Origin of the sequence: Pseudochelatococcus sp., from assembly GCF_050946405.1 — a bacterium.
In the GTDB taxonomy this organism is placed as follows: Bacteria; Pseudomonadota; Alphaproteobacteria; order Rhizobiales; family Beijerinckiaceae; genus Pseudochelatococcus.
The window spans coordinates 56,153-113,823 of the sequence record NZ_JBMNUS010000003.1 but is presented as its reverse complement, the minus strand read 5'-3'; the positions used below and the strand labels follow the sequence as shown (position 1 = coordinate 113,823).

Annotated in this window: 47 protein-coding genes and 1 pseudogene (2 of these 48 running past the window's edge); 21 read left to right on the top strand and 27 right to left on the bottom strand. The window is 68.3% G+C overall.

All coding sequences use genetic code 11. From position 1 onward, the window contains the following. The 3 genes in view from ACOYJQ_RS06920 to ACOYJQ_RS06910 are tightly spaced (at most 4 nt apart) and all read left to right on the top strand, a layout consistent with a single transcriptional unit that may run on beyond the window. On the top strand, nt 1-905 hold the 3' portion of the coding sequence (locus ACOYJQ_RS06920; RefSeq protein WP_433457308.1) for a YgfZ/GcvT domain-containing protein. It extends 16 nt beyond the left edge of the window; only the last 905 of its 921 coding nucleotides appear in the window; the start codon falls outside the window, past its left edge; the stop codon is at nt 903-905. Then, entirely contained in the window at nt 898-1,509 is a 612-nt protein-coding gene (locus ACOYJQ_RS06915) for a DNA-3-methyladenine glycosylase I (protein ID WP_433457307.1), read from the top strand. The genes ACOYJQ_RS06920 and ACOYJQ_RS06915 overlap by 8 nt, the downstream gene beginning before the upstream one ends. A gap of 4 nt (nt 1,510-1,513) precedes the next feature. Further along, nucleotides 1,514-2,122 (top strand): hydrolase, encoded by a 609-nt coding sequence (locus ACOYJQ_RS06910; RefSeq protein WP_433457306.1) that lies wholly within the window; start codon nt 1,514-1,516, stop codon nt 2,120-2,122. On the opposite strand, the gene ACOYJQ_RS06905 is transcribed toward ACOYJQ_RS06910, so the two are convergent. From ACOYJQ_RS06905 to ACOYJQ_RS06885, 5 genes are all read right to left on the bottom strand, one after another. Then, on the bottom strand, nt 2,097-2,954 hold the full coding sequence (locus ACOYJQ_RS06905) for a TrmH family RNA methyltransferase (protein WP_433457305.1): 858 nt from the start codon (nt 2,952-2,954) through the stop codon (nt 2,097-2,099). The two genes, ACOYJQ_RS06910 and ACOYJQ_RS06905, sit on opposite strands and share 26 nt — an antisense overlap. Continuing rightward, entirely contained in the window at nt 2,954-4,768 is a 1,815-nt protein-coding gene (locus tag ACOYJQ_RS06900; protein ID WP_433457304.1) for an ABC-F family ATP-binding cassette domain-containing protein, read from the bottom strand. Before ACOYJQ_RS06900 ends, ACOYJQ_RS06905 begins: the two co-directional genes overlap by 1 nt. A gap of 76 nt (nt 4,769-4,844) precedes the next feature. Further along, nucleotides 4,845-5,504, bottom strand: a complete 660-nt coding sequence (locus ACOYJQ_RS06895; RefSeq protein WP_433457303.1) for a DUF1254 domain-containing protein — start codon at nt 5,502-5,504, stop codon at nt 4,845-4,847. 20 nt (nt 5,505-5,524) lie between these two features. Then, entirely contained in the window at nt 5,525-6,103 is a 579-nt protein-coding gene (locus tag ACOYJQ_RS06890; protein ID WP_433457302.1) for a DUF1214 domain-containing protein, read from the bottom strand. 58 nt (nt 6,104-6,161) lie between these two features. Beyond that, nucleotides 6,162-8,399 carry a transglycosylase domain-containing protein gene (locus ACOYJQ_RS06885; protein WP_433457301.1) on the bottom strand — a complete coding sequence of 746 codons (2,238 nt, stop codon included), beginning with the start codon at nt 8,397-8,399 and terminating at the stop codon, nt 6,162-6,164. A 215-nt stretch (nt 8,400-8,614) separates the two neighbouring features. Here ACOYJQ_RS06885 and ACOYJQ_RS06880 point away from each other — a divergent pair, with 215 nt between their 5' ends. Next, nucleotides 8,615-9,058: a YcgN family cysteine cluster protein gene (locus ACOYJQ_RS06880; protein WP_433457495.1), complete on the top strand. Its 444-nt coding sequence runs from the start codon at nt 8,615-8,617 to the stop codon at nt 9,056-9,058. Nucleotides 9,059-9,068: 10 nt separating this feature from the next. On the opposite strand, the gene ACOYJQ_RS06875 is transcribed toward ACOYJQ_RS06880, so the two are convergent. Beyond that, on the bottom strand, nt 9,069-9,587 hold the full coding sequence (locus tag ACOYJQ_RS06875; RefSeq protein WP_433457300.1) for a VOC family protein: 519 nt from the start codon (nt 9,585-9,587) through the stop codon (nt 9,069-9,071). Between the two features lie 198 nt (nt 9,588-9,785). Continuing rightward, on the bottom strand, nt 9,786-10,181 hold the full coding sequence (locus ACOYJQ_RS06870) for a DoxX family protein (RefSeq protein WP_433457299.1): 396 nt from the start codon (nt 10,179-10,181) through the stop codon (nt 9,786-9,788). Between the two features lie 164 nt (nt 10,182-10,345). Here ACOYJQ_RS06870 and ACOYJQ_RS06865 point away from each other — a divergent pair, with 164 nt between their 5' ends. Then, nucleotides 10,346-11,266 carry a LysR substrate-binding domain-containing protein gene (locus ACOYJQ_RS06865; RefSeq protein ID WP_433457298.1) on the top strand — a complete coding sequence of 307 codons (921 nt, stop codon included), beginning with the start codon at nt 10,346-10,348 and terminating at the stop codon, nt 11,264-11,266. 80 nt (nt 11,267-11,346) lie between these two features. Here ACOYJQ_RS06865 and ACOYJQ_RS06860 read toward each other — a convergent pair whose 3' ends face one another. From ACOYJQ_RS06860 to ACOYJQ_RS06850, 3 genes are all read right to left on the bottom strand, one after another. Beyond that, nucleotides 11,347-11,691: a DUF1491 family protein gene (locus ACOYJQ_RS06860; protein WP_433457297.1), complete on the bottom strand. Its 345-nt coding sequence runs from the start codon at nt 11,689-11,691 to the stop codon at nt 11,347-11,349. 46 nt (nt 11,692-11,737) lie between these two features. Next, nucleotides 11,738-11,995 (bottom strand): hypothetical protein, encoded by a 258-nt coding sequence (locus ACOYJQ_RS06855; protein ID WP_433457296.1) that lies wholly within the window; start codon nt 11,993-11,995, stop codon nt 11,738-11,740. Nucleotides 11,996-12,172: 177 nt separating this feature from the next. Continuing rightward, entirely contained in the window at nt 12,173-13,711 is a 1,539-nt protein-coding gene (locus ACOYJQ_RS06850; RefSeq protein ID WP_433457295.1) for a YifB family Mg chelatase-like AAA ATPase, read from the bottom strand. Nucleotides 13,712-14,051: 340 nt separating this feature from the next. Here ACOYJQ_RS06850 and ACOYJQ_RS06845 point away from each other — a divergent pair, with 340 nt between their 5' ends. Then, complete coding sequence (locus tag ACOYJQ_RS06845; RefSeq protein WP_433457294.1) at nt 14,052-14,588, top strand: Spy/CpxP family protein refolding chaperone; 537 nt, start codon at nt 14,052-14,054, stop codon at nt 14,586-14,588. Nucleotides 14,589-14,666: 78 nt separating this feature from the next. On the opposite strand, the gene ACOYJQ_RS06840 is transcribed toward ACOYJQ_RS06845, so the two are convergent. Together ACOYJQ_RS06840 and ACOYJQ_RS06835 are read right to left on the bottom strand one after the other, a co-directional pair. Continuing rightward, the gene (locus ACOYJQ_RS06840) at nt 14,667-15,092 is read right to left on the bottom strand and encodes a universal stress protein (protein WP_433457494.1); all 426 of its coding nucleotides are present in this window, start codon (nt 15,090-15,092) and stop codon (nt 14,667-14,669) included. Between the two features lie 371 nt (nt 15,093-15,463). After that, on the bottom strand, nt 15,464-15,784 hold the full coding sequence (locus ACOYJQ_RS06835; RefSeq protein ID WP_433457293.1) for a 2Fe-2S iron-sulfur cluster-binding protein: 321 nt from the start codon (nt 15,782-15,784) through the stop codon (nt 15,464-15,466). Nucleotides 15,785-16,268: 484 nt separating this feature from the next. On the opposite strand from ACOYJQ_RS06835, the gene ACOYJQ_RS06830 reads away from it, so the two are divergent. The 3 genes from ACOYJQ_RS06830 (at nt 16,269) to ACOYJQ_RS06820 (ending at nt 25,356) form a co-directional block, all read left to right on the top strand. Further along, on the top strand, nt 16,269-24,179 hold the full coding sequence (locus ACOYJQ_RS06830) for a hypothetical protein (protein ID WP_433457292.1): 7,911 nt from the start codon (nt 16,269-16,271) through the stop codon (nt 24,177-24,179). Nucleotides 24,180-24,295: 116 nt separating this feature from the next. Further along, nucleotides 24,296-24,706, top strand: coding sequence for an NADH:ubiquinone oxidoreductase subunit NDUFA12 (locus tag ACOYJQ_RS06825; protein WP_433457291.1), 411 nt, complete (start codon nt 24,296-24,298; stop codon nt 24,704-24,706). An 89-nt stretch (nt 24,707-24,795) separates the two neighbouring features. After that, complete coding sequence (locus ACOYJQ_RS06820) at nt 24,796-25,356, top strand: DUF2155 domain-containing protein (protein WP_433457290.1); 561 nt, start codon at nt 24,796-24,798, stop codon at nt 25,354-25,356. Between the two features lie 27 nt (nt 25,357-25,383). On the opposite strand, the gene aat is transcribed toward ACOYJQ_RS06820, so the two are convergent. Then, nucleotides 25,384-26,058, bottom strand: a complete 675-nt coding sequence (gene aat / locus ACOYJQ_RS06815) for a leucyl/phenylalanyl-tRNA--protein transferase (protein WP_433457289.1) — start codon at nt 26,056-26,058, stop codon at nt 25,384-25,386. 168 nt (nt 26,059-26,226) lie between these two features. Then, a complete protein-coding gene (locus tag ACOYJQ_RS06810) occupies nt 26,227-27,240 on the bottom strand; it encodes a DMT family transporter (protein WP_433457288.1) in 1,014 nt (337 codons plus the stop codon). 476 nt (nt 27,241-27,716) lie between these two features. Here ACOYJQ_RS06810 and ACOYJQ_RS06805 point away from each other — a divergent pair. The 7 genes and pseudogenes from ACOYJQ_RS06805 to msrB form a co-directional block, all read left to right on the top strand. Further along, nucleotides 27,717-28,496 (top strand): annotated as a pseudogene (locus ACOYJQ_RS06805) (UDP-2,3-diacylglucosamine diphosphatase); the annotation flags it as partial. A gap of 206 nt (nt 28,497-28,702) precedes the next feature. After that, a complete protein-coding gene (locus ACOYJQ_RS06800; protein ID WP_433457287.1) occupies nt 28,703-29,728 on the top strand; it encodes a glycosyltransferase family 4 protein in 1,026 nt (341 codons plus the stop codon). A 311-nt stretch (nt 29,729-30,039) separates the two neighbouring features. Then, on the top strand, nt 30,040-31,185 hold the full coding sequence (locus ACOYJQ_RS06795) for an MlaE family ABC transporter permease (protein WP_433457286.1): 1,146 nt from the start codon (nt 30,040-30,042) through the stop codon (nt 31,183-31,185). Between the two features lie 127 nt (nt 31,186-31,312). Next, the gene (locus tag ACOYJQ_RS06790; RefSeq protein WP_433457493.1) at nt 31,313-32,038 is read left to right on the top strand and encodes an ABC transporter ATP-binding protein; all 726 of its coding nucleotides are present in this window, start codon (nt 31,313-31,315) and stop codon (nt 32,036-32,038) included. Nucleotides 32,039-32,086: 48 nt separating this feature from the next. Then, complete coding sequence (locus ACOYJQ_RS06785) at nt 32,087-33,202, top strand: MlaD family protein (RefSeq protein WP_433457285.1); 1,116 nt, start codon at nt 32,087-32,089, stop codon at nt 33,200-33,202. A gap of 39 nt (nt 33,203-33,241) precedes the next feature. Continuing rightward, nucleotides 33,242-33,811, top strand: coding sequence for an ABC-type transport auxiliary lipoprotein family protein (locus ACOYJQ_RS06780; protein ID WP_433457284.1), 570 nt, complete (start codon nt 33,242-33,244; stop codon nt 33,809-33,811). 74 nt (nt 33,812-33,885) lie between these two features. After that, nucleotides 33,886-34,272: a peptide-methionine (R)-S-oxide reductase MsrB gene (gene msrB, locus ACOYJQ_RS06775; RefSeq protein WP_433457283.1), complete on the top strand. Its 387-nt coding sequence runs from the start codon at nt 33,886-33,888 to the stop codon at nt 34,270-34,272. Nucleotides 34,273-34,311: 39 nt separating this feature from the next. Here msrB and ACOYJQ_RS06770 read toward each other — a convergent pair whose 3' ends face one another. After that, the gene (locus tag ACOYJQ_RS06770) at nt 34,312-34,773 is read right to left on the bottom strand and encodes a DUF1284 domain-containing protein (RefSeq protein WP_433457282.1); all 462 of its coding nucleotides are present in this window, start codon (nt 34,771-34,773) and stop codon (nt 34,312-34,314) included. After that, nucleotides 34,770-35,366, bottom strand: a complete 597-nt coding sequence (locus tag ACOYJQ_RS06765) for a biotin transporter BioY (RefSeq protein WP_433457281.1) — start codon at nt 35,364-35,366, stop codon at nt 34,770-34,772. The genes ACOYJQ_RS06770 and ACOYJQ_RS06765 overlap by 4 nt, the downstream gene beginning before the upstream one ends. A gap of 179 nt (nt 35,367-35,545) precedes the next feature. On the opposite strand from ACOYJQ_RS06765, the gene ACOYJQ_RS06760 reads away from it, so the two are divergent. Further along, nucleotides 35,546-35,869 (top strand): YnfA family protein, encoded by a 324-nt coding sequence (locus tag ACOYJQ_RS06760; protein WP_433457280.1) that lies wholly within the window; start codon nt 35,546-35,548, stop codon nt 35,867-35,869. A 33-nt stretch (nt 35,870-35,902) separates the two neighbouring features. Here ACOYJQ_RS06760 and argE read toward each other — a convergent pair whose 3' ends face one another. After that, entirely contained in the window at nt 35,903-37,063 is a 1,161-nt protein-coding gene (gene argE, locus ACOYJQ_RS06755) for an acetylornithine deacetylase (protein ID WP_433457279.1), read from the bottom strand. 166 nt (nt 37,064-37,229) lie between these two features. On the opposite strand from argE, the gene ACOYJQ_RS06750 reads away from it, so the two are divergent. Beyond that, nucleotides 37,230-38,348 carry a 2'-deoxycytidine 5'-triphosphate deaminase gene (locus tag ACOYJQ_RS06750; protein WP_433457278.1) on the top strand — a complete coding sequence of 373 codons (1,119 nt, stop codon included), beginning with the start codon at nt 37,230-37,232 and terminating at the stop codon, nt 38,346-38,348. A gap of 147 nt (nt 38,349-38,495) precedes the next feature. Further along, nucleotides 38,496-39,500 (top strand): thiosulfate ABC transporter substrate-binding protein CysP, encoded by a 1,005-nt coding sequence (gene cysP, locus ACOYJQ_RS06745; RefSeq protein ID WP_433457492.1) that lies wholly within the window; start codon nt 38,496-38,498, stop codon nt 39,498-39,500. Between the two features lie 24 nt (nt 39,501-39,524). Here the strand turns inward: cysP and ACOYJQ_RS06740 are convergent, their stop codons facing one another. Both ACOYJQ_RS06740 and ACOYJQ_RS06735 read right to left on the bottom strand, forming a co-directional pair. Then, entirely contained in the window at nt 39,525-40,988 is a 1,464-nt protein-coding gene (locus ACOYJQ_RS06740) for a hypothetical protein (RefSeq protein ID WP_433457276.1), read from the bottom strand. Nucleotides 40,989-41,246: 258 nt separating this feature from the next. Continuing rightward, nucleotides 41,247-42,641 carry a DEAD/DEAH box helicase gene (locus ACOYJQ_RS06735; RefSeq protein WP_433457275.1) on the bottom strand — a complete coding sequence of 465 codons (1,395 nt, stop codon included), beginning with the start codon at nt 42,639-42,641 and terminating at the stop codon, nt 41,247-41,249. Nucleotides 42,642-43,021: 380 nt separating this feature from the next. Here ACOYJQ_RS06735 and ACOYJQ_RS06730 point away from each other — a divergent pair, with 380 nt between their 5' ends. Beyond that, a complete protein-coding gene (locus ACOYJQ_RS06730) occupies nt 43,022-43,597 on the top strand; it encodes an HdeD family acid-resistance protein (protein WP_433457274.1) in 576 nt (191 codons plus the stop codon). 144 nt (nt 43,598-43,741) lie between these two features. Here ACOYJQ_RS06730 and ACOYJQ_RS06725 read toward each other — a convergent pair whose 3' ends face one another. The 8 genes from ACOYJQ_RS06725 to ACOYJQ_RS06690 form a co-directional block, all read right to left on the bottom strand. Continuing rightward, complete coding sequence (locus tag ACOYJQ_RS06725; protein ID WP_433457272.1) at nt 43,742-44,905, bottom strand: ABC transporter permease; 1,164 nt, start codon at nt 44,903-44,905, stop codon at nt 43,742-43,744. Between the two features lie 4 nt (nt 44,906-44,909). Beyond that, nucleotides 44,910-45,929: an ABC transporter permease gene (locus ACOYJQ_RS06720; RefSeq protein WP_433457271.1), complete on the bottom strand. Its 1,020-nt coding sequence runs from the start codon at nt 45,927-45,929 to the stop codon at nt 44,910-44,912. Continuing rightward, a complete protein-coding gene (locus ACOYJQ_RS06715) occupies nt 45,926-47,830 on the bottom strand; it encodes an ABC transporter substrate-binding protein (RefSeq protein ID WP_433457270.1) in 1,905 nt (634 codons plus the stop codon). Before ACOYJQ_RS06715 ends, ACOYJQ_RS06720 begins: the two co-directional genes overlap by 4 nt. Nucleotides 47,831-47,907: 77 nt before the next feature. Further along, complete coding sequence (locus ACOYJQ_RS06710) at nt 47,908-49,719, bottom strand: ABC transporter ATP-binding protein (RefSeq protein WP_433457491.1); 1,812 nt, start codon at nt 49,717-49,719, stop codon at nt 47,908-47,910. 193 nt (nt 49,720-49,912) lie between these two features. Next, a complete protein-coding gene (locus ACOYJQ_RS06705) occupies nt 49,913-51,871 on the bottom strand; it encodes a glycosyltransferase (RefSeq protein WP_433457269.1) in 1,959 nt (652 codons plus the stop codon). Then, nucleotides 51,868-53,058 carry a glycosyltransferase gene (locus ACOYJQ_RS06700; RefSeq protein WP_433457268.1) on the bottom strand — a complete coding sequence of 397 codons (1,191 nt, stop codon included), beginning with the start codon at nt 53,056-53,058 and terminating at the stop codon, nt 51,868-51,870. The genes ACOYJQ_RS06705 and ACOYJQ_RS06700 overlap by 4 nt, the downstream gene beginning before the upstream one ends. Next, on the bottom strand, nt 53,055-54,368 hold the full coding sequence (locus ACOYJQ_RS06695) for a glycosyltransferase family 4 protein (RefSeq protein WP_433457267.1): 1,314 nt from the start codon (nt 54,366-54,368) through the stop codon (nt 53,055-53,057). Before ACOYJQ_RS06695 ends, ACOYJQ_RS06700 begins: the two co-directional genes overlap by 4 nt. After that, the gene (locus tag ACOYJQ_RS06690) at nt 54,365-55,645 is read right to left on the bottom strand and encodes a glycosyltransferase family protein (protein WP_433457266.1); all 1,281 of its coding nucleotides are present in this window, start codon (nt 55,643-55,645) and stop codon (nt 54,365-54,367) included. Before ACOYJQ_RS06690 ends, ACOYJQ_RS06695 begins: the two co-directional genes overlap by 4 nt. Before the next feature lie 237 nt (nt 55,646-55,882). Here ACOYJQ_RS06690 and ACOYJQ_RS06685 point away from each other — a divergent pair, with 237 nt between their 5' ends. Beyond that, on the top strand, nt 55,883-57,671 hold the 5' portion of the coding sequence (locus ACOYJQ_RS06685) for an ABC transporter transmembrane domain-containing protein (protein WP_433457265.1). Its footprint extends 914 nt past the window's final position; the window shows 1,789 of its 2,703 coding nt (coding positions 1-1,789); it begins with the start codon at nt 55,883-55,885; its stop codon lies off the right edge, out of view.

Here is a 57,671-nt window from a genome sequence, read left to right as displayed (position 1 = left end):
TTGCAGACAGGGGCGTCGTGAAGGTTGTGGGCGAGGATGCCCGCCCCTTCCTGCAAAACCTCGTCACCAGCCATGTCGAGAACCTGAGCGCCGGCGAGGCGCGCTGGTTCGGGCTGCTGACGCCGCAGGGAAAGATCCTGTTCGACGGGCTCGCCGTCGCCGTTCCGCAGGAGCGCGGCGGCGGCTTTCTGCTGGACGTCGCCCGCGATCAGGCCGGGGCGCTGGCAAAGCGGCTGAATTTTTACAAGCTGCGCGCCAGGGTCATTGTCGAGGACCTGTCGGAAACGCTGGGCATCGGCGTGGCGTGGGGCGGGGATGCGCCGCCGCAAGGGCTCGGCCTCGCCTTCGCCGATCCGCGCCTCGCGACATTGGGCACGCGCATCGTCGCGGAGCGCGAGCGCGTCGCCGCGCTGGGCGAAGATGCACTGGGTGAGGATGCGCTGGGCAAAGATGCGCTGGGCAAAGATGCGCTGGCCTGGCATGCGCACCGCATCGGGCTGGGCGTGCCGGAGGGCGGCCGCGATTTTCCGTGGAACGACGCCTTTCCGCATGAGGTGCTGATGGACCAGCTCGACGGCGTGGCCTTCGACAAGGGCTGCTACGTGGGGCAGGAGGTCGTCTCGCGCATGCACCACCGCAAGACGGCGCGCACGCGCATCGTGCCGGTCGTCTTCGCGGGCGCGGCCCCGCCGGAGGGCGCCGAGGTACTGGCGGGCGGCAAGGTTTCGGGCCGCATCGGCTCCGTCGCGGCGGGCCGGGCGCTGGCCAGCCTGCGCCTTGACCGCGCGGCGGAGGCTCTTGCCGCGGGCGAGCCGATCACGGCGGATGGCGTCGCGCTCACGCTCGACAAGCCGGCCTTCATCCGCTTCCCCTTCCCCGGCGAGGAAGAGACGCCGCATGAGTGACAGCGATTTCGTCAAACTGCATCCGGACGGCAAGCATCGCTGCCTGTGGCCGGGCGACGACCCGTTCTATGTCGCCTATCACGACGACGAATGGGGCGTGCCGGAATATGACGACCGGGCGCTCTACGAAAAGCTCATTCTGGACGGCTTTCAGGCCGGCCTGTCATGGATCACCATCCTGCGCAAGCGCGAGAACTTCCGCGCCGCCTTCGCGGGATTCGATCCCGAGCAGATCGCGCGCTTCGACGCCTTGAAGGTCGAGGCGCTGATGCTGGACGCCGGCATCGTGCGCAACCGCGCCAAGATCGAGGGCACGGTGGCGAGCGCCCGCGTCTGGCTCGCCATTCAGGAACGCGGCTCGTTCAGCGATTTCCTGTGGGATTTCGTCGACGGGCGGCCGGTCGTCAACCGCTTCAGCACCCGCAAGGAGGTGCCGGCGGAGACCGAAGTATCGAAGAAGATGTCGAAGGCGCTGAAGGCGGCCGGCTTCAAGTTCTGCGGCCCGACCATCACCTATGCCTTCATGCAGGCGGTCGGCATGGTCAACGACCACATGGTCGATTGCTACCGCCACGCCGAATGCGCCGCGCATACCCGTTCCTGACGAGATGACGCCGCGACCCGCAAAGGCGCCGCGCGTGTGGCAGCGCATGCTGTCCGGCCGGCGGCTCGACCTGATCGACCCTTCCCCGCTCGATGTCGAGATCGAGGACATCGCCCACGGCCTCGCCCGCGTGGCGCGCTGGAACGGGCAGACGCTCGGCGCGCACATCTTCTCCGTCGCCCAGCACACGCTGCTGGTGGAGTTGTTCGCCGAGATCGCCGATCCGGCGCTGTCGCGCGAGGCGCGGCTTGCGGTGCTGCTGCACGACGGGGCGGAGTATGTCGTCGGCGACATCATCTCGCCCTTCAAGGCCGTGCTCGGCGACACTTACAAGGACATCGAAAAGCGCCTGCTCGCGGCGATCCATATCCGCTTCGGCCTGCCCGCGCGGCCGGCGCCGGCGTTGGAAAGGGCCATCAAGAAGGCCGACCGCGCCGCCGCCTTCTACGAGGCCACGCGGCTGGCCGGCTTCGGGCTGGACGAAGCGCGCGGCTTCTTCGGCAAGGTGGTGCCGCTGCCGGCCGGCGGCGAGGCGTTCTTGCACCCCTGGGATGCGGAAACCGCCAAGGCGCGTTATCTCGCGCGCTTCAGCGCCGCCCTTCATGCTGCGTGAGGTGATGCAGCGCGATGCCGCTGGTCGTCGCGACATTGAGCGAATCGAACGCGCCGTGCATCGGGATGGAGACGGTGCGGCAGCGCGCCAGCACGTCGTCCGGCAGGCCGGGGCCTTCGGTGCCCAGCAGCAGCGCGGCGCGCGCGGGCGGGGCGAGCGCCGAGAGGGTTTCGGCCCCGCGCGGGCTGAGCGCCAGCACGGTGAAGCCCGCGCCTGCCAGCAGATCGATCAGCGCATGCACGGGGCCGGTGCGGAAGAACGGTACGGCGAGGCAACCGCCGACCGAAACGCGGATCGCCTTGCGGTAGAGCGGATCGCAACTCGCGTCGTCCAGCAGCACGGCCGAAGCGCCGAACGCCGCCGCGTTGCGAAAAATGCCGCCCACGTTGTCATGGTTCGCGAGCCCGGCGAGGGCGACGACGACGGCCTGTCGCGGCAGCGCGTTCAGAAAGCCCGAAACCTCGCCATGCTCACGCCGCAGCCCCACGGCGAGCACGCCGCGATGAATGGGAAAACCGGCGATCGCATCCATCACCGCGCGGCTTGCCGTGTAAAGCGGCACGTCACCGGGAAGAAGCGCGAGCAGATCGGCGAGGAACGGCAATCGCTTGTCGAGGATGAAGAGCGATTCGACGGTATGCAGCTTCTGCCGCAGCAACACCGCCAGCACCGTCTCACCCTCCGCGATGAAGCGCCCGCCCCGGCCGACGAGATCGCGCTCGCGGATACTCGCATAGGCTTCGATGCGCGGATCGTCCGGCCGGTCAATGCAAATCGGCTGGCAAATCGGCTGGCAAATCGGCTGGCAAATCGGCTGGCAAATCGGCGGCATCAGCCTTCCAGCTCTTCCCGGAGCATTTCGAGCCGCAACCATTCCTCCTCGTTGGCGGCGCGCTCTTCCTCGGCGCGCGCCAGCAGCGTGTTGGCCTTCTCGAACTTGGCCGGCTCGCGCGTGTAGAGTTCGGGATCGGCCAGCAGCGCCTGCAACTTGGCGATGTCGCGCTCAAGGGCGGCGATGCGATCGGGCAGCGTCTCCAGCGCGTGCTTTTCCTTGAAGCTGAGCTTTTTCCGCGCCTTGTCGTCGGATACGGCGGGCGGCGGGGCCTTCGCCTTTTCGGGCGCGGCCTTCCCGCCTTCCACTTTCCGCGCCGTCACGCCCTCGCCGCGCTGCGCCAGCATGTCGGTGTAGCCGCCGGCATAGACCTGCCAGCGCCCGTTGCCCTCCGCGATCACGACGGCGTTGACGGTGCGGTCGAGAAAATCGCGGTCATGGCTCACCAGCACCACCGTGCCGGGATAGTCGGCGATCATCTCTTCGAGCAGGTCGAGGGTTTCGAGGTCGAGGTCGTTGGTGGGCTCGTCCAGCACCAGGAAGTTGGAGGGCAGCGCCAGCGCCCGCGCCAGCGTCAGCCGCCCGCGCTCACCGCCGGAGAGCACGGAAACCGGCGTGTTCAACTGGTCGGGGGAAAACAGAAAATCCTTCATGTAGCTGGCGACATGCTTGACCGCGCCGCCCACCGTCACCGTATCGGTGCCGCCGCCCGTGAGCGCGTCCTTCAGCGTGGTCTCGGGCGCGAGCGAGGCGCGGCGCTGGTCGAGGAAGGCCATTTGCAGGTTCGCGCCGAGTTTCACGCTGCCGCTGTCGGGCACGAGATCGCCGGTGAGCATGTTGAGCAGCGTCGTCTTGCCCGCGCCGTTCGGCCCCACGATGCCGATGCGGTCGTGGCGCAGGATGCGGATGGAGAAATCCTCCACGATCGCGCGCTCGCCGAAACGCTTGCCGATGTTCTTCGCCTCCGCGACGAGCTTGCCGGAGGTCTCGCCCTCCGTCACCGTCATGGCGACGGAACCGGTGGCGCGCCTGCGTTCGCGGAATTGCTTGCGCATGTCGGCGAGTTCGCGCACGCGGCGCATGTTGCGCTTGCGTCGCGCCGTGACGCCGTAGCGCATCCAGTCGTCTTCCGCCGCGATCTTGCGGGCGAGCTTGTGGTGCTCGATCTCTTCCTGCTCCAGCACCGCGTCGCGCCATTCCTCGAAGGCGGCGAAACCCTTGTCGAGACGGCGGGCAGTTCCCCTGTCCAGCCAGACGGTGGCGCGCGACAGGTTTTCGAGAAAGCGCCGGTCGTGGCTGATCAGCACCAGCGCCGAGCGGAGGGAGCGGATTTCGCTCTCCAACCACTCGATAGCTGGCAAATCCAGATGGTTCGTCGGCTCATCGAGCAACAGGATGTCGGGTTCGGGTGCGAGCACCCGCGCCAGCGCGGCGCGGCGTGCCTCGCCGCCGGAGAGATTCGACGGATCTTCGCGGCCCGTCAGGCCGAGCTGTTCCAGCAGCCAGGCGGCGCGGTAGGCATCGTCGCCATCCGCGAGCCCCGCCTCGACATAGGCCAACGTGGTGTCGAAGCCGGCGAGGTCGGGCTCCTGCGGCAGATAGCGCACCGTCGCGCCCGGCTGGACGAAGCGCGTGCCGGAATCGGCCTGCACCAGACCGGCGGCGATCTTGAGCAGCGTGGACTTGCCGGAGCCGTTGCGCCCGACAAGGCAAAGGCGCTCGCCCTCGGACACGGACATTTCCGCGCCTTCGAGCAACGGGGTGCCGCCGAAAGTGAGGCGGATATCCTGGAGAAAAAGCAGAGGTGGAGCCATGACGCCTGCATAGAGCAATTTCCGACCGGATGGAATCATCTGATCGATCAAAATGTATTCCAAAGAGCGGATCGCGTCAGTCGGCCGGAGGGGCATCGTCGCAACGCAGCGACAGCGCCGCCTCGCGCGCCTTCGCCCTCAGGCTCGGCAGCGGCGCCAGCGCCCGGTAGACGGCGACGCCGCCCGTCGTCGCGACGCCCCGGCGGTCGGGCATGACGAAGCGCACTTCCCTGCCGCCGTCCTCGCGCCCGGCGCGCGCCTCGCGCTCGTCCATCGCCTGATCGGACGTCAGCACCGTGAGCGCCAGTTCCCCGTCATTGGCGATCTCGTCCGTCACCGCATAAAGAACGCTTCCGCCCGGCCCGTAGAGCGAAAGGCCGGCGAAACCGCCGCCGGCGTGCGCGGTGATCCGCAGCGGACCGTTCGTCAGATCGAACCGGCAGAAGGCGGTGACGAACGCCGGATCGGGCCAGGGCGGCGAGAAGCCGCTGTCCGCGATTTCCCGCGTCTGCCCCGATGCCGCCGCCCGCGAGAGCCGCGTCACCGCATCGCCCGATCCCGCGAACGGAATCGCGAACACCGTGACGATATGGACGAGACCGCCGAGCACGAGGCCGAATACGAGCGCATGGAGCATCGCACCCGTCGCCCATGCCAACGCCCGCCGCAGGCGCGCGCCGCGGCGGCTTCGCCGGCGTGAGGCGGCGGCGGGTTTGAGGGCTCTCGTCTCTTTCATGCGCGGGCTCCGTCCGGCTTTCAGGGGCAGGCGAGCCGGTCGATCGCCGGCAGGGCCGCCGCCTCGACGACGCCGGAAACCGCGGCGAGCGGGGCGCCATAAAGCCGCAACACGAGATGCACGCCTTCGGTCGGCGGCAGCATCAGCCAGTTGCCCGGCCGCACCCCGCGAGACAGAACGATTTCCGCCATCCCGTCCGCATCACGCAGCAGCTCGAAGGAGGTGAACCCGTTGCGGCCGGTCTCGTTGGGCGGCAGCCCGCCGGCGGCGTCATAGACCGTCAGCGTCCACGCCCGCGCGGAGGGCACGGCGCCGCGCACGGCATAGACGCAGGCACCATCGAGCGGCCGCCCCTCGCTGTCGTGCACCGCGTGCAGCTCCAGCCCCTCGCCGGCGCCGAGCGGCAGCGCCCCGGTGCGCGCGACGATCGCCCGCGCGTAAGGATCGATGACGGGCGAACCGATGTCGGGCCATGCGGCCCAGGGGCCAGCCCGCACGGCCCCGAACGGCGGCTCGCCGCGCGTCATGTACCAGGCCGAGCCCAGACCGGCGAAAGCGGCGATGGCGAGGGTTGCGAGGGCGACGAGAATGGTGCGCACGGAAGCTGACGTCAGGCAGGCGGGAACGATGGCGCGGCGGCGGCGTTGGCGAAACGGGTCACGGCGCCGCCTTTCCCGCCGGCGTCCCGAGGCCGCGCGCGGCGACGTGAACCGCATCGCGCTCGCCTGCCACTGATGCCTGCTCGCGCGCGGGAGCCGTCTGCGCCGTGCCGCCGGGCATCGCCGCCGAAGCCTCGCGGAAAAGCGCCGTCATGCCCTGCAACAGTTCATAGGACTGGCGGGAGAGATTGGCCGGCACGCCGGCATCGTCGTCGCCCGCCTCCGCGGCGCTCACGGCGACGGCGGGCGCCGGCGTCGGCACGCCCGGCAGCGGCCGGATCGTGAGCCGGCGGTGGGCGCGCGCCATCATCGTCTGCCAGATCTGCGCGGGCAGCGTGCCGCCGGTCATGCGGTTGGCGGGCTTGTAATCGTCGTTGCCGAGCCACACGCTCGCCACGAGATTGCCCGTGTAGCCCACGAACCAGCCGTCCCTGTAGGCGTTCGTCGTGCCGGTCTTGCCGGCGACGGGCACGCCCTCGATGCGCGCGCGCCGGCCGGTGCCCGCCTCCACCACCTTGTGCATCATGAAGTTCATGCCGGCGGCCACCTCGGGCGTCAGCACGCGCGCGGGCGCGCCGGCATCCCGGTCGTGACGCCAGATCACATCGTCATGGCCGTTGCGGATCTCGACCGCCGCATAGGGCTTCGCGCGCAGGCCGCCGTTGGCGAAAACGGCGAACCCCGCCGCCATGTCGAGCACGCGCACGCCTTCCGCCCCGATGGGCAGGGGCGCGGTGTTGCGCAGCTCGGTCGTGATGCCCATGGCATGGCTCATCTCGATGACGCGCGCGAGGCCGTTGCGGGCGTTGCCCTTGCCCATCATCAGGGTGAGGCGCACCGGCGTCGTGTTGATGGAGCGTTGCAGCGCGACCGTCAGCGTCATGCGGCCGGCATAGCCGCGGTTATAGTTGTTGGGGCACCAGTTGCCGATACAGGTCGGGCCGTCGACGATCGGGCTGTCGGGCGTCACGAGGCCGTCCATCATCGCCCCCGCGTAGACGAAGGGCTTGAAGGAGGAACCCGGCTGGCGCAGCGCGTTCGTGGCGCGGTTGAACTGGCTTTCGCCGTAGTCGCGCCCGCCGACCATGGCGCGCGCCGCCCCGTCCGGGTCCAGCACGGCGATCGCGCCCTGCTTCACGCCCCAGCGCTTGCCGTCCTGGCGCAAGCCTTCCTCCAGCGCGTCCTCGGCCAGATGCTGGATGGAGAGGTCGAGCGGCGTCTTGACGACGAGCACCCGCTCGCCGCGCAGCGCGCCTTCCTGAGACATCGCGCGGATTTCCTCGAAAGCCCAGTCGAGATAGTAATCGGGGCTCGATTCGCGATGCCGGTCCACCGGCGTCGCCGGGTTGCGGCGGGCGATTTCGGCCTGCCCTTCCGTGATCAAGCCGGCGTTGACCATCGCGCCGAGCACGTCGGAGGCGCGGGCGCGGGCCGTGGGCAGGTTGACGTGCGGCGCGTATTTGGACGGCGCCTTGAACAGGCCGGCGAGCATCGCGGCCTCGGGCAAGGTGACGTCGCGCGCCGACTTGCCGAAGTAAAACGCCGCCGCCGCCGCCGCGCCGAACGTGCCGCCGCCCATGTAGGCGCGGTCGAGGTAAAGCTTGAGGATCTCGTTCTTGGACAGGCGCGCCTCCAGCCACAGCGACAGGAACGCCTCGTTGATCTTGCGCTCGATGGAGCGCTCGTTGGTCAGGAACAGGTTCTTGGCGAGTTGCTGGGTGATGGAGGAGCCGCCCTGCACCACGCCGTCCGCCTGCGCGTTGGCGGACAGCGCGCGCGCCGTCCCGATGATGTCGATGCCGAAATGCTGGTAGAAGCGCCGGTCCTCCGTCGCCAGCACGGCCTTGATCAGCACGTCCGGGAATTCGTCGAGCGCCAGCGAATCGTCGTGCAGGATGCCGCGCCGGCCGACCTCGTTGCCGTAGCGGTCCAGAAAGGTCACGGCGAACTCCGGCTTCTTCAGCCAGTCGTCGCTCGTTTCCCGGAAGGCGGGCTGCGCGAAGGCCAGCAGCAGCATGCCGCCGGCGATGGACAGCGTCGCCGCCTCGCTGGCGCATTCCACCAGGACGCGCCGCACGCCGGTGACGGCCAGCCGATCCATGCGCGCGGAAATGCGCCGCCATATTTCGCCGAGCCCCGAACCTGCGCTATAGAGGGAGGCGTCGAGCCATGAGTCGACGGCAAGCGCCGCGCGCTTCACACGTCTGGAGAGGGATGGCCTGACAAACCTGAACACCGCGATCGCTCCCCTGAGCGAAGCTGACGACTTTTCCTTTGGTAGTCCACCTTGCGCGCTATCGCAATCGTGCGGCCGTCGCCAAAGACAGACATCCTTAATCCGCGCGCCGTTTGCCGCGCGATGTTGTATCGAACTCACACGCGCCCTGTTTGCGGAGAATGACCTTGAACGCTTCGGCATCGCCCTTCTGGAAGACAAAGACGCTCGGGGAGATGTCGCAGCAGGAGTGGGAGGCGCTGTGCGACGGGTGCGGGCGCTGCTGTCTCGTGAAGCTCGAGGACGAGGATACCGGGCAGATCTACGCGACAGACGTTTCCTGCCGCCTGCTCGACGCCGGCACCTGCCGGTGCAAGGACTACGCGAACCGGCAGGAAAAAGTGCCGGACTGCATCCGCCTCACGCCGGCGGAAGTGGCGCGCATCGGGTGGCTGCCGCCGACATGCGCCTATCGCCTCATCCGGGAGGGCTCGGACCTGCACTGGTGGCACCCGCTGGTCTCGGGCGACCCGCGCACGGTGCACGAGGCGGGCGTTTCGGTGCGCGGGCGCGTCGTGGCGAGCGAGGACGAGATCGCGCTGGAGGAACTGCCGGAGCGCATCGTGGACTGGCCGATGCAAACACCCAAGCCCCGGCGGCGGGCGGGCGGCGCCCGCTGAGAAACCTGCCTTACGCAGCCGCGGCCAGCAGCGCCCGCAGATCGAGCGGCTCCGTCACCATCGCCAGTTCGCCCCTGGCGCCGCGCGGCCATTCTTCCTGCGGGCGATCCCGATAAAGCTCCACGCCGTTCTGATCCGGGTCGCGCAGGTAGAGCGCCTCGCTGACGCCGTGGTCGCTGGCGCCGTCGAGTTCGATGCCCGCCGCGATCAGCCGCCGCAGCGCATCCGCGAGGCTCGCGCGCGTGGGATAGAGGATCGCCACATGATAGAGGCCGGTCGTGCCCGGCGCGGGCGGATGGCCGCCGGCGCTCTCCCAGGTGTTGAGACCGATGTGGTGGTGGTAGCCGCCGGCCGAGACGAAGGCCGCGCGGGAACCGTAACGCTGGATCAGCTCGAAACCGAGCACGCCGTTGTAGAAAGCCAGCGCGCGATCGAGATCGGCGACCTTGAGATGAACATGGCCGATGCGCACGCCCGGATCGATGGATTTCGGGGTCAGCGCGGGTTCGATGACGGGAAGTCTGCTCATGATCATGCCTTTCGTGTCGTTCTTCTTGTGATTTTTCTTGACCCCGTGGCGCCGGGCGCTGTGAGGCGCCCGGCCGCCGTGCCGGGACGGAGCCTTATGCCTGGAACATGTCCTGTTTCAATCCCGGGACATATTCCGGTTTCCTTGTTCTGAGCGAATTCTGCGCGATCAAACGATTCCGTTTGATCGGAAAGCGCTTTAGCCGCGCCTGCCGTCGAGGCTCCACGCGCCGGGGCCGGCGAAGATCAGGTAGAAGAACACGAAGGAGAACAGCGCCACCAGCTCGCCGCCGTTGAGAATCGGGAAGAAATTGCTCGGCGCGTGGAACTGGAAATACGCCACCGCCGCGAGACCGGACACGATGAAGGCGGCCGCGCGCGTGTAGAAGCCGACCAGGATAAGGAGACTGCCCGTCACCTCGATGATGCCGCCGATGCCGAACTGCGAAAACAGCGGCACGTTGGCGAGCTGCTCCACATAAGGAAAGCGGATGAGCTTGGCGAGACCGTGCTGAAGGAAGAAAAGGCTGGAGGCGATGCGCAGAACGGCGAGCGCCTGCGGACGATAGCTGTCGAGTTTTGCGGTCAAAGACATGGTTGCTCCTTGCGAAAAGCGCCGGCCGGAACGGCCGGTGGCGGACGAGAAAGCCGTGATGCTGCCTCGCACTATCGTTAATTTCCCTGATGGTGTTAATCATGCCTTTGTGCATAATAATAATAACTGACAGTGTGAAATAAGCGGATGAGGGAACGGTGCCGATGCTCGACCGGCTGACGAGCATGAGCGTGTTCACGAAAGTGGTGGCTGCCGGCAGCTTCACTGCCGCGGCGCGGCTTTGCGGGTTGTCGCAGACGATGGTGACGAAGCATGTCGCGGCGCTCGAGGCGCGGCTCGGCGCGAAGCTGCTGCACCGCACGACCCGTCGTCTGACGCTGACCGAAGCGGGCCGGCGCTTTCACGACGCCTGCCTGCGCATTCTGCCGGAGGTGGCGGAAGCCGAGGTGGAGGCTGGCGCGGGCAACGTCGAGCCGCGCGGCGTGCTGCGTCTCAACGTACCCTATTCCTTCGGCATCCGCCAGATCGCGCCCGTGCTGCCGGCGTTCCTCGCGGCGCATCCGCAGCTCGATATCGAGCTCGGGCTCAACGACCGCGTGGTCGATCTCGTGGAAGAAGGCTGGGACATGGCCGTGCGCATCGGCGTGCTCGCGGCCTCGCGGCTCATCGCGCGCAAGCTCGCGCCGTGCCGCAACATGCTGTGCGCGTCACCGGCCTATCTCGACCGTCACGGCACGCCGCGCTCGGTCGCCGATCTCGGCAACCATAATTGCCTCGGCTACACGCTGTCGCAGCGCGTCGGCACCGACCGCTGGCCTTTCGGCCCGATCGGGGCGTCGGTGCGCGTCGCAGGCAATCTGCGCGTCAACAACGGCGACGTGCTCGTCATCGCGGCGGAGGCGGGGCAGGGAATCATCTACCAGCCCACCTTTCTCGTCGGCGATGCGATTCGCGCCGGGCGGCTCGCGCCGATCCTTCTCGAACTGCCGACCGTGGAGACCGGCAACGTCCACGCCGTCTTTCCGCATGACCGGCGGCCGCCGGCGAAAGTGCGGGCGCTGATCGATTTTCTCGGGGAGCGGTTTTCTCCCGTGCCGCCGTGGGACCGGGGCCTGCCGGTCTGAAACGCATCCGCGGATACCGCCCCGGCACGCCATGCATTTCCGCCTCGCATCTCCACCTCTCGCCGGAATGCGGAAATGCTTTATTCTTTCGCGAGATCCAGAAAATGCCGCCCCTGGCGATCCTCGACTTCCACGATCCACAGATCGGAGTCGAACGCCGCTTCCTGCCGCAACCGCGCCTCCGCCACGGCGGGCGTCGGCTCGGGCTTGAGGGGGAGCGGCGCGAACAGGCGCAGGCCGGCATCCTCGTCGGCAAGGCTCTGGGGCGCGGGACCGAACAGCGCCACCGTCCCGTTGAGCCGATCGAGCAGCACGAAAATCGCGCCCGCCTCCGCCGCCCCGCGCCGGCGCAGCACGGCGGGCACCCCCTCCACGCCGCAGCGGCGCAGATAGGCGGCAACCCATATGTCGCTTTTCAGCCGCATGGCGGGCCTTTCATCGGCGGCATCGCAATGGACAGCGGCATCTTGCTCAATGACGGGGGCCGGACGAAAAACAGCCGGCGCGCACGCGGTCGGGCAGACGCTCGGCGAAATCCGCCACGGCCTCCTCGCCATAGGTGCTCACAAGCGCGTGAAAGGCCGCGAACAGCGCCGCGTGGGCGACGCAATCCTCGTCGAGACCGTCGAGCTGCGCCTCGGCGAAGGCTTCCTTGACGTAGAAGAGCGCCGCGCGCTTCTCTTCCATCACGTCATGGAAATCGTCCGCTTCGTTCTGGTCTATGATCATGCGTGCGCTCACCCGGCTGCGTCGAAAGTTTGTCGAAAGTTTCCTGCACCTCCACCATAGGACGCCGGCGCGGTTGCCGCCAGCAAGTTATTGCAATGCGGTTAACACCTGTGGGAATAAGCGCGTCGGCGGCGACTTGTTGCATGTTCGCCACAGCGGATCACTGTCCGGCCGCTGTCAGGCGGCGGCGGCGATCCGGCCGATGCCGCCGCGATAGGCCAACGCCTCCAGCAGATGCGGCCGGCCGACATGCGCCTCGCCGTCGAGGTCCGCAAGGGTGCGCGCCATGCGCAGCACGCGATGATAGCCGCGCGCCGACAGGCGCATGGTCTCGGCGGCGTCGCGCAGCAGGGCGAGGCCGGCGCCGTCGGGCCGCGCCACCTCCTCCAGCACGGGCGGCGGACAATGCGCGTTGGTTGTTTCCCCGGCAAGGCCGAGCGAGCGGTAGCGATGCGCCTGCAAGTCCCTTGCCGCGCCCACCCGCGCCGCGACCGCCGCCGACCCTTCCGTCGCCTGCGGCAGGAGGAGATCGGCCGCCGTCACCGCCGGCACCTCGATCACAAGATCGATACGGTCGAGCAGGGGGCCGGAGAGACGCGACTGATATTGCGCCATGCAGCGGTCGTTGGGCTGGCGGCGGCAGGCGAAGCCCGGCTCCGTCGCATGGCCGCAGCGGCAGGGGTTCATCGCCGCGACGAGCTGGAAGCGCGCGGGATACACCGCGCGTCTGGCGGCGCGGGCGATCAGCACCTCGCCCGTTTCCATCGGCTGGCGCAGGCTGTCGAGCGTCTGGGGAGAAAATTCCGGCAACTCGTCCAGAAACAGCACGCCGTTGTGCGCCAGCGACACCTCCCCCGGCCGCGCATGGGCGCCGCCGCCCACGAGCGCCGGCATCGACGCCGAATGATGCGGCGCGCGGAACGGCCGCCTGTCCGTCAGCGCCCCTTCGGCCAGCAGGCCCGCGACCGAGTGTATCATGGACACGTCCAGCAGCTCGCGCGGGGTCAGCGGCGGCAGGATCGACGGCAGGCGGCTTGCCAGCATCGATTTTCCGCTGCCCGGCGGGCCGTGCAGCAGCAGGTTGTGATTGCCTGCCGCCGCGATTTCCAGCGCGCGGCGGGCGCTCTCCTGCCCGCGAATGTCCGCGAGATCGGGCATCGCCCCGGATATCCGCGCCAGCGCCGGCGAGGGCCGCGCCAGCACCTGCGTTCCCCTGACATGGTTGGCGAGTTGCACCAGCGACACGGGCGCAACGATGTCGAGATCGCCGCCCGCCCAGGCCGCCTCCGGGCCGCATGCGGCGGGGCAGACGAGACCGAGACCGCGCGCCGCCGCCGCCATCGCCGCGGGCAGCACGCCGGCCACCGGCGCGAGCGTGCCGTCGAGCGCCAGTTCGCCGAGCACGACAAAACCCGCCAGCGCATCCGCCGGGATCGCGCCGATCGCGGCCATGACGGCCAGCGCGATCGGCAGATCGTAATGCGATCCCTCCTTCGGCATGTCCGCCGGCGCGAGATTGACCGTGACGCGCCGGGCGGGCATCGCAAGCCCCGAAGCCGTCAGCGCCGCGCGCACCCGCTCACGCGATTCGCCCACCGCCTTGTCCGGCAGGCCGACGATCGAAAACGCCACCGCCCCCGACGAGACGAGCACCTGCACGTCAACCGGACGCGCCTCGATCCCCTCGAAAGCCACCGTCGCCACGCGCGCAACCATCCGCCATCCCCGAAATCCGCAAAAGCGGCCAACACGCGGGCATCATAATGCGAGCGACATCACGACTCAAGAACAATAAAAGAACACATAGGCTTAGCGAGGTCTTTCCTGGATAGTCGCCATCCAACACAGTGGCGGCCCCCGACAACATCCAACAAATAAGAAATTTTCATTACATGGGAATGCAGGATAAGTTGAAATAAATTCTTAACATAATTATGTATTCAAAACATTATCGATACATGAACACAGCCTTAAGGAAAATTAATTTGAAACGAAGGCGGACCGCCCGCATACTTTTCATATCGCAACAGACACCGACCCGAAAGGATGTCAGGATATGAAGATTGCCATCGTCGCCACTTCAGCCGCGCTGCTTCTCGGCAGCCTGACGCATGTCATGGCGCAGCCGGCCGGCGAGTCTGCCGGCAAGCCTGCCCGGCCCGCAGCGGAAAGGCATGAAGGCGGCCATCATGGACCGCGCCTGACGCCGGAGGATCGCGCCGCGTTCACCGCCGCCCGTCTCGCGGCGTTGAAGGCCGGCCTTCAGTTGACGCAGGCGCAGGAACCGCACTGGAGCACGCTCGAAACGGCGCTCCGCGGCATCGCCGACGAGCGGGCGGAGCGTTTCGCCGAGCGTCGCGGCGGACCGGAAGGCAGGGAGCGCGGCGAGCGCCCGGATGCTCTGGAGCAACTCACCCGTCAGGCCACGGGCCTGCGGGAGCGGGCGGACAACCTCACCAAGCTCGCGGAAGCGGCCAAGCCCCTCTACGACAGCCTCGACGACGCCCAGAAGCGCCGCTTCGGCCCGCTGCTGCGCGAGGCGCTCGGCGACGGCCCCCACCCCGGCGGGCATGCGCCGCGCCCGGCCCGCTGATCGCCGACGGGCCATCGCCGGAAACGACATCGGCCGGCGTCCGCAAGGGCGCCGGCCTTCCTTCGTCGTGCCGGCGGATCAGCCGCGCAGCACGAGCACGGAGCAGGTGGCGTGGCGAACGATGGTCGCCGCGTTCGAGCCGATGAGATAGGTCGACACGCCGGGCTGATGCGAGGAGACGACGATCAGATCGGCCCCGATCTCGGACGCTTCCTCAAGCACTTCATTATAGACCGCGCCAAGCCGCACCGCCGTCGACACGCGCTCGGGCGGCAGCGGCACGCTCTTGGCGAATTCCGCCAGTTCCTCCGCGGACTGCTGCTCCTGCTCCGTATCGAAGTTGGGCGGCACGAATTCCACGAAAGCGACGGGCAGCACGGAACGGACGTAAACCAGCCGGATGGTTCCGCCCGATTCCCGCGCCAGCGCCGCAGCCCGCGTGACCGCCACGCGCGCGATATCGAGATCCGCCAGATCGACCGGGACGAGAATTTTCTTGAACATCATCCGTTCTCCTTGCATCGTGCGGGACAGAGCGGCGTGCATTCAGGTGGAATCGTCACGCCGCTCCAAGTTCTATATTTTACCGCAACTTGCATTCAATTCGATGGATCGATTTGAACGCAAACTGCTCTCGAGCGCGCGGCGTTCCGACGGAATGCAGAACCGGCACCCTATCTTTTTGATTTTACCGTAACTTATATTTCGCTGAAACGCGGGAATGATCCATCTTCCGGAATCGACGTGTTTTCCTCACGCGACGCGCTATCCGCTCCGCCTGCCATGCCGCAGTATCGCGGCAAAGACCCCGGCCGGCCTTGTCCTTCGTCAACCGCATCCACCGCAACGCGCCGGCGGACGCAATCTTCGGCACGTCAGGCCTGGCGCACGGGCGTATGGACCACGAGGCCGTCGAGCGCCGGAGTGATGCGGATCTGGCACGAGAGCCGGGAAGTCGGCCGCACGTCGAGCGCGAAATCGAGCATGTCCTCCTCCATCGGCTCCGGCTCGCCCACGGCGTCGATCCATTCCTCATCGACATAGACATGGCAGGTGGCGCAGGCGCACGCACCGCCGCAATCCCCGAGGATTTCCGGGATCGCATGACGAACGGCGGCTTCCATCACCGTGGCTCCCGGCGCGGCGTCGACGCTCCGCGCCGCGCCGGACGAGTCGATGTAAGTTACGATAGGCATGCCAAACCTTGCCCCCCTGATCGATTGGCGAACCGGGCCCCGGAACTTCTGACAAAACCTCGCGGCGTCGGCTGGCCGGCGATTTCAGCCATCCTCAGCCCTGAGGTTTTGTCAGAAGTTCTTGGCCGCCGGAGCACGATGCGCGGACGCCTGAATCGGAGTTTGCCCCGGCCATCCGCTTCTTGCATCAGATTCGTTCGAAAATGCAGCATCCGAATTCCGATTTGACGTTCCGTTCACTCCCGCACGATACCCTGACGGGCGATGCCGGCAAAAGCGCGGCGCGCTTTTCCGCAAGCTCCGCGGGCACGTTTACCATAAACTTAATATCTCCTTAACGGGCCGGCCCAAACCTGTCCGGGCGGGTTTTCTTTCGGCGGGGCAAAGTTTAGGTTTACGGATAGGGCAAGATTGTTTTCATGCTGCGCCATCCGTGTTTGCGGGCGTCGCGGCAGGGCGCGGATCGCGCGAACGAGGCAGCAACATGGTTCAGAACAGCAAGCGTATCGATACAACGGCCGAAGCGCTGTCCGCGATCGAGGAAGCGCTTAATCTGAAATCGCCGCCGCGCCCCGCCGCCGGCAACGCCGAAACACCCGCCCCGAAACCGCCCGCCGAAACGCCGCCCCGCGAGACCGCGCAGCGCGACGTGAGGGAAGGAGCGGGAGAGACCTTCGCGCAGGCCGCAGCCACCGGCCGATTTTCCCCGCCCGGCACGACCGCCGCCGCTTCGCCTGCCGCACGGGCGGGCCTGCCGCGCGCCGACACGCCCGTGACGCGCGCGGAGAGCCAGCCTTCCCGTCCCGCCGCGCCGTCCGCCGAAGCGCAGCCTTCGCCGGCGCCGCGCGAGAGCGGCGAGACGGCCGGCAGGAACGAGAGCGCCGCCGCGCGCGATGCCCGCAAGAGCGCCGTCGTCGCCCCCGACACGGCGCGCGTGGCGAACGACGACAGGGAAGCCGTCGGCGCGCTTCTTCAGTCGCTGCAACGCAAGCCCTCATCCGGCCCCTACTGGATCGCCGCGGCGTTGTCGGCGCTCTGGGCCTGCATCGTCGCCGGCTTCTTCTATCTCCAGCGCGACGTCTCCGACACCGGCCTGAACGCGGCCGTCGCGGCGCTGGACCCGCAATCGTGGACGCTCTACGCGGCGGCCGTCGCCTGCCCGGCGATTTTCGCCTTCGTCCTCGCCGCGCTGCATGCGCGCACGCAGGAAATCCGCCACGTCGCGCGCGCCATGACGAGCGTCGCCGTGCGCCTCGCGCAGCCGGAAGCGCTCTCCTCGGACTCCGTCGCCAGCCTGTCGCAGGCCGTGCGGCGCGAGATGGCCGCGATGGGCGACGGCGTGGAGCGCGCCATCGCACGGGCGGGCGAGCTCGACACGCTGGTGCGCACCGAAATCGCCACGCTGGAGCGCTCCTATTCCGACAACGAGGTCCGTATCCGCGGCCTCATCGACGAACTCGTGGCGCAGCGCGACGCCATCATCGGCAGCGCGGACCGCGCGCGGGCGGCGATCTCCACCTCGCAGGGCGCGCTCGTGAAGGACATGGAGGCGCGCAGCAACGCATTGACGGTGTCGCTGTCGATCGTCGGCACGCGCATCGCCGAATCGATCGCCGCGAAGGGCGAGCAGTTGTCGCAGTCGCTGACGCTGGCCGGCGACCGCGTCGTGCAGGACATCGAGGCGCAGGGCGCGCAATTCGTCGACAAGCTGGCCGGCGTGAGCAGCACGGTCAACGAAAGGCTGTCGCTCGCCAGCGAGAACGTTTCTCAGGCGCTCGACCTGAAGGCCAGGGAGATCGGCGACGGGCTGGCGCGCACCGGCGAAAACCTCGCCGGCATGCTTGACGAGAGCACGGAGAAGGCCACGAAAGCCTTCGCGGAAGCGGGCACGACCGTTGCATCCTCCATCGCGGCGCGCGCCGGCGAGGTGAACCGGACGCTGAAATCGACCGGCGACTCGCTCGCCGTCTCGCTCAGCCTGCATGGCGCCGAGATCAGCCAGCGCATCGCGCAGACCGGGCATGAAATCGTCGAGGCGATCGACGTCAACGGCTCCGGGCTCGCGGAGCGCCTGTCCGTGACGGGCGAAACCATCCGCAAGGTCATCGTCGAGGACGGCAAGGCGCTGGAGACAGGCCTGGCGCAGACCGGGGAGCGGCTGTCCAAATCCATCACGGAGCAGACCGGCACGGCCCACACGCAGTTCGAGAGCAGCGCGGCGCGGCTGCTGGCCACCTTCACGCAGCAGGTGGAAATGCTCGACAACGCCGTCCGCGAGCGCACGGACGCGACCCATTCCACGCTCACCGCCGTGGGCCGGGACGTCGTGCTCGCCATCGCCACGCAGGGCGAACGCGTCAACGAGGCGCTCGCGACGAGCGCGCAGGAAGCGGCGCGCGTCGTCGACACGCGCGGCAAGGCGATCGACGAGACGCTCGGCGCGCGCCTCGCCGCCTTCGAGACGACGATCGCCGCTGGCGGCAACCGGCTCGACCAGACCCTCGGCCGCCACATCGAGGCTTTCCAGGCGGCGGTGAGCCAGCGCACGCGCGATCTGAACGAGACCGTGGGCCAGCGCACGCAGATTCTGAAGGCGGCGCTGGAAACGGGCGGGGAAACGCTCGAAAAGTCGTTCACGCGCCAGCTCGAAGGGCTGCAAACCGTCATCGTCAACAGCGCCGGCGCGGTGGACCGGCTGTTCGAGGCGCGCTTGCAGGGCTTCTCCGGCTTCGTCGGCAACCTCAACGACACCCTCGGCGGGCTCGACCAGACGCTCGGCGCGCTCGCGGGCACGCGCACGGAACTCGACGGCACGCTGGGCGACCTGAAATCGACGCTCGGCGATTTCAACGCCGCCCGGCGCCGCCTTGAAACCGCATTCGATACCGGCAGACAGGAACTCGACACCCTGCTCGCCAGCCGCCTGGACGGCATCGGCGAGGAGCTGGAGACACGCGGGCGCGATATCGACGGGCGCCTCGGCATGCATCTCGCCGCGCTGCGCGAGACGCTGGACGGGGGCGCGAAGACGTTCGAATACTCCATCGACAGCCTGCTTGCCTCCGTCGAGGGCGCTGTCGGCACCGGGGCCGACAAACTCGACAATATCATCCACACGCGGCTGTCCGGCTTCGAGAACACCATCGCCACGCGCAGCAGGGCGTTCGACGACAGGCTCGGCGAACGGATCGGCGAACTGCGCAACACGCTCGACAACGGCGGCGCGACGCTGGAAAAGGTCGCCGACGGTCTCGCCGCCACGGTGAGCGGCACGGTCGGCAAGTTCGCCGGCGCGGTCGACGGCAGCGTCGGAAGCAGCGTCGCGCGCATCGAGAACGCCATCGGGGAGAAACTGGCGCGCTTCGAGGAAACGGTGGCCGCACGCGGCGAGGCGCTCGATGCCACCCTCGGCCACAGGATCGGCGAGCTGCGCACCGCGCTGGACAACGGCGGCGCGACACTGGAAAAGGTCGCCGGCGGTCTCGCCGTCACGGTGAGCGGCACGGTCGGCAAGCTCGTCAGCGCCGTCGACGGCAGCGTCGAGAACGGTGCGGCCCGCATCGAGAACACCATCGGAGAACGCCTCGCGCGCTTCGAGGAAACCGTCGCCACGCGCGGCGAGGCGCTCGACGCCACCCTCGGCCAGAGGATCGGCGAACTGCGCGACACGCTCGACAACGGCGGCGCGGCGCTGGAGAAGGTCGCCGGCGGTCTGGCCGGCACGGTCGTCAGGCTCGTCAGCGCTGTCGACGGCAGCGTCGAGAACGGTGCGGCCCGCATCGAGAACGCCATCGGCGAACGGCTCGCGCGCTTCGAGGAAACCGTCGCCACGCGCGGCGAGGCGCTCGACGCCACCCTCGGCCAGAGGATCGGCGAATTGCGCACCGCGCTCGACAACGGCGGCGCGACGCTGGAGAAGGTCGCCGGCGGTCTCACGGGTACGGTCGGCAGGCTCGTCGAAGCGGTCGACGGCAGCGTCGGCAACGGCGCGGCCCGCATCGGGAATGCCGTCGGGGAACACCTCGCGCGCTTCGAGGAAACCGTCGCCACGCGCGGGCATACGCTCGACACCGCCCTCGGCCGGAGAATCGGCGAATTGCGCGACACGCTCGACAACGGCGGCGCGACGCTGGAGAAGGTGGCCGACGGTCTCGTCGCCACCGTCGGCGGCACGGTCGACAAGCTCGTCGGCGCGGTCGACGGCAGCGTCGAGAGCGGCACGGTCCGCATCGAGAACGCCATCGGCGAACGCCTCGCGCGCTTCGAGGAAACCGTCGCCACACGCGGGCAGGCCCTCGACAATGCGCTCGGATACCGGATCGGCGAATTGCGCACCACACTGGACAACGGCGGCGCGACGCTGGAGCGGGTTGCGGGCGGCCTCGCCGTCACGGTGAGCGGCACGGTCGGCAAGCTCGTCAGCGCCGTCGACGGCAGCGTCGAGAACGGTGCGGCCCGCATCGAGAACGCCATCGGCGAGCGCCTCGCGCGCTTCGAGGAAACCGTCGCCACGCGCGGGCAGGCCCTCGACGGCTCCCTCGGCCAGAGGATCGGCGAATTGCGCGACACGCTCGACAACGGCGGCGCGACGCTGGAGCGGGTCACGGACGGCCTCGCCGCCACCTTGAACGGCACGGTCGGCAAGCTCGTCGAAGCGGTCGACGGCAGCGTCGGCAGCGGCGCGGCCCGCATCGAAAGCGCCATCGGCGAGCGGCTCGCGCGCTTCGAGGAAACCGTCGCCACGCGCGGCCAGGCCCTCGACGACCGGCTCACGGAGCAGCTCGGCAATCTGCGCGATACTTTCGACGGCGGAGCGCGCGACTTCGACAGCGCCTTCGCGGCCCGGCTTTCCGCCCTGCGCAAGACCGTGGACGAGGGGTCGGCGACGCTCGACGGCGTGCTCGCGGGCCGCTTCGACGGCCTCAAGGCGATTGTCGACGACGGCGGCGCGATGCTGGACGCCACGCTGTCATCGCGTTTCGACAGCTTCCGCGCCGCTTTCGACGACTACGGCCGGACAACCGACGCGCAGCTCGCGGAAAGGCTCGCGCAGTTCCGCGAGGCCATCGGCAACGGCGGCCGCCAGATCGACGAAACCCTGCTGTCGCGGCTCGGCAGCTTCCGCGCCGTCATCGACAGCGGCCGCTCCTCGCTGGAGGAGGGGATCGACGCGCGCGTCGAAACGCTGCGGACCGCCGTGGAATCGGGCGCGCAGGCGATCGACGCGGCCTTTTCGGCCGGCCGCATCGCGGTGGAAGGCCATCTGGAGCAGGTCGGCAAGACGGCCGCGCAGCAGCAGGAGGCCATCGGCGGCCTGCTGGCGAACCACCTCGATACGTTCCGCCATGTCTTCGACAGGCGCAGCCGCGCCCTTGACGAAACCGTCGCCGGACACCTCTCGGCCTTCGGCGAGAGCGTCGCGCGTCACGGCGCGGAAATCAACGCGGTGCTCACCGCCCGGCTGGGCGATTTCCAGGACACCATCGTGCAGCGCGGTTCCGCGCTCGACGGGCAACTGGCGGCCCGCCTCGACGCGTTCCGCGAAGGCGTCTCCGCCTTCGGCGAGACCGTCGAAGGCACGCTCGCCGGCCGTCTGGAGCGGTTCAACACGCTCGTCGCCGAAACGGGAGCGACGCTCGACGCGGCGCTCGCGGAACGCGTCGAGACGTTCCGCAGCGGCATCGAGGCGCACGGCCGCTCCCTCGACGAGGGCCTCGCGACGCGCCTCACGGCATTCCAGGAATCGGTCGCAACACGCGGCGAGGCCCTCGACTCGGCATTGATGGCGCGCCTCGCCGCCTTGCGCGAAATCGTGGATACGCGCGGCGCGCACCTCGACAACATGCTCGGCGAACGGCTGGCGGCGCTGGAGGAAACGGTCGTGCGCCGGGGCGGAGACGTGGCGCAACGCATCGAAAGCCATACCCAATCGATGGCCGCCGTCGTCGGGACGGGGCTGGAGGAAATCGGCAAGCTTCTCGACGGTCCGGTCCGGGAGGCCGCCGACCGGATCGGCGTCAGCGCGCGCCGCTCCGCCACCCTGATCGAGGGGCAGATCGAGGCCTTCGAGCGGCGCGCCGCGGCGCGCACGGTGCAGGCGAGCGAGACGCTGGAAACGCTGATCGACGGCATCGACACCCGCATCGACGCGCGCGCCAGCGCGCTCAACGACGCTCTCATCAGCCGCACCACGGAACTGGCGCAGACGCTCGCCGACAGCGGGCGCACCGCAGCCGAGGCGCTGGAATCGAAAGTGGCCGGCATCGGCTCCGCGGTTTCCGAGCGGGCCGACGCGATCGTGCAGCGTATCGCCGATCAGGTGTCGGTCGTCAGCACGACCTTCGAGAACGGCGCGCGCGCCGTCGGAACAACGCTCGACAGCGGCGCCGCGCGGCTGGAGGAGCGGATCGTCGGCCGCCTCGAAGCCGTCGGCGAGCGGCTGGCCCAGCACGGACACGCGCTCGACGAAAGCCTCGCGCAGCGCGCCGGAACCATCGACGCCGCGCTCGGCAACCGTACGCAGGAGCTCACCGCGCTGTTCGACAGCCGGGGCGTGGGGCTCATCGCCACGCTGGGCGAGCGCGGCGATGCCATCGCCGCCGGCATGGCGTCCGTCGGGGATACGCTGGTGCGCACGATCGAGGCGCGCGGCGTCTCCCTCGTGGATGCGTTGCGCGAACGCGGCGAGGGCGTGGCCGATATCTTCACGCGCTCCGGCGAGGCGCTGCGGCAGGCGATCGACGCCGAAACCGCCCGCTCGCTCGAGGCGCTGTCCGGCGCGAACGAGCGCGTTCGCGGCGAGATCGCGGATGCCGTCGAGCGCGTTTTCGAAGCCAACGCGGCGCTGGAGCGCATCGCCGGCGCCGCCGGAGACAGCCTGTCCGGGATCGGGCACAGCCTTTCCGGGCACGTCGCCTCGCTCAAGGATGTTCTCGAGGTGCTGTCGCAGGAAAGCGAACGGGCCACGGGCGGCGTGCGCGAGCAGGTGGAGGCGTTGCAGGAGGCCGCGGCGCACACCATTGCCGAGACGGCGACCGTGGCCGGCCGGCTGGCGGAACAGGGCGCCGACGTTTCCCGCATCACCCACGAGCACGTCGCGGCGCTCGCCGGCGCGGCGAAGGCGCTCGCCGCCGTCGAGGCCAGGCTGGGCGAGGCGGTCGAAGGCCGGCGCGCCACGCTGGAATCGGTGGTCGCCTCGATCAACGCGCGCACCGACGAACTGGAAACCGTCACGCGCAATTTCGGCGGCGTGCTGACGCATTCGCTCGAAAGCGTCGAGGAAAAGGCGCAGCGCATCACCGCGACTCTCACCGAAAGCACCGACGCGGCCAACGCCCGCATCGCCGACCAGCTTGCGCAGCTCGACGCCCTCACCGCCGACCAGCGCGAGCGCACCGTCGCGGAATTGCGCAAGTCCTATGAAAGCGTCATCGCCGCGATGCGCGCCGATCTCGACAACGCGACGGAGCGCTTCCACGAGGTGGCGCGCGGCATGCAGGCCACCACGTCCGTCATCCAGCAGGAACTCGCGGACACGCGCACCGTGCTCTACGCGGGCCTTCAGTCGCTGCCGCGCGAGACGCAGGAGACCACCGCCGCCATGCGCAAGGTGGTGACCGACCAGTTGAAGGCGCTGAACGAGCTGAACGGCATCATCACCCAGGCGGGCAACGCCGGCCAGATCTCGCGCGCCGCAACGCGGGAGACGGCGGCGCAACGCGATGCGGGACCCTTGCCGGCGGCGACGCGGTTCGCGGCCGGCGAGCCCGCCGGCGCCGAATCGCCCGAGCACGCCGGCCCGGTTTCCCGCGCCCCCTCCCCGGCCGGCACGGATGTGGCGGCCGCCATTCGCGCCGCCACGCTGATCGCGCCCGGCAAGCCGTCCAGCCGCCGGCCGATCATCGCCCAGTCGGCGATTGTCGAGGCGCCGGCCGAGACGGCGGCGGCCGAGAGCGGCAGTTCCACCGGCAACTGGCTGAAGGATCTGCTGGCGCGCGCATCGCACGAGGACGAACCCGCGCCGTCCGGCCGCGAGAACCGCAACCAGCGCCAGACGCTCGCGGTGCTCGACGCGATCTCGGGCGACATCGCCCGCATGATCGACCACGACACCGCCGTCACGCTGTGGGAGCGCTACCGGAACGGCGAGCGCAACGTCTTCACGCGCCGGCTCTACACCTTGCAGGGTCAGCAGGTCTTCGACGAGATCGGCCGCAAGTACCGGCTCGAACCGGAGTTCCGCGACACGGTGAATCGCTACATCACCGAGTTCGAGCGCCTGCTCGCCGAGGTGGGACGCAAGGACCAGGATCAGGCGCTGACGCGCACCTATCTCACCTCCGAGACCGGAAAGGTCTATACGATGCTGGCCCATGCCACCGGGCGGTTCGACTGACGGCCTCTGGACATTGCCGGAGGGAAGCGTCATAAGGAGGCGGACGGCTTCGCCCGCTTCGGACGCCATCATCCGGTGTCCTGTCGGTTGCGGAATGCGGTAATCGGGACGAGTTCATGAAAGATTTCCTGCTGCGCGTCTTCACCTGGTGGAACGGCGCGACCTTCGGCACCCTGCGCACGACCCGCCTGTACGGCGAACCGGTCGGCGAGGACGAGTTCGGCAACCGCTATTACCGCACGCGCGGCGGCAAGAAGGACCCGGCGCTCGGCATCGAGCGGCGTTGGGTCATCTACAACGGTTACGCCGAAGGATCGGCCGTGCCTCCCGGCTGGAACGGATGGCTGCGTCACACGGTCGACGTGCCGCCCAGCAAGGAAGACTACAAGCCCAAGGAATGGGAACTGCCGCACCTGCCCAACCTCACGGGCACGGCGGATGCCTACCGTCCGAAAGGCTCCACGCTGTCGACCGGCCATCGCCCGCCCGCGACAGGCGATTACGAGGCATGGGTTCCCGGCAATTGATCGGGAAACCGGCGATGCGAGGCTTGACGGGGCGGATCGGCGTTTCCGCACGATCCCGGCGATATTTCGGCCGGAGCGCCAGGTCGGCGATGCCGGCGCTCGCCGGCCTGACGGCGTGGGCGCTGACGGGCATCGGCGCGGCGCGGGCCGATGCCATTCCCAATCCGATCGCGGTTTTCAACGGCCTCGACAAGATCACCGGCCGAATCGTGGCTTTCGAAGTCGGTATCAATGAAACGGTGCAGTTCGGCGCGCTGCAACTGACGCCGCGCGTCTGCAACACGCGCCCGCCGACGGAAGCGCCCAACACCACGGCGTTTCTCGAAGTCGACGAGATCGGCGCGGGCGGCAAGGTCGAACGCCTGTTCACGGGCTGGGTGTTCGCATCGAGTCCCGGCCTGCACGGCATCGAACATCCGGTTTACGACATCTGGCTGACGGACTGCCGCGGCGGCGCGAATGTCAGCGCCGCACCCGCGGACGCGCCGCCCGCCGACGAAGCGGCTTCCGATCCGAACGCGCCCCCTCTCCCCCCTCCCCGCAGCCTGCTGGGAGAAGCTGCCGGGGTGCCGGAATTCGGCGAGGAGCAAGGATTTTTCACAGAGGAACCGGTTCCCGAAGATCCGCTGTTCGCGCCCATCGGCGAGTGAGCCGCGGCTTTTCTCAAGCGTCTCTCTTCAAGCATCCTGGCCGGCGCGGACGCGGAGAGCGGCCAGCACCTGCGCGCCGCCGACACCGGCGCCGCGCGGCCAGATCCACCAGTCCGCGTGCAGCGGCAGCGCCTTGGTCAGGCGCTGCATATAGCTGCGCCGCCCGATGGCGAGAGCGCCGAAACGGGCGAGATGCGGCGTGACGAACTGCGTATCGAGCAGTTGGAAGCGGCCGAGCCGCAGACGCGCCACCAGATGCGCCAGCGCCACCTTCGAGGCGTCGCGATCACGGTGGAACATGCTTTCGCCGAAAAAGACCGCGCCGAGTTCCAGCCCGTAGAGACCGCCGACCAGCCGGCCTTCGCGCCAGGCTTCGACGGTATGAACCTGCCCGCGGTCGAACAGTTCGCCATAGAGAACGCGAATGCGGTGGTTGATCCAGGTTTCCTCGCGACCGGTATCGGGCGCCGCGCAACCTTCGATCACGGCCTCGAAGTCGGTATCGACGCGAATCTCGAACCGGTCGGCCGCGATGGTGCGCGCGAGGCGCTGCGGAACGTGAAAATCGTCGAGCGGGATGATGCCGCGTTCGCGCGGCTCCACCCAGAACAGCCCCGGATCGTCGGCGCTTTCCGCCATCGGGAACAGGCCCGCCGCATAGGCGCGCAGCAGGATTTCCGGGGTGATCTGGTCGTCAGACAAACGAAACGCGCCTCTTCTGCCCGCGCGCCGGACCGGCAAGGAAAACGGCGCGCGGACATTTTTGACTCCCGCATGCCCCGGAGCAAAGCATATTCAACGTGAACCCGCGTTTTTGCCCCAGCTATTTTGCACATCCCGTTCCCGAACGCCCGACATGCGGGCGATCCGTCACACCGCGCGCGGGGGTGTGCGCTGCGCCTGGGCGGCGACGGGCGCGGGGGCCAGTTCATGCTCGACGGCGGCAGGCGTTTGCGTGAGCGTCGTGTAGGTCAGCGTCGAATGCGCGAGCGCATGGCGATGATGCGCGGCTTCCACCCGCTCGCGCCACACGATGAAGAGCCCCGACGCGATGACGATGGCGCCGCCGAGAAAAACCGCCGGCAGCGGCCAGTCGGCGAAAATGATCCACCCGAAAAGGCACGCCCACAGCATCGTCGTATAGTCGAACGGAGCCAGCAGCGATGCGTCGCCGTAGCGGAAACTCATGGTGAGCAGGATCTGGCCGAGCCCGCCGACGATGCCGATCGCGATCAGCAGCGCCGCTTCCTCGACGGTGGGCATCACCCAGCCGCCGAGAATCGTCACGAAACCGAGCGCCGATGTCATCAGCGACATGTAGAAAATGATGGCGCCGGTGGTCTCGGTGTCGATCAGACGGCGAACCTGGATGAGCGCGCCGGCGGTGAGCAGCGCGCCGGCGAGCGCGATCGCCACGCCGATGCCGGCCGCTCCGCCCGCCAGCAGGCTGCCGCCGCTCAGGTGCGGCGAAAGCATCACCACGACGCCTGTGAAGCCGATGCCCGTGCCGATCCACCGGTAAGCCTGCACTTTCTCCTTCAGCACCACGGCGGCCAGCACGACGACCAGCAACGGCGCGGTATAGCCGAGCGTCACCGCATCGGTGAGCGGCAGATAAGCCAGTGCGAGAAAGTTCAGGAACATGCTCGAACTCGACATGATCCCGCGCCGCAGATGGCCCATCACGTTGCGCGTGCGCAGGGCCGCACGCACCTGCCCTTGCCACGCCAGCCACGCGATGAGCGGCAGCAACATGAAGAACGAGCGGAAAAACACGATCTCGCCGACCGGGAACCGGTCGCCGACGTATTTGATCCCTGCGCTCATCACCGTAAAGACAAGCGCGGAGAGAACCTTGAGAACAATGGCAAGGGGGGGATTCACGGCCAGACACCAGGAAAATGCGGCGGCGAGGGTATTCCCGCTTCGGCATCGCATGTGGTTATATGCCGCGGCACGCCGCGATTGAAGGGCCGGCGTAGCAGGGCAGTCATGCGCTCGCCGTCGACCTTCCGCCGGCACCCGTTGACGGACCGTCAACGGGTGTCCGGGCGGGGCCGCGTCCCTTTTCACCGATTCGCGAAAATGTGACCGAAGAACCGGCCCGGATACCGGCGGCCGCCGGAAATCGCGCGCGGAGCCCCTTGCCGGGCAAACTGTTAGCCGGTAAACAGATTATGGGCGGATAGCGTGGGAATGCCGTCTGGCCGCTACATTTGCATTGCGCCTTATGTCACGCGAAGCCTCTCGGCATGAACGCGCCGGATATCGCCTGTGCCAAAAAAGGCCACTCGTCATCAAACTGCAATGGTAATAAGGTTCCGATAGCAAAATCCAGCGGCAAGTGGTGGGTCAATCCGGTGTCGACAGAACCAGAAGTCATCCGTGTCAGAACCCTGTTTCTGTCTGATGTCCATCTCGGTACGAAAGGTTGCCAGGCCGATCTGTTGATCGATTTCCTGCGCCATTACGATGCCGATACCGTGTATCTCGTCGGCGACATCGTGGACGGTTGGCGCCTGAAGGCCGGCTGGTACTGGCCGCAGAACCACAACGACGTGGTGCAGAAGCTGTTGCGCAAGGTTCGCAAGGGCACGCACATCGTCTACATCCCCGGCAACCACGACGAATTCCTGCGCGATTACGTCGGCAGCACCTTCGGCGGCATCGAGCTCGTGGACCACGCGATTCACGAGGGCGCGGACGGCAACCGGTATCTCGTCATCCACGGCGACCAGTTCGACATGGTGGTGCGGCATGCGCGCTGGCTGGCCTTCCTCGGCGACTGGGCCTACGGCACGGCGCTGGCCACCAACACCTATGTCAACATCGTGCGCCGGCGTCTGGGCCTCACCTACTGGTCCCTCTCCGCGTGGGCGAAGCTCAAGGTGAAGAATGCGGTCAACTTCATCGGGCGCTTCGAGGAGCTGCTGTCGTCGGAAGCGCAGCGCTATGACGTCCACGGCGTGATTTGCGGCCATATCCACCATGCGGCCATGCACGACAAGTTCGGCGTTCGCTACATCAACACCGGCGACTGGGTGGAATCCTGCTCGGCCGTGGTCGAGCATTACGACGGCAATTTCGAGATTCTGCGCTGGACGGACCGGCAGGTGCAGGTGCTGGCGGAGCAACGGGCGGAGCGCAAGCGCGCCCGCGGCCAGACGCAGGCCACGCCGGCGTTGCCCGCGCCGGCTCACGCCGCGTCGCGCGACGACGACGCCGTGCTGCCGGTGGCGGACGCGCTGAAAGCCGCGCTCGGCGTGTCCTCGCCCGACGCCATGCCCGCCACGGAGAGGGACGCTGCGTCTCACCCGAGCGATCCAGACAAGATGCGGGCAGCCTGATGCGGGTATTGATCGCGACTGATGCGTGGCGTCCTCAGGTCAATGGTGTGGTGCGGTCTCTGGAGCATCTGGCGCATGAAGCGCCGGCGCTCGGCGCGTCCATCGATTTTCTCACTCCCGACGCATTCCGCACCATGCCGATGCCGACCTACAAGGAAATCCGGCTCGCTTTCGCCATGCCCTGGGCCGTGCGCCGCTTCATCGACAAGATGAAGCCCGACTTCATCCATATCGCGACCGAAGGGCCGATCGGCCTCAGCACGCGCTGCGTCTGCCTGTCGGACCATCATACGTTCACGACGAGCTATCATACGCGCTTTCCCGAATATCTCTCCGCCCGCGTGCCGGTGCCGGAGCGTTGGTCCTACGCCGCGATCCGGCGCTTCCACAACGCCGGCGCGGCCACGATGGTGAGTTCGCCGACGTTGGAGCGCGAGCTTGCCGCGCGCGGCTTCCGCAACCTGGTGCGCTGGTCGCGGGGCGTCAACGCGGATGTGTTCCAGCCGCGCGGCGAGCGCCCGCTGTCTTTCCCCGGCCCCGTGTTCCTTTATGTCGGGCGTGTGTCGGTGGAGAAGAACATCGAGGCGTTCCTCTCGCTCGACCTGCCGGGCACCAAGGTGGTGGTGGGCGACGGGCCGGCCCGCGCGACGCTGACGGCGCGCTATCCCGAGGCCCGTTTCCTCGGCGTCAGGACGGGGCAGGAATTGGCCGACGTCTATGCCTCGGCGGATGTGTTCGTGTTCCCGAGCCTCACCGACACGTTCGGGATCGTGCTGCTGGAGGCGCTGGCCAGCGGGCTGCCGATCGCCGCATTTCCCGTCATGGGGCCGGTCGATGTCGTCGGCGACAGCGGCACCGGGGTGCTCGACGACGATTTGCGCGCAGCGGCCCTGGCCGCGCTCGACATTCCGCGCGAGGCTTGCCGCGCGCATGCGCTGACTTTCAACTGGCAGGCGAGCGCGCGTCAGTTCCTCGACAACATCCGCCGCGTGCAAACCTCTCCGCCGGCGGGGATCGCGGCCTGACGCACGGCCGAAACACCGGGCCGGAAAGGGCGCGCACTTTTCGCTTCGCGGCTCCTCCGGCCGGAAGAACCTGATGCGCAAACGAAGGGATAGGGCAGTTTGCGTTCAAGTCGGTCCATCGAACTGGACGCAAGTTGCGGTAAAATATGAAATCTGGAGCGGCGGCGCGATCCGGGCCGGATGCTCGTCGCTCTATCCCCACGCCGATATTCCGCCGCCCTCGACAGCCGCGCCCGATGCCTGCTATTGAAGCGGAAATGGCGCGGCGGCGCCCGGCGACGGTATCCAGCGTGACGGTTCGATAACGCCTCATGACCACGGCCCCGAAGGTTGCGACAGACAAGGCAGGCGGCGCGACCAGGTTTGTCGTCACGGGCGACTGGGTGTCGACGCAGGCGATGGCCGTGGAGGAGCAGGCGACCGTGCTCGCGGGGCAGCTTGCGCAGGAGGGCGGCCACAAGGGAGACGCGGCCGTCGACCTCGGCGGAATCGGACGCCTCGATACGGTCGGCGCCTGGGTGCTGGACCGTGCGCGGCAGGAAGGCGCCGCGGGCGGCGATCCGGCGCCGTTCGTCAACACCCGCCCCGATCATCTGCTGCTGCTGGAGAAGGTGCATTATCACGAGATCGCGCCGGCGGCGGGGCCGCGCCGGTCGCAGGTGATCGACCTGCTGGCGAGCATCGGCGAGGGCGTCGTCGATTTCGGCCGGGAGATGGGGCGCGGCGTCAGCTTTCTCGGCGAGGTCGTGGCGGGGCTTGCGCGGCTGGTCATCCGCCCGTCGCGCTTTCGCTTTCCGGCTTTCGTCAACCAGGTGGAGCAAACCGCGCTGCGCAGCGTGCCGATCATCATGCTGATCTCGTTTCTGGTCGGCTGCATCGTCGCGCAGCAGGGCATTTTCCAGATGCAGCGCTTCGGCGCCGCGATGTTCGTGGTCGATCTGACGGGTATCCTGGTGCTGCGGGAGCTGGGCGTGCTGCTCACCTCCATCATGATCGCGGGCCGCTCCGGCAGCGCCTTCACGGCCGAACTCGGATCGATGAAGATGCGCGAGGAAATCGACGCCCTCAGGGTGATGGGCCTCGATCCCGTGGAAGTGCTGATCGTGCCGCGCGTGCTGGCGCTGCTCGTCGGCCTGCCGATCCTGACTTTTCTCGCCTCCATGGCGGCGCTCGCCGGCGGCGGGCTGGTCGCGTGGATCTACGGCGGCATCACGCCGGATATCTTCCTGGCCCGCCTCAAGGCGGCCATCGACTTTTCCACCTTCATGGTCGGCATGGTGAAGGCGCCGTTCATGGCGCTGGTGATCGGCATCATCGCCTCGCGCGAGGGCATGGCGGTGGGCGGATCGGCCGAATCGCTCGGCCGGCAGGTCACGGCCTCGGTGGTGAAGGCCATCTTCATGGTCATCGTCATGGACGGGCTGTTCGCCGTGTTCTTCGCCGCGATCAATTTCTGAGGCATCGATGCAACAGAGCGCCGAAAAAGACACTGCGCCGCGCGCGCCCGGATCTCCCGCGGAGACGGGGCGGGAGGTGCTCATCGGCGTGCGGGGGCTCGAAGTCGGGTTCGGCCCCAAAACCATCATGAAGGATCTCGATCTCGACATCTACAAGGGCGAGATTCTCGGCTTCGTCGGCGGTTCGGGCACGGGCAAGTCGGTGCTGACGCGCACGATCCTCGGGCTCATCAGGAAGCGGGCCGGCACCATCACCGTCTTCGGCAAGGACATCGACAAGATATCGGAGGCCGAGCACCGCTTGCTGGAACGGCGCTGGGGCGTGCTTTTCCAGCACGGCGCGCTGTTTTCGGCGCTCACCGTGAAACAGAACGTGCAGATGCCGATGCGCGAGTATCTGCACATGTCCGGGCGCCTGCTCGACGAGGCCGCCATGATGAAGATCGAGATGGCGGGCCTCAACCCCGATGCGGCGGACAAGTTCCCCTCGGATCTGTCGGGCGGCATGATCAAGCGGGCGGCGCTTGCGCGCGCGCTGGCGCTCGATCCCGAGATCGTCTTCCTCGATGAGCCGACTTCCGGCCTAGACCCCATCGGCGCGGCGGAGTTCGACGATCTGATCGCGACCTTGCAGAAGACTTTGGGCCTGACCGTTTTCATGGTAACTCATGACATGGACAGTCTTTATTCCGTCTGCGACCGCATCGCCGCGCTGGGAGAGGGCCATATTCTCGCGCAAGGGCCGATCGGCACGATGCTGGCGTCGGACCATCCGTGGATCAGGTCCTACTTCCACGGCAAGCGCGCGCGGGCCGCGGCGGGCGAGGCCGTGCGGGCGGGCGAGGGAGAATGAGCACGATGCGCGACGCGGCGAGGCACGAAAAGGCCGACGGATAGGATAATGGAAACACGCGCCAATTACGCCCTCATCGGCCTGTTCACGCTTGCCGTCATCGTCGCCGGTTTCGGCTTCGTCTACTGGTTCTCGGGCGCCAACACGGCGAGCACGCGCGAGCTTTACCGCATCATCTTCTCCGGCTCCGTGGCGGGGCTGTCGCGTGGCTCGATGGTGCTGTTCAACGGTTTGCGCGTCGGCGACGTGACGAGCGTGGAATTGCTGCCCGACGATCCGCGCTATGTGGTGGCCATCGCCTCCATCGACCGGTCGACGCCGATCAAGCGGGATACCCGGGCGCAGCTCGATTTTCAGGTGGTGACGGGGATCGCCTCGATCCAGCTCTCCGGCGGCGCGCCGGACGCGCCCCAGCTAGAGGCCACGGCGGGCCAGCCCCTGCCCACGCTCTACGGCGAGCGATCCGATTTCCAGGACATGCTCGACACGATCCAGACGCTCGCGACCCGCGGCACCGCCATGATCGACCAGATCAACGAGGTCATCGCGCAATCGCGGGAGCCGATCACCAACACCGTGCGCAATGTCGAACGGTTTTCCAGCGCGCTCGGCGACAATTCGGACAAGGTGGGCGCGCTGCTGGCCAATTCCGGCGAGCTTGCCGCGCAGCTCACCGACCTGACGGTCAATCTCGATGCGCTGGTGAAATCGATCGAGCCGCAACGGGTGGACCAGATCATCGCCAACATCGAAAAATTCACCACCGCGCTCGGCTCCTCCAGCGCCGATGTCGAGACCATCGTCGCCAATGCCGCCCAACTCAGCGGCAAGCTCAACAAGGCGGCCGACAGTCTCGGCAGCGTCCTCGACAACGCATCGACCTTCCTGTCATCCACGAACGGCGAGAGCGCCTTCGATCAGGTTGCGGAAGCGGCACGGTCGATCCGCACCCTCGCCGACAACCTCGACAAGCGCACGGCGGAAATCACGGCGGGCATCAATCATTTCGCCGGGCCGGGGCTGCGCGATTATCAGGCGCTGGCCGTCAGGGGCCAGCAGGCGCTGGCGCAGCTCACGCGCCTGCTGCAAGACGTGCAGCGCAACCCGCAACAATTCCTGTTCGGCAACCGTCCGCCGCTGCCGCAGTATCAGGGGCGGCGCTGAACCATGACGCATGCACCGCAAACCGCAAAGGAAAGCGCCATGGCGATCCGCATCGCGCGCTGGGCCGCGCTCTCGCTCGGCCTGACGGCCGCCGCCTGCGCGCCCCGGCCGGTGACGACGTTCGACCTGTCGTCCTCCATCGCCGGGCGCGGCGGCGCCCGCGCCGGCGAGGCGCTGACGGTGATGGAACCCGTCGCGCTGCAATCGCTCGACAGCACAACCATCGTCGTGCGCGGCGGCGGGGGTGAGCTGACGATGCTCGGTGACGCCCAATGGGCCGATCGCCTGCCTCGCCTCGTGCAGACGCAGCTCCTGCGCGCCTTCGAGGATGCCGGACGGCTCGGCAAGGTTTCGCGCCCCAACGACGGCGCCGTCACCTCCCGCCAGTTGAACAGCGAATTGCGCCAGTTCAACCTGGACAGCGCCACCGGCGAGGCGGTGGTGGAAATTTCCGTTCGCGTGGTCGATACGCTCTCCGGCAATGTCGTGCGCGCACGCGTCTTCACCGGCAGGGCGCCGGTATCGGGCGCGGTCTCCGGCCCGGCGGCGGCGGCGGCGCTCGACGCGGCTCTCGCGAAAGTGCTCGCCGAAATCGTCGGATGGGCTTAACGTTTGCGGCACGAGCGCCTACCTGTGACGGGAAGGACGGAGATTTACCGTTTTCCAGATGGAAGGAGGCCACCATGAAAGAGCCGCTTCAGGGTTTTTGCGGCGTCCTCAGCCCCGAACAATATGCCGTGCTGCGCGGGCACGGCACGGAGCGGCCGTTTACCAGCGCGCTGAACGGCGAAAAGCGCACCGGCACGTTTCACTGCGCCGATTGCGGGCAGGCGTTGTTCGAATCGAGGACGAAATTCGAAAGCGGTTCGGGCTGGCCGAGCTTCTGGTCGCCGATCGCGGAAGCCGTCGGCACGAGCGAGGATTTTTCCCACGGCATGCATCGCATCGAAGTGCATTGCGGCAAGTGCCAGGGCCATCTCGGCCATGTGTTTCCCGACGGCCCCGCGCCCACCGGCCTGCGCTACTGCATCAACGGCCTCGCGCTGACCTTCACGCCCGCGCAGGCATGATCGGTCGGCGACGGCTTTTCGGCTCTGCCTGAAAACGCCTCAAGGCATGCGCACCAGCGCGCCGTCATAGCCGCCATCGGCCACGGCCGAGCATAACCGCGCCCATTCGCACCCGACGCAGGCGCGGCGAAAACCCTGTTCCACCGGCTCCGCGCCGGCGAAGGACGAGCGCAATCCCCGGAGAGCGGCGGGCGCCAGGCTGAGGCGCGCGCCGGAGCGCAAGGGACGATCGCGCTGGAGCAAAAAGCGCTCCAATACCTGCCCGGCCGCCGCCAGCGCCTCACGATCACGGCGCGCGGCGCCCTCTCCCCGGCAATGCGCGCCGGGCTCGGCGAGGAGCGGCGCGCATACGTCATCCGGTCCGTCGACGAGGAGGATTTCCTCGCCGCCGGACAGGCGTGCGGCGATCGCATTGAAGTTCACGGTGAACGCGGGCGTATATCCCTTGCCGACATAGGTGAGCATGCACAGCAGATGATGCCCGCGCAACCGGATCGTCACGCGCGGCCGTTCCGGCCCTGAACGCGGTTGAGGCCGGCGAGCGTCGTGGCGGACAGGCCCGACTTGAGCACGGCGCCGATGAGGAAGGGCGCCACGCCGGCGAGGATCGCCTTTTCCACGCCGACCAGCGTCGACAGCCATGCCGCGCCCATGATCAGGCACAGGCCGTTGGCGGCGAGCGCGGCCGCGAAGGCGAGCCACGGGCGATGGCCGTTCCAGCCGCGTTCCGCCAGCCAGCCGGTCAGCGCGGCGATGAGCGGGAACGAGAAGAGATAGCCGGCCGTCGGCCCGACGAAGGGCGCGATGCCGACCTTGCCGGCCGTCAGCACGGGCAGGCCGATCAGCGCCTCGAACAGCCACGCGGCGACCGTCACCGCGCCCAGACGCCAGCCGTAGAGCGCGCCGATCAGCGTGACGGCGAACGTCTGCATCGTGACCGGGACGGGATACATCGGCACGGTGATGTACGACGAAGCCGCGAGAAACGCCGTGCCCAGCGCGACAGCGGCGATTTGCAGCACGAAATTGCGCTCTTCGAGCCGCAGGGGGCTGAACGACGGCGCGCGAAGTTGAGCCGAAACTGATCCTGACATTGGTGTCCTTTCCGCCGGCGCACACACGCCGGATCCTTTTTGCATTTTTTGCCGAACGGCTTTCTATAAACAGCGAAACGGTCTATGAAAACGGCGTTCCGCGCTTTTCGCGCGGCATCGCCCATCTTGCAGGCCGGTGCGCCTTCCCTCCACCGCGTCATTCTATCCGGCAATCTCCGATGTTCAAGACCGCGCTGATCTATCCGCTGGCGGCTCTTGCCGAGATCGCGGGCTGCTTCGCTTTCTGGGCGTGGCTGCGTCTCGACAAATCGGCGCTGTGGCTCATCCCCGGCGTGCTGTCGCTTGCCGCCTTCGCATGGCTGCTCGCGCGCGTCGACAGCGACGCGGCCGGGCGCGCCTTCGCCGCTTACGGCGGCGTCTACATCGCCGCCTCGCTGGCGTGGCTGTGGATCGTGGAGGGCGTGCGCCCGGACAGATGGGATCTCGCCGGCGGGGCGATCTGCCTCGCCGGCGTCGCCGTCATCCTCGCGGGGCCGCGTTAGCGTTTACGGACAAAAGCCGAGGCTTTTCGCGTTTCAGACCAGTTCGTCGATGAGGCGGCGCAGGAAGGCTTCGCCGCCGGCCAGTTCCTCCAGAGTGATGTATTCATCCGCCTTGTGGGCGCGGTCGATGGAGCCGGGTCCGCAGACCACCGTCGGGATGCCGGCGTTGTAGAAATGCCCCGCCTCCGTGCCGAAGGGCGCGGTGGTCGTGCGGTTGCGCCCGGCGAGCTTCAGCGCCAGCGTCTCGGCGCGGGAGCCCGCCACGGCGTCCAGCGCCGGCACGATCCCGTCGAGAACCGTCTCGACGCCGTAACCGGGGAAGGTGCGGCGGAAACGGGGCAGAATGTTTTCCGCGACGAATCGGTCGAGACGGGCGGGAATCTCGTCCGGGTCGAGATCGGGCAGCCCGCGCACCTCCCACTGGAGCGTGGCGTGGCGGGCCAGGATGTTGCGTGCTGTCCCGCCGCCGATGCAGCCGATATGGATCGTCGTGCAGGGCGGATCGAAACGCCCGGAAGCGTCGCCGCGCGCGACATAATCGAGCGACAGGCGGTCGAGTTCCGCCGCGATCAGCGCCGCGCCGTGGACCGCGCTCGCGCCGAGTTCCGGCCGTGAGGAATGCGCCTCCGCGCCCGTGATCGTCGTGGTGAACATGGCGATGCTCTTGTGGGCATCCGCCACCTCAAGGCCGGTCGGTTCGCCCACGATCACCGCGACGGGGCGCGGCAGGTCGGCGCCGAACCGCCTGATGCCGTCGACGACGCCGAGGCACGTCACCTCCTCGTCGTAGGAAAGGAAGAGATGCACGGGCGTCGACAGCGGACGGGCGAGGAACTCCGGCACCAGCGCGAGCGCCAGCGCGCAAAAGCCCTTCATGTCGACGGCGCCCCGGCCGTAGGCCCTTCCCCCCTCGACGCGCAGCACGAAGGGATCGCTCGTCCATGCCTGCCCGGCGACGGGAACGACATCGGTATGGCCGGACAGCGCCACCCCGCCCCTGTCCGCCGGGCCGATGGTGGCGAACAGCGCCGCCTTCGTGCCGGTGGCGTCGGGAATGCGCACGCTCGCGACGCCCCAACCGCTCAGATACTCCTCCACGAAGGCGATCAGATCGAGATTCGACCTGGCGCTTTCCGTATCGAAGGCCACGAGGCGGGCCAGCATGTCGATGGGGCTGAAATGTCGGCCCGTCATGATCTCTCCGTGTCGTTGGTCCCGATTGCGATGCCCTTGCAGGCATGATACGCGGCAGCGCGGATGAATTCCATGAACGCCGGCAGCCGGTTGTATTTCACGAGCGGCTGTATTCCATGGCAAGATGAACGCATCGCAACAGTAACCCCGCTTTCCCGAGGCAATCATGACGGCTATCCTTCCCGGAATCCAGCCCGCCCAGTCCATCAGGGAACTGGCGGCGGCCGGCTTCATCGAAAGCCCGGCCCCCTTCACCGAGGGACAGGTGCAGCCGGCGAGCCTCGACCTGCGGCTCGGGCGGCGGGCGTGGCGCGTGCGGGCGAGCTTTCTGCCGGGGCGCGGCGGCGTCGTCGCCCGCCGGCTGGAGGAACTCGCGCTGCACGAGATCGACCTGACGCCGGGCGCCGTGCTGGAAACGGGCTGCGTCTACATCGCCGAGATCATCGAGGCGCTGGCGCTGCCGCGCGGCCTTTCCGCCGCCGCCAATCCCAAAAGCTCGACCGGGCGAATCGACGTCTTCACCCGCGTCATCACCGACCATGCGCGCGCGTTCGACGCCATCGCGGACGGCTACACGGGCGCGCTGTTCGCCGAAATCTCGCCGCGCACTTTTCCCGTTCTGGTGCGCACCGGCTCGCGCCTGTCGCAGATCCGCTTCCGGGCCGGCGAAACCCGGCTCCCGGACGCTGAACTCGCCGCGCTCCAGTCGCGCGAGACCGTCGTCGCCAGCACCGACGCCTCCATTCACGGCGGCGTCGCGGTCAGCGTCGACCTCGCCGGCTTCGCGGCGGGCGGTGGACAGCGGCTGATCGGCTACCGGGCGAAGCGCCATACCGGACTCGTGGACGTCGATCGCGTCGACGCCTATCCGGTACGCGACTTCTGGGAGCCGCTGGAAGCCGACGGCCGCGGCCAGCTCATTCTCGATCCCGGCCAGTTCTACATCCTCGCCTCGAAGGAATCCGTCCACGTCCCGCCCGACTATGCGGCCGAGATGGTGCCCTTCGACCCGCTGATGGGCGAGTTCCGCGTGCATTACGCGGGCTTTTTCGACCCCGGCTTCGGCCACGCCGGCACAGGCGGCGCAGGCGCGCGCGCCGTGCTCGAAGTGCGCTCGCGCGACGTGCCGTTCCTCATCGAGGACGGCCAGATCGTCGGCCGCCTCGTCTACGAGCGCATGGCGCAGCGCCCCGAGACGCTCTACGGCACGGACGCCGGCTCCAGCTACCAGGCGCAGGGCCTCAAGCTGTCGAAACATTTCCACGCACGCGCGCCGCTCGATTAAACAGAAATTTTATGTGATATAACTGATTTATCGCAAAACAACCGATTAATGTTGACCTTTCCGATGATCTGTCGTGAATTGAGCGGCAGGATCATCGCCGGCCGCCGCATGGCCGGGCTTTTCGGGAAGGGGCATTGCATGAAGTGGTTGGGGGGAGTCACCATCGCGGCGCTGCTGGCGCTGTCGGGGCCGGTGCTGGCGCAGGCGAGCAAGGAGCCGGTCGAGCTGCTCAATTCGTCCTATGACATCGCGCGGGAGCTGTTCGCCGAGATCAATCCCGTCTTCATCGGGGAATGGAAGGAGAAGACGGGCGAAACGGTTTCCGTGAAGCAGTCTCACGCCGGCTCGTCCGCGCAGGCGCGCGCCATTCTGGAGGGGCTCAAGGCGGATGTCGTGACGTTCAACCAGGTCACGGACGTGCAGGTGCTGCACGATCGCGGCGGGCTGGTGGCGGCCGACTGGCAGCAGCGCCTGCCCAACAACGCCTCGCCCTATTACTCGTTCCCCGCGTTCCTCGTGCGCACGGGCAACCCCAAGGGCATCAAGGACTGGTCGGACCTCGCGCGCGAGGGCGTGCATCCGGTGTTTCCCAACCCGAAGACTTCCGGCAACGCGCGCTACACCTATCTCGCCGCCTATGCCTCGCTGCTGGAAACCCACAAGGGCGATGTGGAAAAGGTCGAGGCGGACATCAAGCGCATCTTCGCCAACGTGCCGGTGTTCGACACGGGCGGACGCGGCGCGACGACCTCCTTCGTGGAGCGCGGCCTCGGCGACGTCCTGATCACCTTCGAATCGGAAGTGAACGGCGTGCGCCGCGAATATGGCGACAAGAGCTACGAAGTGGTGGTGCCGCCGACCAGCATTCTGGCCGAGTTCCCCGTCAGCGTGGTCGACAAGGTGGCCGAGGCCAAGGGCACGACGCGTGAGGCGACGGCCTATCTGGAGTTCCTCTACAGCGAGAAGGGACAGGAGATCCTCGCGAAGCACTTCTACCGGGTGCATAACCCGGCGGTGGCCGAGCGCCACAAGGATGCCTTCCCGGACATCCGCCTGCTGCGGGTGGAAGACGTGTTCGGCGGCTGGAAGAAGGTGGCGGAAGAGCATTTCGCCGCCGGCGCGACCCTCGACCGGCTGTTCGCGCGCAAATGATATGACAAAAGGCCGGGCGGCGCCTCACGGACAGCGCGCCGCCCGCCAGCCGACATAGACCTTCCAGAAATCCGCCACGCTGCCCGGCGGCGTGATGGCGATGAGCCCTTCGGAATCGACAGCGGCCGCGATGGCGGCAGGCTCCTGCCGCGCCAGCGCGGGCCATGCGCAGGCGAGTTCGTCGGCACGCAGCCAGACGGCATGCAGCAGGCGCATGTCGCGCGCCTTCCCGGCATTGTAGATGGCGGTGAGCGCCGCCATGACGCCGAGCAGCACGCAGCAGATCGCGAGCGCCTGGCGCACGCTCGCACGGCCCAGCGGATGCCGGCAGGCGAAGGCAACGGCGCAGGCGACCGCCACCGTCACCGCCAGATAGGAAATGCGGCTGTCGAGATAGGCACAGGCCCCGCGCTCCATGCAGGCGGCCTGATACTTGGTGCTCACGGCGACGGGCAGCGTCACCCAGGCGGCGAGCAGCAGCGCCGCGACGCCGGTGGCGACGGGCGCGCGCAGACGCATCAGCCCGCCGGCGGCACGATACAGGCAGACGGCCGTCAACGCCCCGGCCGCCAGCGCGATCGACCAGTCCGCCGCCCCCGCCGCCGACAGCCCGCCGCCGAGGCGCGGGAAGGCCGTACCGTCGCGGACATGGCCGACGATCGTGCCGGCGATCCACAGCGGATGCGCGATGCCGGCGGCAGAATTGCCCTCGTAGGAACCCGGATGCCACCAACGGAACAGCGCGTAGGGCAGCAGCACCGCCAGCACGGCGGCCCCGTCCGCGAGCATATGGCGAGGCGCGAAGGCGGCGCGGAACGCCTCTCCCGCCGTTCTGCCCTCCTCCCGCCGCAACGCGTCGATGCGGGAAAAATATTCCGCCAGCAGCAGCGCGGTGCCGAAGGCCACGGCGAACTCGCTGACGAACATGCCGAGCGCGAAAACCGCCTGCGCCAGCGCCACGGTCGCGGGGCGCGCGAGACGCCGCTCCCGCGTGCGCACGATGACGATGCGCGCGGCGAGTATGACGATGAGGGGCACCGTGTTCTGCAACGGGTAGGCGTTGGGCGGCATGAAGGCGAAGGCCAGCGGATGCAGGCCGACGAGCAGCACGAACAGGAAGACTCGCACGTCCCGCCGCAGGATCTCGCCGACGAACACCGCGAACAGCAGCAGTTGCAGAACATAAAGCGCCACGAAGACGACCCGCCAGACGAGCCCGCCGGACAGATAGGCGCCGAGAACGTTGAGCGGCAGCATCAGCAACTGGCCGATGCGCCCCTGATCGATGGCGATGCGCAACGCGTTGTCCGCGACCGATGCCTGCGCGTCGATCGCCACGAGCAGGAACCAGATGTCGTCACCCGACAGGCGATAGCCGGCAAGGTAAGGCAGCATCGAAACGAGCACGAGCGCCGGCACCAGCACCGGCAGGATGAGGCGATCCGGCGCACTTGCGGACGGAACGGGAGATCGGCCGCGGACATCCATGCGTTTTCCTCCGGTCGCATAAAGCGCTTTCCGATCGAATGGCATCGTCCGATCGGGGCGTCCTTATAGAGCGGCGTGCATTCAAGCGGAATCGTCACGCCGCTCTAAATTCTGTATTTTACCGCAACTTGCGTTCAAATCGATCAATCGACTTGAACGCAAACTGCTCCAGCACCGGCCGCCGCGCAAGAAAGATGCCGCGCAAGAAAAAAGAGCGCCCGAGGGGCGCTCCTTCACCATGCCGCCGATGGCAGGGAATCAGCGTCCCCGCGCGGGCTTCATGAACGACATGTCGCCGATCGGCTTCTCGCCGCCCCGACCGTCGCGCCGCTGGCCGCCGGCTTCCGTGCGCGAGTCGGAGCGCGGTTTGCCGCGCTGGCCGGCGTTGGCGCGCTGGCCGCCGTGCGAACGGCCGGGCCCCTCGCCGCCGCCCGCAGGCCGCGCCTGCCCCCGGCCGCCGCCCGGCTTGCCGCCGCGGGCAGGCTTCGCCGGCGGCCGCGCCGTCGCCTCGGCGGCGACGGTGGCGGGCAGGCGATGATCCTCGCTCGGAATGGTCTGGCGCGTCAGCCGCTCGATGTCGCGCAGATAGGCTCTCTCCTCCGCGTCGCAGAAGGAGATGGCCGATCCCTCCGCCCCGGCCCGCGCCGTGCGGCCGATGCGGTGCACGTAGGATTCCGGCACGTTGGGCAGATCGAAGTTGATCACGTGGGTCACGCCGTCCACATCGATGCCGCGCGCGGCGATATCGGTCGCGACCAGGATCTTGCGCCGGCCGGAGCGGAAGTCGGCGAGCGCGCGCTCCCGCTGGCTCTGGCTCTTGTTGCCGTGGATGGCGGAAGAGGGAATGTTCGCCTCCTCCAGATGGCGCACGATGCGGTCCGCGCCGTGCTTGGTGCGGCTGAACACGAGCGTGCGGCCCATGCCCTCGTCGCGCAGCGTATCGACGAGCAGGTTGCGCTTGCGCGCCGTCTCCACGAACAGCACCTTCTGCGCGATGCGCTCCGCCGTGGTGGCGACGGGCGTCACCGACACCTCGACCGGATCGCGCAGCAGATCGGCGGCCAGCGCGCCGATCTCCTTCGGCATGGTGGCCGAGAAGAACAGGTTCTGGCGCACCTTGGGCAGTTGCGGCACGAGGCGGCGGATGGCGTGGATGAAGCCCATGTCGAGCATCTGGTCGGCCTCGTCCAGCACGAACACCTCGACGTGGCCGAGGTTCACCGCCCGGCCGTCGAGATGGTCGATGAGGCGGCCGGGCGTGGCGACGAGGATGTCGACGCCGCGCGCCAGCTCCTGCGCCTGCGGGCGGGCCGAGACGCCGCCGAACACGACCGCGACCCGCAGCTTGAGATTGCGGCCGTAGGAGCGGATGCTCTGCGCGATCTGGCTGGCGAGCTCGCGCGTGGGGCTGAGGATGAGCGCCCGGCAGCCGTGATGCGGCACCGGCTTGCGGTCGCGCGCCAGACGGTCGAGGATCGGCAGGGCGAAAGCCGCCGTCTTGCCGGTGCCGGTCTGGGCGATGCCGAGCAGATCCTTGCCCTGCAACAGATGAGGAATGGCCTGCGCCTGAATGGGCGTGGGCTTTTCATAACCCTCCGCGGTCAGCGCCGCGAGAATGGGAGCGGCGAGACCAAGGTCCTGAAAGGAAGTCAAATCCGATATCTTTCGCATGAAGCGACGTTTCCGCGCCGGCAATGTCTGCGGGCGGAACAATCGCGGGGTGATGGACGCCCCGCGTGATCCGGGCTGTTCCTGAGATAAACCGTGTCCGGCAGGACGATCCGCACGAGGGGACCGCTCACGCGACCTGAACACAAAAAACGCCCGAATGGGCGTTGCCTCCATATGCGCTTTTTCAAGACGCAAGTCAACCGCCGGCCGAACGGGACGCGCGACGAAAAGCGGCGAACCGCACTTGCCGCTATGCCACACTTGCCGCTATGCCGCACTTGCCGCTATGCAATGACGACATATCCATCTAGACTTCCCGCGTCAGACGCCCGCGTCCGGGCGCACGCGAGGAAGAAACCGCCATGCCGACCCCGGTTCAGCACAATCGTCAAACGCCGATCGACGCCGCCATGGGACAGGTGCGCTCCAGGTGGGTGTGGTTCCTGATTCTCGGCATCATCCTGATCGTGCTGGGGGGCGTCGCGCTCGGCAACCTGCTGACGGCCACGCTCGTCACCGTCTATTACATCGGCGCCTTGATCCTGATCGGCGGCGTCTTGCAGATCGTGCATGCCTTTCAGGTCAAGGAATGGGGCAACTTCCTCGTCTGGCTGCTGAGCGGCGCATTCTATGCGCTGGCGGGCTTCCTCGCCTTCTACAATCCGCAGCTCGCCTCCGTGGCGCTCACGCTGGTGCTCGCGATATCGCTCATCGCCTCCGGCGTTCTGCGCATCTGGACGGGCATCGCCGCCCGCCCGCGCTCCGGCTGGGGCTGGCTCGTGGCGGCGGGCGTGGGCGCGCTCGTCGTCGGCGCGGTCATCGCGGCCGGCTGGCCGGTGAACTCGCTCTATCTCATCGGCCTCATTCTCGCCGTCGAACTGATCTTCGAGGGCTGGTCCTTCGTCGCCGTTGCGTTGGCGCTGCGCGCGCCGCGCTGATGCGCCGGATTCTATCCTGTTTTGATTGAAACGGGATAGAGCATTTCGGCGTTTCGTTGAAACGCAGAAATGCTCTATCTTATTGACTTGACGCGTTTTCTTCACGCAAAGCGGTATCCGCTTTGCTTGAAAACGCTTTAGAATCTATTCCCGATAGGGATCGGCCGCGTCGCGCAGGCCGTCGCCGACGAAGTTGAAGGCGAGCACGACGAGCACCACCGGCACGATCGGCCACAACAGCCACGGCTGGAGGCTCACGGCGGCGAGGTTCTGCGCCTCGTTGAGCAGCACGCCCCAGCTCGTCACCGGCGGCCGCAGGCCGAGCCCCAGAAACGACAGCGCCGTCTCGCCCAGAATCATCGACGGAATCGACAACGTGGCGGAGGCAATCAGGTGGCTCATGAAATTGGGAATGAGATGGCGCGCGATGATGCGCGTGCGCGAGGCCCCCATCAGCTCCGCCGCCTTGACGAAATCCTCCTCGCGCAGCGCCAGCAGCTTCGAGCGCACCGCCCGCGCCAGCCCCGGCCAGTCGAGCAGACCGAGGATGATGGTGATGCCGAAGAAAACCGCGATCGGCGACCAGTTGGCCGGCAGGGCGGCGGAGAGCGCGAGCCACAGCGGCAACTCGGGCAGCGAGCGGATGATCTCGATCAGCCGCTGGATGGCGCTGTCCACCCAGCCGCCGAGATAGCCGGCGACGCCGCCGAAGAAGAGCCCGAGCGCGAACGACACGGCGATGCCGGCAAGCCCGATGACGAGCGATATGCGCGCGCCGTAGATAATGCGCGACAGCAGATCGCGCCCCAGCCTGTCGGTGCCCATCGGGAAGAAGGTGCCGCCCTCCGGCGGGCACACCAGGCGCAGGCGCATCTCCGCAAGCCCCCAGAACAGGTAGGGAGAGCCCTCGCAGAAGAAGCGCAACCGCTGCGGCGCGGCGCGGTCGACGACGTAATCGCGGGTGAAGGTCTCCCGGTTGAAGGTGAAGCTGTAGGGATAGACGAACGGCCCCACGAAAGCCCCTTCATGGAACAGATGCACCGGCTGCGGCGGGGCGTAGAGAAAATCGCCGTTGCGCTCCGACTGGCCGTAGGGCGCGATCATCTCGACGAAGGGCACCGTGGCGTAGAAGAACAGCAGCAGGAAGGCCGAGACGACCGCGAGCCGGTTGCGGCGGAACTTCCACCAGATCAGCGCCATGGAGGAGGCGCGGTAGAAACGCTCGTCCTCGTGCCGGCCGGGATCGGAGCGGCCCGGGTCGAACGGCCGCGTATCGACGAAATGGGGCGTGGGCAGCGATTCACGCATGGGTTCAGCGCTCCCCCAACCGGATGCGCGGATCGAGCCACGCCAGCAGGATGTCGGATATCAGCATGCCGATCACGGTGAGCAGCGCCACGAACATCAGGATGAAGCCGGCAAGATATTGATCCTGCGATTTCAGCGCGGCGAGCAGGATCGGCCCGACGGTGGGCAGGCTCATCACCAGCGACACGAGCACCGAGCCGGACACGAGCTGCGGCAGCAGGTTGCCGATGTCGGCGATGAACGGGTTGAGCGCCATGCGGAAGGGATATTTCAGCAGAGCCCGGCGCTCCGGCAGCCCCTTGGCGCGGGCGGTGACGTAATATTGCTTCGCCAGCTCATCCAGCAGATTGGCGCGCATCCGCCGGATCATCGCGGCCGTGCCCGACAGCCCGATGACGATGGTCGGCACGACGAGATGCTCCGCCAGCGAGCGCGCCTTCTCCCATGTCCACGGCGCATCGGCGAATTGCGGATCGTAGAGCCCGCCGATGGAGATGCCGAACCAGCGGTTCATGTAATAGAGCAGGATCAGCGCCAGCAGGAAGCTCGGCGTCGCAAGCCCCAGATAGCCGAACAGCGTGACGGCGTAATCGCCCAAAGAATACTGGTTGCGGGCGGAATAGATGGCGATCGGGATCGCCACGGCATGGACGAAGACGACCGTGGTGAGGTTGAGCAGCAGCGTCAGCCACAGCGCATCGCCCACAACCTCCCGCACGGGCCTGTCATACTCGAACGACCAGCCCCAATTGCCTTGCAGCAGCCCCGCATGATCGCCGCCGGGCGCCGGCCACAGGCCGACCCAGGCGAGATACTGCTCCCAAACGGGCCGGTCCAGGCCGTATTGCGCCACGAGGAACGCCGCGCGCGCCGCCGCCGAGGCGTCGCCCTGCGCGCGCAGCTCGGCGATCTGGTTGGTGAGGAAATCGCCCGGCGGCAGCTTGATGATGACGAAGATCACCGCGCTGATGATCAGCAGCGTCGCCAGCATGGTGGCGAGGCGGCCCAGCAGATAGCGGATCATGATGCGCCCCGCCCGCGCTTCGGCGCGTCGGCCCGCTGCCCCTCGCGCTTCTGCCCCTCCCCTTTGCCCGCCTCGTCCCAGAACAGCGCGTCCATGCGGTAGATGCCGAACATCGCCGTCGGCTCCCAGCTATAGACGGCCTCGTCCGGCAGGTTGCGCAGCCCCTCGCGGACGACGATGGGCTGCAACGCGCCCGCCACGGTGCCGATGATCCATTGCTGATCGGCGTGCTTCTCCAGCATCTCGTGCCAGATGCGGCGCTTGTCCGCGCTCTCCGCCGCGCCGAGCCATTCCTCGTAGAGCGCAAGCAGGCGGCGGGGCACCTCCATGTCGCAGGCTTCGCCCACCTTGCCGCCGGTCTCGACATACTGGCCCCAGCGTGGCCAGGCGTAATTGTCCTGATAGACGGGCGCGAGGCCCGTCGGCGGCATGATCTCCGTCGGCACGGCGTTGTCGAGGCCGGGGGCCGCGATCATCACCGGCAGGCCGGAATAGGAGCGGTTGCGCAGCACCGTGCGGTCCTGCGGCTTGATGAACAGCTTCACGCCGATGTCGCGCCAGAACTCGGTGATGAGCTGGAGCGCGTCGACCGCCCCGGCGGCGTCGCCCTCCACCTCGACGACGATCTCCAGAATGCGCCCGTCCGGCAACTTGCGCACGCCGCCCGCCGCGCGCGCGCCGAGCCCCGCCTCGTCCAGCAGCGCGCTCGCGGCGGCGGGATCGTAGCCGGCGAAGCGGCTGCGGTATTCCGGGCGGAACAGGCGCGAGCCTTCCCGCACCGTGTTGTTGCCCTCCGTGCCGAGGCCGAAGAACAGCGCGTTGTTGAGGGTGTTGCGGTCGATGCCGAGCGACAGCGCGCGCCGGAAGCGCACATCCCGGTTGAGCGCCCGCCACACGGGATCGATGACGGTGAGGTTGGGATAGAGCGCCACCTCCGAACCGCGCGCGATGGGCCACATCAGCGTGCGATAGCGTTGCGCCTTCTCGCCCTGCTTGAGCACCGGGATATCCGCCATGTCGAGCCCGCGCGACATCAGGTCCACCTCGCCCGCGTTGGCCTTGGCCGCGAACAGGCCCGGCGAGGCGAGGTCGATGACGATCTCGTCCACATAGGGCAGTTGCTGGCCGTTCGGGTCCACGCGGTGATAAAACGGGTTGCGGCGGAAGAAGAAACGGCTGGCCGGCGCGCCGTTCGCCACCCGCCACGGGTAGACCGTGGGCATGTCGGGATTGGCTTCGTCGCCCATGCTGTCGAGGCGGTTGTGCAGCGCCGCCCAGCCGCGCGCCTTCGCCGCCGCCACGCGCTCGGCAAGCTCTCCCTCCTCCGCATAGCGGCGGTGGAAGCGGCGCAGATAATGCGCCGGCGCATAGATCAGCGCGTCGCGCGGCCCCGCCAGCGCCGGCAGAAAACGCGGATTGGGCCTCTCCCACGCATAGCGCACCGTCTGCGCGTCGATCATCTCGAAGAGCGGCGGCCGCCCTTCCGCCAGCATGAACATCGGCGGCCCGGAGGGATTGAGCTCCACGTTCAGCGCCACGTCTTCCCACCAGTAGCGGAAATCCTCGGCCGTGAAGGGCGCGCCGTCCGACCAGCGATGCCCCTTGCGCAGCCACAGCGTGAACACGCGCCCGGCTTCGACATCGATGGCGCGCAGCAGGTCCGGCACGAGATCGAGATTGCGGTCGTAGCCGACGAGGCGCGTGTAGGCCATGGTCGACAGATAGCGGATGTCGCGCGCGCGCGGCGCCAGCGTGACGATGCGCCCGCCGCGCGTGCCGATGCGCCCGCCCGCCGCGCGCGGATCGTAGACCAGCGGCTCGTCCGGCGGCCCGCCGGCCGTCTGCGCCAGCGCGGCGCCCGACAGGGCGATATCCGGACCGCCCGCGACAAGGCCGCCCAAGCCGAGGCTACTTATGCCGAGGCCGCTTATGCCCAGAAGAACCCGACGTCTGTGAATTGCCTGCCGCGGGTCGATCATCAAGCCGCCTCCCCCACCGCATGCACGCCGATGCGCACGCTATGACCGCCGCCGAGGTCCTGCATCGCGCCGGCGTGTCCGGGCGGCAGGCGGAAGGGCATCGGCCATTGCGCGGGATCGGAGAAGCCGCCCGCGCGCAAGGCCGCGAAATCGAGCGGATGATCGAGGTCGGGGGTGGGCACGGCGGCGAGCAGCGCCCGCGTGTAGGGATGGTGCGGATTGGCGAACAGCAGCCGCCCGGGCGCCTGCTCGACGATATGCCCGCGACACATCACCGCGATTTCGTCGGCGATGTAATCCACCACCGCGAGATTGTGGGAGACGAACAGATAAGAAAGTCCCATCGCGGACTGCAAGTCCTTGAGCAGATTGAGCACTTGCGCCTGCACCGAGACGTCGAGCGCCGAAACCGGCTCGTCGCACAGCAGCACCCTGGGGTGCAGGGCGAGCGCGCGCGCGATGCCGAGCCGCTGGCGCTGGCCGCCCGAGAAGGAATGCGGATAGCGGCGCAGGTGGCGGCGCTCCAGCCCGACAAGCTCGATGAGCTCGACCGCGCGGGCATAGCGGCTGTCGCCGTCCCCCACGCCGTGGATGACGAGCGGCTCCGTCAGCAGCTCATAGACCGTCATGCGCGGGTTCAGCGACGAGAACGGGTCCTGAAACACGAATTGCACATCGCGCCGGAAAGTCATCAGATCGGCGCCCGCCAGCCCCGCGATGTCGCGCGGCCCCTGACCGCCGTCATAAAGCACCCGGCCGGAACTCGCCGAAACGGCGCGCATGACGATCTTCGACAGCGTGGTCTTGCCGCAGCCCGATTCGCCCACCAGCCCCAGCGTGCGCCCCTGCGGCAACGTGAGGCTGACATTGGCGACGGCGCGCACCCCGGCTGTTTTCGCGCGGAACAGGCCGGTGCGGCGCGTATAGGTTTTCGACACGTCGTCCACGATCAGCACCGGCCCGCCGCCCCCGGCGGGCCGCGCGGGCGCGGCGGACGGCGCGACGGCGACGGCCTCGCGGATGGGCGTCAGGCGCTCCCCCGGCCGCATGCCGAAGCGCGGCACGGCCTTGAGCAGCGCCCGCAGATAGGGATGGCGCGGATCGCGGAACAGCGCCTCGCGCGTGCCCGCTTCCACGATGCGGCCGCGATACATCACCACGACCGAATCGGCCATGTTGGCCACCACGCCGAGATCGTGGGTGATGAGCAGGATCGCCATGCCGGTCTCGGCCTGAAGGTCGCGCATGAGATCGAGGATCTGCGCCTGGGTGGTGACGTCGAGCGCCGTCGTCGGCTCGTCGGCGATGAGCAGCGCCGGCCGGCAGATCAGCGCCATGGCGATCATCGCCCGCTGGCGCATGCCGCCCGACAGCTCGAACGGGTAGGTATCGAACACCCGCCGGGGATCGGCGAAGCCCACACGCGCGAACACCGCCTCGGAGCGCTGCCGCGCCTCGCGCGCGGAGACGCCATGATGCAGCACCACCGTCTCCGACACCTGATCGCCCACCGTATGCAGCGGCGACAGCGAGGTCATCGGCTCCTGAAAGATCATGGCGATGCGCCCGCCCCGCAGCCGGCGCATGGGCGCACCATCGGCATCGAGACGGGCGATGTCGACGCGCTTGCCGTTGGCCGAATCGGCGAACATCAGCGAGCCGCCGGCGATCGTCGCGGCTTGCGGCAGGATGCGCAGCATCGCCTGCGCCGTCACGGACTTGCCCGAACCCGATTCGCCGACCAGCGCCACCGTCCGCCCGGCCGGAACATCGAAGGATACGCCGCGCAGCGCCCGGAACGGCGCGCCCATCCCGGCGAAATCGATCACGAGATCGCGCACGGCGAGCAACGGCGCGGCGGGCGCAACCGTATTCGGAAACAGAATCTCGCTCTCCGCCACGCTTTCACTCCAGCCCGCCGGCAATCGCCCGGTCGGGCGCCGCATGCGCACCACGAATATCAGTCATTCCATTGAATACTGATTTGAGCATGACGTCATCATGTCAAGTGAGTGCCGGGCCACAAAGGCGCAACAAATACGATTGCGCGCCTTCGGCCGGCGGCTGCGGAAACAGCTCCCGCGCATCCGCGCGCGCCACGGCCGGATGCGCCAGCAACAGCCCGAGCAACACGTTGCACAGCGACCAGACCGCCTCATCGTGAACGAGATGATGCGTCAGCAGCCCGATGACGATCTCGCCGCCCTCGCGGCTGCGCACCTGCACCGCCGCCGCCGCCCGGCGGTCGACCTCGGCGGCGGGCAAGGAACCGCCGCCGCCGCGCCAGTCGATCGGGTCGACATGCGTATGGGCGATCATCAGTCCGTGCGCCGCCCGCGCCACGCCCGCCCTGCTGCTGCCCGCCGCCGAAAGGCCGCTGAAGCCGAGCGTGGCGAGCCGCGCGGCAAGCTCGTCGCTGATCCGGTTCCATGGCGGCACGAAAACGGGCAGCAGCCGGTCGCCGAACGTTCGCCGGGCGAGGCCCAGCCCTTGCGCGGCGTCGGCGAGCAACGCGGCAAGCGGCCGGTGCGGGCCGAACTCGGCTTTCTTTTCCGCCGGCGATGCATGATTGGCATGGGCCAGGCCATGCACGAGCACGCAAGCCAGCGGCTCACGCGCGAGCCGCGCCGCCAGCGCCCCTGTTGCCCGCGCGGAAATGGCGGCGACCGCCACCGGCAGCGCATGCCGCCGCGCGAGGGCCAGCAGCCGGTCGAGGGCCGGCGTCGGTGCCACGGCGTCGTCGTCGCGCCACCATAGCCGCACCTTCCCGCCCGCTTCGGCAACGGCGTCGAGCGCACGTGCGAGGGCCGGAAAGCGCTTGCGGCCGGCAAGATATCCGACGAGCCGCACGCTCGCCGCCACGCCGCCCCGGTCGACCGTCGCACGCGCCGGCCGTTCCCGCGCCAGCGTCCGCGCCGCCGCTTCCGCCAGCGTCCGTGCCGACAGGTCCACTTCCGGCAGCACCTCGAACGGCCATGCGCCGGCGGCGGCCAGACTTTCCGCCCGCAAGCGCTGCTCCGTCTCGCGTCCCGCCTCGAACGGCACGACCACCGCCCGCGCGCCCGCGCGCAGGATATCGACAAGCGTGTTGTAACCCGCCTGGCTGACGGACAGCGCCGCCCGCGCCAGCAGGGCGGGAAAATCGGCGCGCGCGCGCTCCACCAGCGCATTGGCGGGCGCGTTCGCCGCCAGCGCGGCGAAATCGTCCCGCGCCACGCCGCCGCCCACCAGCAGACGCCAGCGATGCGCCGGCATGATGCGCGCCGCCCCGAGCGCGGCCTGGAACAGCGGCAGCGCCGCCGCGCCGCCGCCGCCCGAGACGACGATCTCGCCCTCGCCCTCCCCCGTGCCGGCGGCCGGCGGCCGGACATCGTCGACATAACCCGTGTAGTGCAACAGCGGCGCGATCTCCGCCGTCACCGGCCACGACCGCGCGAGCGGCAGCACGGCGGGATCGCCATGCACGAGCACGCCGTCGTAATGGGCGAGAAGGCGCGCGTGCGCCTCCTCCGCGCGCCCCGGCTTCGACGGCGCGACCAGCACGTCGCGGACCGACGCCAGCACGGTCACGTCCGGCCGCTGCGCCCGCGCCGCCGCCACGAACGCAAGGAACTCGTCCGCCAGCACCCGCCGGCCGAACGGAAACAGCTCGGTAATCACGACATCCGGCCGTCGCGTCGCCACGATGTCGGCCATCAGCCGCCGGCGCTCCTGCATCGCCTCGTCGCCCGCCGGGCGGCCGTCCGCGCCGAGCAAGACGGAAAAGGCCGTGCCGACGACATGCAGCGGCGGCAATTGCACCAGCCGCACGCCGTCCATCGCCACGAGCGGCGCGGGCCTGCCGCCCGACACCAGCGTCACCTCATGCCCCGCCGCCGCCAGACCGCGCGCCACGGCGGCCGCGCGCGCCAGATGGCCGACACCCAGCAGATGCGTCACCGCGACAAGCACCCGCAGCGTCATGCCGCCGCGCTCCCGACGAGCGGCAGCAGACCCGCCCGCAGGATGGCCGCCGCGCCGTCCAGCGTGCGCGATCCCGCCACGAGCGCCCGCGCCCCCGCGCCGAGCCGCGCCCGGCGTGCCGGATCGTCGATGAGCGACTTCAACGCCCGCGCGAAAGCGGCGGTGAAGGCCGGCGCATCGCCCGGCGGCACCAGCACACCCGTTTCGCCGTCGATGACGACGCTGGCGACACCGCCGTGATCGCCCGCGAGCGCCGGGCACCCCTGCGCGGCCGCCTCCAGAAACACCATGCCGTAAGCCTCGTTGACGGCGGGCCACACCAGCAGATCCGCTTCCACATAAAGCGCGGCGAGCGCTGCCGGATCGTCGACCAGCCCGGGAAAGGCGACCTCCCCCGGCAGACCGGCGAACAGCGCTTCCACCTCCGCGCGCGCCTCGCCGTCGCCCGCCACCGTCAGCCGCCACGGCCGGCCCACCTGCGCGAGGGCGCGCGCAAGCAGGCGAAAGCTCTCCAGCTTGTCGCCGGGGCGCATCATCGCCACCGTCAGCAGCGCCGGCACGGCACGCGGCGGGCGCGGCGCGGGAGTCGCGGGCAGATGGTCGATGAAGGGCGGCAGGTCGATCAGCGCGGGGCCGTCGGAGCATTTTTCGATCCGATCGGATGAGTCCGTCTGATCGGAAGGCGCTCCGGGCGGCAGCCTTTCCAGCATGGCGCGGTCGTGGGCGGTCATGACGAAGAGCGCATCCGCCGCCGCGAGCGCCGCCATGTTGGCCGCATGGGCGCGCGCGAAAGGACCGGCGGCGCGCCGGGGCGCGTGCGACGCCTCGGCGATGCAATAGGGAATCGACAAGGCGCGCGCAACGGCGGGGCCGATGCGGTCGACCGCCTTGTAATAGCTGTGATAGGTGAACCACAGCGTCGGCCGCTCGCCCGGCGCCCGCGCGTAATGCGCCAGCAGCCGCGCCGTCTCCGCTTCCGCCGCCGCGGTCAACGCATCCTGCGCCTCGTCGGCGCCGGTGGGCTCATAGGCCCGCAAGCGGCTTTCCAGCCGGGGCGGGAAGCCGGCCCGCGCCAGCGCGGCGAACAGCAGCCGCGCCATGCGCCTGTCGCCGGAGGCGACGGCATGGTCGGGGGCCTTCATCGGCGCGTAAAAGGCGATCGTCGGCGGGCTTGCGGCCGCCGTCACGCCACGGGGTCCCGCTGCGTGTGCGCGAAGGAAACGGCGACGCCGATCGCCGCCCGCAGCCGCGCCTCGATGGTGTCGATGCCGGCGTCGAGCGCGAAATCCTCCCGCAGGCGATCGGAGGCGGCGAAGCCCAGCACGGCGCGCCGGTCGGGATCGCGCGCCAGCAGGTTGATGGCGTTGGCGAGAAGGTCCCAGCGCTCCGGCGGCACCAGCACGCCCTCGCGCCCGTTGCGGATGAACTCGGGAATGCCGGCGAAATCGGTGGCGACGATGGCGAGGCCCTGGCTCGCCGCTTCCATGATCACGTTCGGCAGGCCGTCGCGATCACCCGCCTCGCCCTGCCGTGAGGGCAGCACGAAAAGATCCGCCTCGCGCATGAGCGCGATGACGTCGGGCTGCGCCTTCGGCCCCAGAAACGCCACCCTGTCGGCGATGCCCTCGCGCTGCGCCTGCGCCTTCAGCGCCTCCAGCAGACTTCCGCCGCCGACATGCGCGAAGCGCCAGTGCAGACCGTCCGGCAGCGCAGCCAGCGCCGACAACAGGTCATCGAAGCCCTTCTTCGCCACCGCCCGCCCGACGGAGACGATCCGCACCGGATCGGCGGGATCGGAACCGTCGCGGCGCGAGGGCTCCGGCGGGGCGGGAAACCGGCACAGGTCGAGCCCGTGATAGGCGAGCGCCACATGGTCGCGGTGCGGCGCGAGCGTGCGCAGATGATCGAGCCCCGCCCGCGTGCAGGTGACGCCCCACAGCGCGTCGGCAAGCTTTTCCCGCTTCTCCCACTCCGGCGTTGTCCAGATATCCTTGGCATGGGCCGAAAAGCTCCAGCTCAAGCCCCGCAGCAACGCCGCATAGCGGGCGACGGAGGCCGGCGTATGCAGGAAATGGACATGCAGATGGCCGATGTCGTCCGGCAACTCGCGCGCCATCACGAACGCCTGTCCGAGCCGGCGAATCCGGCTCAGCGTCGTATCGCGCCTGAAATCGCGGGAAAACTGGCGCAGCGCCGCCCGGAAGCCGGGCAGGCGCAGGCTGGCGAGAAAACCGCGCAGCACCCGCAGCGGCGCGCGATGCAGATATTCCGGCAGATAGGCCACGGGCGCCTGGATCGCCTTGTGCATCGGATGCACCGCCTTGTCGGTGGGGTGGCGCAGCGACCAGATCTCGAACGGCAGGTGACGCTGTTGCAGGGCCAGAAACTCCTGCGCGACAAAGGTTTCGGAAAGGCGCGGGTAGCCCTTCACCACCATGGCGATGCGCCTGTGAGCCGTGTTCGTGCGCCGCACGGTCGTCGATAGAGCCTCTGTCATTCCGCCGCCTGTATGGGTGCCGGTTGAGGATGTTGCGCTTCCCGGAAGAAAGATGCAAGCCGCCCCTTGATGACATCGAGCCCGTCGAGCAACCCCGGCACCACGACATCGGACGGGCGCGGCTGGTGCGGCAGCGCACGGATGGCGGCGGCCATGCGGGCGGGGTCGCGTCCGCCTTCCTCGCTCAGCATGCGCGCGAGCCCGAGCCGCTCCGCCTGCACGGCGCGGATGTACTGCTCCAGCCGCGGCCGGGTGCGGGGCACGATCAGCGCCGGCTTGTCGAACGACAGCAGTTCGCAGAACGTGTTGTAGCCGCCCATGGCCACGACGCCGACGGCCCGGTCCATCAGCACCTCGAGCTTGGCGTCGAAGCCCAGCGCGTCGAGCCAGGGGATGCGGGCGATGCGCGCCATGAAGCCGTCGCGCCGCTCCCGGTTGAGGAAGGGGCCGAACACGATCAGCGCCGGGATGTCCGGCGCGTCGGGCGCCTCATAGGCCGAGATCACCCAGTCGACGACATCCTCGCCGTCGCCGCCGCCGCCGGCCGTCACCAGCACAAAGCGGTCATGGATGAGCTCGGGATAGCGGGCGAGACGCGATTCGCGCGGCACCTCGCGGCGCAGATAGCCGGTGTAGACGATTCGCCGCCGCACCTCGTCGGACAGGCCGAGCGCTTCGAGCGGCTCGTAGATCTGCGGCAGGCCGTAGATCCAGATTTCATCGTAGCAGGCGGCCAGCGCCTCCGTCGCGCCCTTGCGCGCCCATTCCGGCACCAGCAGCGCCGGCTCGTCGAGAATGTCGCGGATGCCGAGCACGAGGCGCGCGCCGGCGGCGCGCATCAGCTCGAGCGCCGGCATGACCTCGCCGCGAAAGCCCGTCGGCTCCTTGTCGACGATGAACAGGCCGGGGCGGAACGCCTCGGCGGTCCGCGCGATGATGGCGGCGCGTAGCGCCACCGCCTCGTCGAGATCCATGTTGAGATTGAGGCTGCGATAATCGCCGTCCGGCTGTTTGACCACGCCGGGAATGCGCACGTAATCGACGCCGGGATCGAACTCGTAATTGCCGATCACCGGCGAGCCAGACACGATCAGCACCGACACGGCCGGATTGTCCGCCACGATGGCGTTGGCGATCGCGCAGGCGCGGCGCAGATGGCCAAGGCCGAACGTGTCATGACTGTAGATCATCACCCTGTCCGGCGACATCATGCCTCTCGCGGCGTTGCCGCCCATGGGCCGCGCTGGTTCCGATACCCTGTCGTTCGCCGCTGCCATCACGGACAGCCTCCCGTAACCATGATGACGCCGCCGGCCCTGCGGTCGGACGCGGCGGCCAGAATGACCGGATTTGCGCTTTCAGGCAATCTCCCCCACGCCAGAACGGCGGGGGAAAAACAACCCCGCCCGCCGCCGGAACACGGGCAGGGCCGCTTGCGCCGCGAGGCGCGGTAAGCATACTGCGCAACGGATGCGGCGGCGCGGCGCGGGAAGAGTGCATCGGGGAGAAACGTCTTGGACCGGTCATTGTTCCGATACGTCTGGCGATATTCGCAACGTGACCAGCTCGCGATATTCGCCGTCGTCATCCTGTCGCTCCCGTTCTACTATCTCTCTCTCGACCTTCCGCGGCAGATCGTCAACGACGCCATCATGGGCGAGGCGTTCCGGGACGGCGCGACCACGACCACCTTCCTCGTCGTCTCCTTCGATCTTCCCGCCCTGCTCGGCGGCGGGACGGTGACGCTCTTTCCAGGCCTCACCGTCGACCAGATCGGGCTTCTGCTCGGGCTTTCCTTCCTGTTCCTGACCTTCGTCTTCATCAACGGCGGGTTCAAGTACTGGATCAACATCGCCAAGGGGGCGCTCGGCGAACGCATGCTGCGGCGGCTGCGCTTCGACCTTTTCGCGACAATCCTGCGCTTCACGCCGGACACGCTGCGCGTGGCGAAGCCGTCGGAGACCGCGACCATCATCAAGGACGAGGTGGAGCCCATCGGCGGCTTCATCGGCGACGCCTTCGTGCAGCCGCTGCTGCTCGCCAGCCAGGCCATGACGGCGATGGCGTTCATCATGACGCAGAGCGTGCCGCTCGGCCTCGTGGTGCTGGCGGTGGTCGGCGTCCAGTTCATCGTCATCCCGCGCCTGCGCCGCATCCAGTTGCGGCTCGGCAAGGAGCGCCAGCTCGCCTCCCGCCTTCTCGCCGGGCGAATCGGCGAGGTGGTGGAGGGCATGGACGCCGTCCACGGCCACGGCACGGCGCGCTGGGAGCAGACCGAGATCGGCGAGCGTCTCTACCGGCTGTTCGACCTGCGCTTTCGCATCTTCAAATGGAAGTTCATGGTCAAGTTCCTGAACAATTTCCTGTCGCAGCTCACGCCGTTCTTCTTCTATTCCGTGGGCGGCTATTTCGCGCTCACGGGCCGGCTCGACATCGGCCAGCTCGTCGCCGTCATCGGCGCCTACCGCGACCTGCCGCCGCCGCTCAAGGAGCTGATCGACTGGGATCAGCAGCGCCTCGACGTGCAGATCAAGTACGATCAGATCATCCAGCAATTCATGCCGGACCACCTGCTGCCGGAGGAGCCCGCCCCTTCCCCGGCGATCAACGGCACGCATCTGGCCGGGCCGGTCAGCATCGAGAAGCTGCGCGTGCAGGACCAGAACGGCGCCGCCCTCGCCGACGACATATCCCTTTCATGGGGCTATCCCGCGCGCGTCGCGCTCGTCAGCGGCGACAGCCCCGTCCCTCACGCCATCGCGGACGTGCTGGCGCGGCGCATTCTGCCCGTGAGCGGCCATATCACCATCGCCGGGCAGGATTTCCTGCGCCTGCCGAGAGAAGTCACCGGCAGGCGCATCGCCTGCGCCGGAGCGCAGCCGCGCCTGTTTCCCGGCAGCCTGCGCCAGAACCTTCTCTACGGGCTGCAACACAAGCTCGCGCTGGCGCACGGCCGCGAGCAGGAAGGCGCCCCTCTGGCCGAACGGGTGCGAATCCGGGAGGCGCTGCGCACCGGCAATCCGCTGGACAGCCCTTTTGACGACTGGCTCGACCACGCCACCATCGGCATGCTCTCCGACAAGGAGATCGACGAGATGCTGCTGGAAAATCTGGCGCTCGTGGGGATGGGCGACGACGTTTTCCAGTTCGGCGTCAACGGCTGGGTCGATACCGCGCGCTATCCGGCGTTGGCGGACAAGCTCGTGGAGGCGCGCAACCACCTGCGCACGCGGCTCGCCGATTGCGGCATGAGCGATCTCATCGAGACTTTCGACGAAGAGCGTTACGCCAATCTCGCCAGCA

Bases quoted from the DNA above. Each gene is read 5' to 3' on its own strand.
- ACOYJQ_RS06915 (WP_433457307.1), top strand. From the start codon at position 898: ATGAGTGACAGCGATTTCGTCAAACTGCATCCGGACGGCAAGCATCGC.
- ACOYJQ_RS06910 (WP_433457306.1), top strand. From the start codon at position 1,514: ATGACGCCGCGACCCGCAAAGGCGCCGCGCGTGTGGCAGCGCATGCTG.
- ACOYJQ_RS06905 (WP_433457305.1), bottom strand. From the start codon at position 2,954: ATGCCGCCGATTTGCCAGCCGATTTGCCAGCCGATTTGCCAGCCGATT.
- ACOYJQ_RS06900 (WP_433457304.1), bottom strand. From the start codon at position 4,768: ATGGCTCCACCTCTGCTTTTTCTCCAGGATATCCGCCTCACTTTCGGC.
- ACOYJQ_RS06895 (WP_433457303.1), bottom strand. From the start codon at position 5,504: ATGAAAGAGACGAGAGCCCTCAAACCCGCCGCCGCCTCACGCCGGCGA.
- ACOYJQ_RS06880 (WP_433457495.1), top strand. From the start codon at position 8,615: ATGTCGCAGCAGGAGTGGGAGGCGCTGTGCGACGGGTGCGGGCGCTGC.
- ACOYJQ_RS06875 (WP_433457300.1), bottom strand. From the start codon at position 9,587: ATGAGCAGACTTCCCGTCATCGAACCCGCGCTGACCCCGAAATCCATC.
- ACOYJQ_RS06870 (WP_433457299.1), bottom strand. From the start codon at position 10,181: ATGTCTTTGACCGCAAAACTCGACAGCTATCGTCCGCAGGCGCTCGCC.
- ACOYJQ_RS06865 (WP_433457298.1), top strand. From the start codon at position 10,346: ATGCTCGACCGGCTGACGAGCATGAGCGTGTTCACGAAAGTGGTGGCT.
- ACOYJQ_RS06860 (WP_433457297.1), bottom strand. From the start codon at position 11,691: ATGCGGCTGAAAAGCGACATATGGGTTGCCGCCTATCTGCGCCGCTGC.
- ACOYJQ_RS06855 (WP_433457296.1), bottom strand. From the start codon at position 11,995: ATGATCATAGACCAGAACGAAGCGGACGATTTCCATGACGTGATGGAA.
- ACOYJQ_RS06850 (WP_433457295.1), bottom strand. From the start codon at position 13,711: ATGGTTGCGCGCGTGGCGACGGTGGCTTTCGAGGGGATCGAGGCGCGT.
- ACOYJQ_RS06845 (WP_433457294.1), top strand. From the start codon at position 14,052: ATGAAGATTGCCATCGTCGCCACTTCAGCCGCGCTGCTTCTCGGCAGC.
- ACOYJQ_RS06840 (WP_433457494.1), bottom strand. From the start codon at position 15,092: ATGTTCAAGAAAATTCTCGTCCCGGTCGATCTGGCGGATCTCGATATC.
- ACOYJQ_RS06835 (WP_433457293.1), bottom strand. From the start codon at position 15,784: ATGCCTATCGTAACTTACATCGACTCGTCCGGCGCGGCGCGGAGCGTC.
- ACOYJQ_RS06830 (WP_433457292.1), top strand. From the start codon at position 16,269: ATGGTTCAGAACAGCAAGCGTATCGATACAACGGCCGAAGCGCTGTCC.
- ACOYJQ_RS06825 (WP_433457291.1), top strand. From the start codon at position 24,296: ATGAAAGATTTCCTGCTGCGCGTCTTCACCTGGTGGAACGGCGCGACC.
- ACOYJQ_RS06820 (WP_433457290.1), top strand. From the start codon at position 24,796: ATGCCGGCGCTCGCCGGCCTGACGGCGTGGGCGCTGACGGGCATCGGC.
- ACOYJQ_RS06800 (WP_433457287.1), top strand. From the start codon at position 28,703: ATGCGGGTATTGATCGCGACTGATGCGTGGCGTCCTCAGGTCAATGGT.
- ACOYJQ_RS06795 (WP_433457286.1), top strand. From the start codon at position 30,040: ATGACCACGGCCCCGAAGGTTGCGACAGACAAGGCAGGCGGCGCGACC.
- ACOYJQ_RS06790 (WP_433457493.1), top strand. From the start codon at position 31,313: ATGAAGGATCTCGATCTCGACATCTACAAGGGCGAGATTCTCGGCTTC.
- ACOYJQ_RS06785 (WP_433457285.1), top strand. From the start codon at position 32,087: ATGGAAACACGCGCCAATTACGCCCTCATCGGCCTGTTCACGCTTGCC.
- ACOYJQ_RS06780 (WP_433457284.1), top strand. From the start codon at position 33,242: ATGGCGATCCGCATCGCGCGCTGGGCCGCGCTCTCGCTCGGCCTGACG.
- msrB (WP_433457283.1), top strand. From the start codon at position 33,886: ATGAAAGAGCCGCTTCAGGGTTTTTGCGGCGTCCTCAGCCCCGAACAA.
- ACOYJQ_RS06765 (WP_433457281.1), bottom strand. From the start codon at position 35,366: ATGTCAGGATCAGTTTCGGCTCAACTTCGCGCGCCGTCGTTCAGCCCC.
- ACOYJQ_RS06760 (WP_433457280.1), top strand. From the start codon at position 35,546: ATGTTCAAGACCGCGCTGATCTATCCGCTGGCGGCTCTTGCCGAGATC.
- argE (WP_433457279.1), bottom strand. From the start codon at position 37,063: ATGACGGGCCGACATTTCAGCCCCATCGACATGCTGGCCCGCCTCGTG.
- ACOYJQ_RS06750 (WP_433457278.1), top strand. From the start codon at position 37,230: ATGACGGCTATCCTTCCCGGAATCCAGCCCGCCCAGTCCATCAGGGAA.
- ACOYJQ_RS06740 (WP_433457276.1), bottom strand. From the start codon at position 40,988: ATGGATGTCCGCGGCCGATCTCCCGTTCCGTCCGCAAGTGCGCCGGAT.
- ACOYJQ_RS06730 (WP_433457274.1), top strand. From the start codon at position 43,022: ATGCCGACCCCGGTTCAGCACAATCGTCAAACGCCGATCGACGCCGCC.
- ACOYJQ_RS06725 (WP_433457272.1), bottom strand. From the start codon at position 44,905: ATGCGTGAATCGCTGCCCACGCCCCATTTCGTCGATACGCGGCCGTTC.
- ACOYJQ_RS06720 (WP_433457271.1), bottom strand. From the start codon at position 45,929: ATGATCCGCTATCTGCTGGGCCGCCTCGCCACCATGCTGGCGACGCTG.
- ACOYJQ_RS06710 (WP_433457491.1), bottom strand. From the start codon at position 49,719: ATGGGCGCGCCGTTCCGGGCGCTGCGCGGCGTATCCTTCGATGTTCCG.
- ACOYJQ_RS06705 (WP_433457269.1), bottom strand. From the start codon at position 51,871: ATGACGCTGCGGGTGCTTGTCGCGGTGACGCATCTGCTGGGTGTCGGC.
- ACOYJQ_RS06695 (WP_433457267.1), bottom strand. From the start codon at position 54,368: ATGACAGAGGCTCTATCGACGACCGTGCGGCGCACGAACACGGCTCAC.
- ACOYJQ_RS06690 (WP_433457266.1), bottom strand. From the start codon at position 55,645: ATGGCAGCGGCGAACGACAGGGTATCGGAACCAGCGCGGCCCATGGGC.